56 protein-coding genes, 1 pseudogene and 1 riboswitch (1 of these 58 running past the window's edge) are annotated in these 57,671 nt (G+C 42.2%); of the genes and pseudogenes, 16 read left to right on the top strand and 41 right to left on the bottom strand.

All coding sequences use genetic code 11. The features are described 5' to 3' along the window. Positions 1–274 precede the first annotated feature (274 nt). Entirely contained in the window at positions 275–490 is a 216-nt protein-coding gene (locus tag ERX29_RS07835; protein ID WP_133444159.1) for a hypothetical protein, read from the top strand. A gap of 36 nt (positions 491–526) precedes the next feature. Here ERX29_RS07835 and ERX29_RS07840 read toward each other — a convergent pair whose 3' ends face one another. Further along, positions 527–1,135 carry a lysophospholipid acyltransferase family protein gene (locus ERX29_RS07840; protein WP_133444160.1) on the bottom strand — a complete coding sequence of 203 codons (609 nt, stop codon included), beginning with the start codon at positions 1,133–1,135 and terminating at the stop codon, positions 527–529. A gap of 163 nt (positions 1,136–1,298) precedes the next feature. Here ERX29_RS07840 and ERX29_RS07845 point away from each other — a divergent pair, with 163 nt between their 5' ends. After that, positions 1,299–2,510, top strand: coding sequence for a S1C family serine protease (locus ERX29_RS07845; protein ID WP_133444161.1), 1,212 nt, complete (start codon positions 1,299–1,301; stop codon positions 2,508–2,510). 42 nt (positions 2,511–2,552) lie between these two features. On the opposite strand, the gene ERX29_RS07850 is transcribed toward ERX29_RS07845, so the two are convergent. From ERX29_RS07850 to tyrS, 3 genes are all read right to left on the bottom strand, one after another. Then, positions 2,553–3,422, bottom strand: coding sequence for a TPM domain-containing protein (locus ERX29_RS07850; RefSeq protein ID WP_133444162.1), 870 nt, complete (start codon positions 3,420–3,422; stop codon positions 2,553–2,555). Continuing rightward, positions 3,422–4,018: a LemA family protein gene (locus ERX29_RS07855; RefSeq protein ID WP_133444163.1), complete on the bottom strand. Its 597-nt coding sequence runs from the start codon at positions 4,016–4,018 to the stop codon at positions 3,422–3,424. Before ERX29_RS07855 ends, ERX29_RS07850 begins: the two co-directional genes overlap by 1 nt. A gap of 78 nt (positions 4,019–4,096) precedes the next feature. Beyond that, positions 4,097–5,353: a tyrosine--tRNA ligase gene (tyrS, locus tag ERX29_RS07860; protein WP_133444164.1), complete on the bottom strand. Its 1,257-nt coding sequence runs from the start codon at positions 5,351–5,353 to the stop codon at positions 4,097–4,099. Positions 5,354–5,686: 333 nt separating this feature from the next. Here tyrS and ERX29_RS07865 point away from each other — a divergent pair, with 333 nt between their 5' ends. Beyond that, positions 5,687–8,107, top strand: a complete 2,421-nt coding sequence (locus ERX29_RS07865; RefSeq protein ID WP_133444165.1) for a transglycosylase domain-containing protein — start codon at positions 5,687–5,689, stop codon at positions 8,105–8,107. Between the two features lie 45 nt (positions 8,108–8,152). Here the strand turns inward: ERX29_RS07865 and ERX29_RS07870 are convergent, their stop codons facing one another. Continuing rightward, positions 8,153–9,820, bottom strand: coding sequence for a formate--tetrahydrofolate ligase (locus ERX29_RS07870; protein WP_133444166.1), 1,668 nt, complete (start codon positions 9,818–9,820; stop codon positions 8,153–8,155). Between the two features lie 111 nt (positions 9,821–9,931). Next, on the bottom strand, positions 9,932–11,644 hold the full coding sequence (gene acsA, locus ERX29_RS07875; RefSeq protein WP_133444167.1) for an acetate--CoA ligase: 1,713 nt from the start codon (positions 11,642–11,644) through the stop codon (positions 9,932–9,934). A gap of 100 nt (positions 11,645–11,744) precedes the next feature. Here acsA and ERX29_RS07880 point away from each other — a divergent pair, with 100 nt between their 5' ends. The 3 genes from ERX29_RS07880 to ERX29_RS07890 are packed head-to-tail and all read left to right on the top strand — an operon-like array spanning position 11,745 to position 14,166. Beyond that, positions 11,745–12,377 (top strand): GNAT family N-acetyltransferase, encoded by a 633-nt coding sequence (locus ERX29_RS07880; protein ID WP_133444168.1) that lies wholly within the window; start codon positions 11,745–11,747, stop codon positions 12,375–12,377. Positions 12,378–12,388: 11 nt separating this feature from the next. Then, positions 12,389–13,030 (top strand): CBS and ACT domain-containing protein, encoded by a 642-nt coding sequence (locus tag ERX29_RS07885; protein WP_133444169.1) that lies wholly within the window; start codon positions 12,389–12,391, stop codon positions 13,028–13,030. After that, complete coding sequence (locus tag ERX29_RS07890; RefSeq protein WP_133444170.1) at positions 13,027–14,166, top strand: acetoin utilization protein AcuC; 1,140 nt, start codon at positions 13,027–13,029, stop codon at positions 14,164–14,166. Before ERX29_RS07885 ends, ERX29_RS07890 begins: the two co-directional genes overlap by 4 nt. A gap of 85 nt (positions 14,167–14,251) precedes the next feature. On the opposite strand, the gene ccpA is transcribed toward ERX29_RS07890, so the two are convergent. The 13 genes and pseudogenes from ccpA to ERX29_RS07955 all read right to left on the bottom strand — a co-directional run bounded on the left by ccpA (position 14,252) and on the right by ERX29_RS07955 (position 27,370). Further along, complete coding sequence (ccpA, locus tag ERX29_RS07895; RefSeq protein WP_133444171.1) at positions 14,252–15,241, bottom strand: catabolite control protein A; 990 nt, start codon at positions 15,239–15,241, stop codon at positions 14,252–14,254. 66 nt (positions 15,242–15,307) lie between these two features. Beyond that, positions 15,308–16,381: a bifunctional 3-deoxy-7-phosphoheptulonate synthase/chorismate mutase gene (locus ERX29_RS07900; RefSeq protein WP_133444172.1), complete on the bottom strand. Its 1,074-nt coding sequence runs from the start codon at positions 16,379–16,381 to the stop codon at positions 15,308–15,310. Positions 16,382–16,487: 106 nt separating this feature from the next. Next, entirely contained in the window at positions 16,488–17,396 is a 909-nt protein-coding gene (locus ERX29_RS07905; protein ID WP_133444173.1) for a hypothetical protein, read from the bottom strand. Positions 17,397–17,484: 88 nt separating this feature from the next. Further along, the gene (locus tag ERX29_RS07910; RefSeq protein ID WP_133444174.1) at positions 17,485–18,039 is read right to left on the bottom strand and encodes a DUF948 domain-containing protein; all 555 of its coding nucleotides are present in this window, start codon (positions 18,037–18,039) and stop codon (positions 17,485–17,487) included. Between the two features lie 78 nt (positions 18,040–18,117). Beyond that, positions 18,118–19,416 carry a UDP-N-acetylmuramate--L-alanine ligase gene (murC, locus tag ERX29_RS07915; protein WP_133444175.1) on the bottom strand — a complete coding sequence of 433 codons (1,299 nt, stop codon included), beginning with the start codon at positions 19,414–19,416 and terminating at the stop codon, positions 18,118–18,120. A gap of 11 nt (positions 19,417–19,427) precedes the next feature. Next, a pseudogene (locus ERX29_RS11155) lies at positions 19,428–20,897 on the bottom strand (DNA translocase FtsK); the annotation flags it as partial. 1,248 nt (positions 20,898–22,145) lie between these two features. Then, positions 22,146–22,742 carry a YtpR family tRNA-binding protein gene (ytpR, locus tag ERX29_RS07925; RefSeq protein ID WP_133444177.1) on the bottom strand — a complete coding sequence of 199 codons (597 nt, stop codon included), beginning with the start codon at positions 22,740–22,742 and terminating at the stop codon, positions 22,146–22,148. Position 22,743: 1 nt separating this feature from the next. Next, positions 22,744–23,604, bottom strand: a complete 861-nt coding sequence (locus ERX29_RS07930; RefSeq protein WP_133444178.1) for a DUF1444 family protein — start codon at positions 23,602–23,604, stop codon at positions 22,744–22,746. An 80-nt stretch (positions 23,605–23,684) separates the two neighbouring features. Continuing rightward, positions 23,685–23,993, bottom strand: coding sequence for a thioredoxin family protein (locus tag ERX29_RS07935; protein ID WP_133444179.1), 309 nt, complete (start codon positions 23,991–23,993; stop codon positions 23,685–23,687). After that, on the bottom strand, positions 23,990–24,994 hold the full coding sequence (locus ERX29_RS07940) for a PTS sugar transporter subunit IIC (RefSeq protein WP_133444180.1): 1,005 nt from the start codon (positions 24,992–24,994) through the stop codon (positions 23,990–23,992). Before ERX29_RS07940 ends, ERX29_RS07935 begins: the two co-directional genes overlap by 4 nt. A gap of 165 nt (positions 24,995–25,159) precedes the next feature. Further along, on the bottom strand, positions 25,160–25,891 hold the full coding sequence (locus ERX29_RS07945) for an amino acid ABC transporter ATP-binding protein (RefSeq protein ID WP_133444181.1): 732 nt from the start codon (positions 25,889–25,891) through the stop codon (positions 25,160–25,162). After that, positions 25,888–26,607 carry an amino acid ABC transporter permease gene (locus ERX29_RS07950; RefSeq protein ID WP_133444182.1) on the bottom strand — a complete coding sequence of 240 codons (720 nt, stop codon included), beginning with the start codon at positions 26,605–26,607 and terminating at the stop codon, positions 25,888–25,890. The genes ERX29_RS07945 and ERX29_RS07950 overlap by 4 nt, the downstream gene beginning before the upstream one ends. After that, a complete protein-coding gene (locus ERX29_RS07955) occupies positions 26,591–27,370 on the bottom strand; it encodes an amino acid ABC transporter substrate-binding protein (protein ID WP_133444183.1) in 780 nt (259 codons plus the stop codon). The genes ERX29_RS07950 and ERX29_RS07955 overlap by 17 nt, the downstream gene beginning before the upstream one ends. A 153-nt stretch (positions 27,371–27,523) precedes the next feature. Here ERX29_RS07955 and ERX29_RS07960 point away from each other — a divergent pair, with 153 nt between their 5' ends. Further along, the gene (locus tag ERX29_RS07960; RefSeq protein WP_133444184.1) at positions 27,524–27,835 is read left to right on the top strand and encodes a PepSY domain-containing protein; all 312 of its coding nucleotides are present in this window, start codon (positions 27,524–27,526) and stop codon (positions 27,833–27,835) included. 91 nt (positions 27,836–27,926) lie between these two features. On the opposite strand, the gene ERX29_RS07965 is transcribed toward ERX29_RS07960, so the two are convergent. The 10 genes from ERX29_RS07965 to ERX29_RS08005 form a co-directional block, all read right to left on the bottom strand. Further along, a complete protein-coding gene (locus tag ERX29_RS07965; RefSeq protein ID WP_133444185.1) occupies positions 27,927–29,135 on the bottom strand; it encodes a MalY/PatB family protein in 1,209 nt (402 codons plus the stop codon). Then, complete coding sequence (locus ERX29_RS07970) at positions 29,128–29,958, bottom strand: MBL fold metallo-hydrolase (protein ID WP_424960632.1); 831 nt, start codon at positions 29,956–29,958, stop codon at positions 29,128–29,130. The genes ERX29_RS07965 and ERX29_RS07970 overlap by 8 nt, the downstream gene beginning before the upstream one ends. A gap of 96 nt (positions 29,959–30,054) precedes the next feature. Continuing rightward, entirely contained in the window at positions 30,055–30,690 is a 636-nt protein-coding gene (gene trmB, locus ERX29_RS07975) for a tRNA (guanosine(46)-N7)-methyltransferase TrmB (RefSeq protein ID WP_133444186.1), read from the bottom strand. Between the two features lie 12 nt (positions 30,691–30,702). Then, positions 30,703–31,494, bottom strand: coding sequence for a phosphotransferase family protein (locus tag ERX29_RS07980; protein ID WP_133444187.1), 792 nt, complete (start codon positions 31,492–31,494; stop codon positions 30,703–30,705). 187 nt (positions 31,495–31,681) lie between these two features. Then, positions 31,682–32,518 carry a D-amino-acid transaminase gene (gene dat, locus ERX29_RS07985; RefSeq protein ID WP_133444188.1) on the bottom strand — a complete coding sequence of 279 codons (837 nt, stop codon included), beginning with the start codon at positions 32,516–32,518 and terminating at the stop codon, positions 31,682–31,684. A gap of 2 nt (positions 32,519–32,520) precedes the next feature. Further along, a complete protein-coding gene (pepV, locus tag ERX29_RS07990) occupies positions 32,521–33,933 on the bottom strand; it encodes a dipeptidase PepV (RefSeq protein ID WP_133444189.1) in 1,413 nt (470 codons plus the stop codon). A gap of 101 nt (positions 33,934–34,034) precedes the next feature. Further along, on the bottom strand, positions 34,035–34,361 hold the full coding sequence (locus ERX29_RS07995) for a hypothetical protein (protein ID WP_133444190.1): 327 nt from the start codon (positions 34,359–34,361) through the stop codon (positions 34,035–34,037). A 2-nt stretch (positions 34,362–34,363) separates the two neighbouring features. After that, positions 34,364–34,516: a hypothetical protein gene (locus tag ERX29_RS11000; RefSeq protein WP_165981115.1), complete on the bottom strand. Its 153-nt coding sequence runs from the start codon at positions 34,514–34,516 to the stop codon at positions 34,364–34,366. Between the two features lie 67 nt (positions 34,517–34,583). Next, a complete protein-coding gene (locus ERX29_RS08000; protein WP_207999181.1) occupies positions 34,584–35,297 on the bottom strand; it encodes a pseudouridine synthase in 714 nt (237 codons plus the stop codon). Beyond that, on the bottom strand, positions 35,294–36,928 hold the full coding sequence (locus ERX29_RS08005; RefSeq protein ID WP_133444192.1) for a putative polysaccharide biosynthesis protein: 1,635 nt from the start codon (positions 36,926–36,928) through the stop codon (positions 35,294–35,296). The genes ERX29_RS08000 and ERX29_RS08005 overlap by 4 nt, the downstream gene beginning before the upstream one ends. 102 nt (positions 36,929–37,030) lie before the next feature. On the opposite strand from ERX29_RS08005, the gene ERX29_RS08010 reads away from it, so the two are divergent. After that, positions 37,031–38,293 (top strand): BaiN/RdsA family NAD(P)/FAD-dependent oxidoreductase, encoded by a 1,263-nt coding sequence (locus tag ERX29_RS08010; RefSeq protein WP_133444193.1) that lies wholly within the window; start codon positions 37,031–37,033, stop codon positions 38,291–38,293. Between the two features lie 37 nt (positions 38,294–38,330). Here ERX29_RS08010 and ERX29_RS08015 read toward each other — a convergent pair whose 3' ends face one another. Together ERX29_RS08015 and leuS are read right to left on the bottom strand one after the other, a co-directional pair. Next, positions 38,331–38,621, bottom strand: a complete 291-nt coding sequence (locus tag ERX29_RS08015; RefSeq protein WP_133444194.1) for a rhodanese-like domain-containing protein — start codon at positions 38,619–38,621, stop codon at positions 38,331–38,333. A gap of 8 nt (positions 38,622–38,629) precedes the next feature. Next, a complete protein-coding gene (leuS, locus tag ERX29_RS08020) occupies positions 38,630–41,044 on the bottom strand; it encodes a leucine--tRNA ligase (protein ID WP_133444195.1) in 2,415 nt (804 codons plus the stop codon). Between the two features lie 299 nt (positions 41,045–41,343). On the opposite strand from leuS, the gene ERX29_RS08025 reads away from it, so the two are divergent. Then, entirely contained in the window at positions 41,344–42,246 is a 903-nt protein-coding gene (locus ERX29_RS08025; RefSeq protein WP_133444196.1) for a nuclease-related domain-containing protein, read from the top strand. Between the two features lie 134 nt (positions 42,247–42,380). Here the strand turns inward: ERX29_RS08025 and ERX29_RS08030 are convergent, their stop codons facing one another. After that, positions 42,381–43,547, bottom strand: a complete 1,167-nt coding sequence (locus tag ERX29_RS08030; protein WP_133444197.1) for an MDR family MFS transporter — start codon at positions 43,545–43,547, stop codon at positions 42,381–42,383. A gap of 93 nt (positions 43,548–43,640) precedes the next feature. Between ERX29_RS08030 and mnmL the strand changes: the two genes are divergently transcribed. Together mnmL and mnmM are read left to right on the top strand one after the other, a co-directional pair. Further along, entirely contained in the window at positions 43,641–44,591 is a 951-nt protein-coding gene (mnmL, locus tag ERX29_RS08035) for a tRNA modification radical SAM protein MnmL/YtqA (RefSeq protein ID WP_133444198.1), read from the top strand. Next, complete coding sequence (mnmM, locus tag ERX29_RS08040; RefSeq protein WP_133444199.1) at positions 44,581–45,132, top strand: tRNA 5-(aminomethyl)-2-thiouridylate-methyltransferase MnmM; 552 nt, start codon at positions 44,581–44,583, stop codon at positions 45,130–45,132. Before mnmL ends, mnmM begins: the two co-directional genes overlap by 11 nt. 19 nt (positions 45,133–45,151) lie before the next feature. Here the strand turns inward: mnmM and ERX29_RS08045 are convergent, their stop codons facing one another. Beyond that, a complete protein-coding gene (locus ERX29_RS08045) occupies positions 45,152–45,556 on the bottom strand; it encodes a transcriptional regulator, SarA/Rot family (RefSeq protein WP_133444200.1) in 405 nt (134 codons plus the stop codon). Between the two features lie 42 nt (positions 45,557–45,598). Beyond that, a complete protein-coding gene (locus ERX29_RS08050) occupies positions 45,599–46,405 on the bottom strand; it encodes an alpha/beta fold hydrolase (protein ID WP_133444201.1) in 807 nt (268 codons plus the stop codon). Positions 46,406–46,466: 61 nt separating this feature from the next. Between ERX29_RS08050 and ERX29_RS08055 the strand changes: the two genes are divergently transcribed. After that, on the top strand, positions 46,467–46,982 hold the full coding sequence (locus ERX29_RS08055; protein ID WP_133444202.1) for a gamma carbonic anhydrase: 516 nt from the start codon (positions 46,467–46,469) through the stop codon (positions 46,980–46,982). A 14-nt stretch (positions 46,983–46,996) separates the two neighbouring features. On the opposite strand, the gene ERX29_RS08060 is transcribed toward ERX29_RS08055, so the two are convergent. From ERX29_RS08060 to thiT, 4 genes are all read right to left on the bottom strand, one after another. After that, positions 46,997–47,332: a hypothetical protein gene (locus ERX29_RS08060; protein WP_133444203.1), complete on the bottom strand. Its 336-nt coding sequence runs from the start codon at positions 47,330–47,332 to the stop codon at positions 46,997–46,999. A gap of 105 nt (positions 47,333–47,437) precedes the next feature. Continuing rightward, entirely contained in the window at positions 47,438–48,178 is a 741-nt protein-coding gene (pnuC, locus tag ERX29_RS08065) for a nicotinamide riboside transporter PnuC (protein ID WP_133444204.1), read from the bottom strand. Further along, complete coding sequence (locus tag ERX29_RS08070) at positions 48,178–49,260, bottom strand: AAA family ATPase (RefSeq protein ID WP_133444205.1); 1,083 nt, start codon at positions 49,258–49,260, stop codon at positions 48,178–48,180. Before ERX29_RS08070 ends, pnuC begins: the two co-directional genes overlap by 1 nt. A 271-nt stretch (positions 49,261–49,531) precedes the next feature. Next, positions 49,532–50,074, bottom strand: a complete 543-nt coding sequence (gene thiT / locus ERX29_RS08075; RefSeq protein ID WP_133444206.1) for an energy-coupled thiamine transporter ThiT — start codon at positions 50,072–50,074, stop codon at positions 49,532–49,534. A 22-nt stretch (positions 50,075–50,096) separates the two neighbouring features. Continuing rightward, a riboswitch (TPP riboswitch) is annotated at positions 50,097–50,194 on the bottom strand. 163 nt (positions 50,195–50,357) lie between these two features. On the opposite strand from thiT, the gene ERX29_RS08080 reads away from it, so the two are divergent. Further along, complete coding sequence (locus tag ERX29_RS08080) at positions 50,358–51,350, top strand: proline dehydrogenase family protein (RefSeq protein WP_133444207.1); 993 nt, start codon at positions 50,358–50,360, stop codon at positions 51,348–51,350. A 48-nt stretch (positions 51,351–51,398) separates the two neighbouring features. On the opposite strand, the gene hutI is transcribed toward ERX29_RS08080, so the two are convergent. Both hutI and hutU read right to left on the bottom strand, forming a co-directional pair. Beyond that, on the bottom strand, positions 51,399–52,652 hold the full coding sequence (gene hutI / locus ERX29_RS08085; RefSeq protein WP_133444208.1) for an imidazolonepropionase: 1,254 nt from the start codon (positions 52,650–52,652) through the stop codon (positions 51,399–51,401). Continuing rightward, positions 52,645–54,312 (bottom strand): urocanate hydratase, encoded by a 1,668-nt coding sequence (gene hutU, locus ERX29_RS08090; RefSeq protein ID WP_133444209.1) that lies wholly within the window; start codon positions 54,310–54,312, stop codon positions 52,645–52,647. The genes hutI and hutU overlap by 8 nt, the downstream gene beginning before the upstream one ends. A gap of 117 nt (positions 54,313–54,429) precedes the next feature. Here hutU and ERX29_RS08095 point away from each other — a divergent pair, with 117 nt between their 5' ends. Beyond that, a complete protein-coding gene (locus ERX29_RS08095; protein ID WP_133444210.1) occupies positions 54,430–55,302 on the top strand; it encodes a LysR family transcriptional regulator in 873 nt (290 codons plus the stop codon). Here ERX29_RS08095 and hutG read toward each other — a convergent pair. Then, on the bottom strand, positions 55,284–56,210 hold the full coding sequence (hutG, locus tag ERX29_RS08100) for a formimidoylglutamase (protein ID WP_133444211.1): 927 nt from the start codon (positions 56,208–56,210) through the stop codon (positions 55,284–55,286). The two genes, ERX29_RS08095 and hutG, sit on opposite strands and share 19 nt — an antisense overlap. Positions 56,211–56,323: 113 nt before the next feature. On the opposite strand from hutG, the gene ERX29_RS08105 reads away from it, so the two are divergent. Next, positions 56,324–57,448: a betaine/proline/choline family ABC transporter ATP-binding protein gene (locus ERX29_RS08105; protein WP_133444212.1), complete on the top strand. Its 1,125-nt coding sequence runs from the start codon at positions 56,324–56,326 to the stop codon at positions 57,446–57,448. A gap of 1 nt (position 57,449) precedes the next feature. Continuing rightward, positions 57,450–57,671: the 5' end (the start) of an ABC transporter permease gene (locus ERX29_RS08110; RefSeq protein ID WP_133444213.1), read on the top strand. 423 nt of this gene lie beyond the right edge of the window; the window shows 222 of its 645 coding nt (coding positions 1–222); it begins with the start codon at positions 57,450–57,452; its stop codon lies off the right edge, out of view.

The following is a 57,671-nucleotide window of genomic DNA, read 5'->3' on the forward strand; positions in this document are numbered from 1 at the left end:
CCTTTGTATTGGATTTGGATGTGTATTACTACCTCCAACCATTATAAAGGACTTTTTTTGTACAGAAAATAAATTTTTAGAATATTCCATTTAAAACCGTAGGTTGAAATATTTTTATGCAACACTAGTGATTCAGAATATTTAATATATACGTTTCACTTTCTAGCACAGTTAAATTATTTTTTAATTTTGTCGTGCTCTATGTTTATATCTTTTAAAAAAGGCTATTAGTATAAAAATGATACTAAAAACTAAATATAAAGGAGTGGGCATGATGCCAACAATTTTATTAAAAGCATCTCATCCAACTTCATATGTAAACGACACAAAATTTCAATTGATAGACGAAAAAGAGAAGTATATTTGTTTAAATTCATATAGAGACCAATCTAAAGCGGTCGCTAAGAAGACTAACAAATCACATGTCATTAAGCTAGAATTCATTTATCCGGATGAGTATACTGAGACTATCGTTATGAAAGCAGATTAAAAAAGCATCGGAATTTTCCGATGCTTTTTCCATTGATTAATTTTTTTGTTCCAGGTCGTCACTTAACCGTTTCATTCTAGTTTCCAGTTCTGCAGTAATCTTATCAATTGCTTCACTTTTCTTGTGATCTGCGAGAAAAACTTCAGGGATAATCGGCTCACCGAATTTGATATAAGTTTTAGCCCCCGGTTTAAACAGTGCTTTAAACGTAGATACGCCTTTATAACTTGCAGGGATAATGGGAGCTTTTGCAAGAACAGCAATAGTCGCTGCTCCCCGTTTCACTGGAGCACCTGCCTGTCTTGAACCAGCCGGAAACATGCCGATTGTTTTTCCTTGATTCAATAATTTGACAGGGATTTTTAATGTCGATGGACCAGGATTTTCACGATTGACTGGAAAGGCATTCGTATTCGTGAAGAACCATTTCAGTAATTTATTTTTAAATAATTCCTGCTTCGCCATATAATTGATTTCATTCGGATAAACAGCAACTGCCAGTATAACAATTTCAACCATACTGTTGTGAGTACACGTTACAACGTAGCGCGAATCAGCAGGTAGATATTTTTTATCGATTACTTTAACTTTCCTCAGTAATACTTTCAACACAAAATATAATATGGACGCTATCGGCTTATACATTGAGACACCCCTATTTCAACAATCTTTTATTACGTTTATATTTTAACATAGCGTCAATAAAGATAAGAGATAATTTTATTTGATTTTCATTATATTTTCATAATCAAATGTTAAAAATAGTTATCAGCAATTTAAAGAAGAAACGTTAAATGGAGGTAAAGATATGACTATTAATGAAGAACAAGAACATATACAGAAAGCCTTGCACCCGACACCATCCGCTCCCGTGAAAAGAAAAAGTGTGTTCCCCTACGCTCTGCTTGGTGGTGTTCTCGGCTCAGTGCTAACTGTCGGAGCCATGCAATTACCACTGTTAGATCAACATAACGACAATGCAGGTACCGTCACGACAGTAAACGATAGTAAAGACAGTTATAATGTGTCGAAAACTTCTAATCAGAAGAATCTTGCAGATATGATCGATCAAATTTCTCCAGCTATTGTTGGTGTTATCAATATGCAGAAAGCTGACAGCAGCAATCCTTTTGCACCCGCTCAAAGTAAGGAACAGGAAACAGGGACAGGCTCTGGTGTCATCTATCAGGCAGATAACAATGCTTCTTATATCGTAACGAACAATCACGTTGTAGAAGGTGCAACAAACATTAAAGTTCAGCTCTCAACCGGAAAACAATACGATGCAGAACTGATAGGTACAGATGCACTGACAGATATCGCCGTATTGAAAGTAAATAATCAGCTGAATATTAAACCTGTGACTTTCGGTGATTCATCAGGCATCAGAACCGGTGATACTGTATATGCTATCGGTAATCCACTTGGCCTTGACTTTGCTAACAGCGTGACAGAAGGGATTGTCAGCGCTAAAGAACGGACAATGGATGTTTCAACGTCAGCTGGAACTTCTTCTGTTAAAGCGATTCAGACAGATGCGGCCATCAATCCGGGTAATTCAGGCGGTGCTTTATTAAATGCCGGAGGACAATTGATTGGTATCAATTCAATGAAAATTTCTTCAACAGAAGTAGAAGGTATCGGTTTCGCTATCCCATCGAATGACGTTAAGACGATTATTGAACAGATCGTCAAAAACGGTAAAGTCATTAGACCATATATGGGCCTTGCGTTAACAAGCGCTGATTCTATACCGACACAATATTTAAATGAACTCGGAATCGATTCAAATAAAGGCGTCATTGTTGCTCAGACAGACGATTATGCAGGAAAAGTGTTTGATGAAGGTGACTTAATTACTGAAGTAGATGGAGAAAAAGTTGCTTCAGACAGTGAGCTTAAATCTTATATTTATCAGAACAAAAAAGCAGGTGACACTGTTAAATTTACGATTATAAGAGACGGCAGCACAAAAGAAGTAGAACTCACACTGCGCAGTACAAAAGATCAAACTAACTAAAGACCAGCAAAAAGAGCAGATGCATTTGCATCTGCTCTCTTTTTAGAAGCCTCGTCCAGCACCGCCGCCGCCGAAACCGCCGCCGCCAAATCCACCACCGAAGCCGCCGCCATCTCCGAATCCTCCTGAAGAGAATCCGCCGGATGAAAATCCGCCGCCTGTCGGGAAGAAGATGACTGGTCCTAAACCGCCTCTTCTACGACCACGTGGACCGCCACCGCCGCCTCCTCTAAAGAAGATAGAGAAGATGAGATACAGGAAGAACAGTGTAATCAATATTTGGAAGACACTGAAAGAACCCCCTGTCGACTGTGGCTGCATCGGTTCATCACGTGTGAATTTACTGCCATCATAACCATAAGAGTCAGCAATTTCCTGCCAAACTGCTTTGTAGAGCTTAGTCATTGCCTGACCATACAGCTGCTTTGATTCAGCACTCTGGCCTTTAGGATCTGCTGCAACTGCCTGACGTAAATCGGGCATGGCATACTGGTCAATCAGCGCACCGACTTTAGCATCGTTCAGTACGCCTTCAAGTCCGTAACCGACCTGCACTTCTACACCTCGGTTTCTAAATTCATTACCATTATCCAGGTTCAGCAGAATGACAATTCCATTATCCTTATCTTTCTGACCGACACCATATTCACGACCCGCACGAAGTGCATAATCGCCGCGGTTCTCCTGACCTATTGAAGGCATAGTCATCAATAGGATTTCTGCAGTCGTACCTTGCTCCAGCCGTTCACCCAGCTCATTGATCTCTGACACTTGAGTGCCGGACAATAATGATGCGTTGTCCTGTGTGTATACAGGTTTTTTAAGCTTAGGTAGAGGTTCAGCTGCATTCGCCCCGTTCAGCGGTAACAAAGCACTGACTAAAATCGCGAAGATTAACGCGATTTTATTCATTAATTATTGTCCTTTTTATCTGAGTTGAAATCAACATTCGGTGCATTTTGTGCAGCACTATCTGCTTTAAAGTAATCTTTCTCATCAAATCCTGTGATACCAGCGATGATGCTGCCAGGAAAACGTTTGACGACTTTATTATAGTCAGTCACGACATCATTATAGTCACGACGCGCTACAGCGATACGGTTCTCTGTACCAGCAAGTTCATCGCGCAGTCCAGTGAACTGTGTATCTGCTTTCAGTTCAGGATATGCTTCACTGATAGCAATCAAACGGCCTAACGCTGAAGTCATCTCTGCATTGGCTTGAGATTTCTCTTCGATTGATCCGTTCTGAGTTGCTCCTGCTAATTTAGAACGTGCATCCGCTACAGATTTAAAGACATCTTCTTCATGTTTTGCGTAGCCTTTCACTGTTTCTACCAAGTTAGGAATTAAGTCAAGACGTCTCTGTAAGTTCGTATCGATATTAGCCTCAGCTTTTTCGACATCCTGCTCAAGATCAACCAGTCTGTTATATGGACCGATCATCATACTTCCCAGTAATAATAAGACACCTACAATTGCAATAATAGGTATTAAAAGTTTTCTCATGTAGTTTGCTCCTTTATTATTTAATAGTCTACCTTATACACACTACCCAAAAAAGATTGGTTTTAACCAATCTTGACGTTAATTATAAGTGACCATGAAATACTTTTTCTTGCCGCGTCTGACTATAGTGAAGGCGTTATCAATTTTATCTTTAACGCCCACTTCGTAATTGACATCTGTCTGCTTGTCACCATTGATTGAAATCGCACCATTTGTAATATCCTCACGGGCCTGACGTTTACTCGGAGAAATGCCTGCTTCTACAAGCAAGTCGACCAAATTCGTCGCATCTTTGACAGTAGACTGCGGTACATCTTTGAATCCTTCACGAATCTCTGCTGCAGACAGCGATGTCAAATCACCTTTGAACAATGCATCAGTAATACGGATGGCATCGTTCAAAGCCGCTTCATCGTGAACAAGTGTCGTCACTTCTTCTGCAAGCTTTTTCTGAGCGAGACGAAGATGGGGTTCTTCGTTGACCGATTTTTCAAGGATATTAATTTCATCATGTGATAGGAAAGTGAAGTATTTCAAGTATTTGATGACGTCTGCATCCGGTGTGTTGATCCAGAACTGGTAGAATTCATAAGGAGAGGTCTTTGTACTATCAAGCCAGACAGACCCACTTTCAGATTTACCGAACTTCTTGCCATCTGACTTTGTGACAAGTGGAATCGTCATGCCATAAGCTTCTACTTCACCGTACATCCGGCGCATCAGTTCGATTCCAGATGTGATATTCCCCCACTGGTCAGAACCACCGATCTGCAGTTTGACGTTGTGCTTCTGATTCAAATGTCCGAAGTCGATGGCCTGAAGAATGGTATAGGTGAATTCAGTGAATGATATTCCGCCTTCAAGTCGTGACTGTATACTGTCTTTAGCAAGCATGTAATTGACACCGACGTGTTTACCATAATCGCGAAGAAATGTCAGCAGATCAATTTGTCCGAGCCAGTCTTTATTGTTAACACGCAGCGCTCCGTTGTCACCAGTAAAATCAAACAGCTGTTCCATCTGTTTGTTAATACCGTCAACGTTTTTCTGAACCATTTCCGGTGTCTGCAGCACACGTTCATCTGTACGACCAGATGGATCACCGATCATTCCAGTTCCACCGCCGATCAGTACGACCGGACGATGTCCATGCTGCTGAAATCTTTTTAACGTCAGAAATGGCAGCAAATGTCCAATATGAAGACTGTCAGCCGTCGGATCTGCACCACAGTATAGACTTACTGACTCTTTGTTCAGTAATGCTTCTATTTCTTCCGGATGTGTCTCCTGATAAATCAGGCCTCTCCACCGTAAATCTTCTAATAATGCATTCATGTATTGTCCTCCTCAATGTGATTACTTAATGAAAATAAAAAAGCACCGATACGTCGAAACGTAAGGGTGCTTGAATGCACGGTACCACCATACTTATGATTGCTCATCACTTGTCCGATGAAACGGTCATCGTCCGTCAGACTGTTCTGTAAGGTGTATTCATAAATGTTATTTCATCAGTTTCCAGCACCACTGACTCTCTTTAGAAATTCATCATTTATTACTTGTCCTTTAGTCTGAACACTATATAATTATGTTATTAGTTTAATGTTTCACTTCAACTACGTCAAGTGTCTTGATATGATATACTTTAAATAATGTGGGAGGCTGTAAATGGCAAATTATAAGCAAATTTCTTCTCGGGCGAAGAATACATACACTAGTAGTAAAACAAGGTTGAAATCCATTGATTGGACGCCTTATGTCATCTTTCATACGATTTACCATACAGCAGCAAATGTCTTTTTCTTCTTTATTATACTGACGATTCTGCTGATTTCGCTGCTATCGGGCTTTGGGGCCGGTTATTTTGCTGCACTGGTCAAAGATCAGCCAGTACAAAGTGACGCCGCGCTGAAGAAATCTTTGAATCAGATGACAGAAAGTACAACTGTCTACTTTGGCACAGGTCAGTCACTAGGCAGCTTAAATGCAGATACACAGAGACAGGTTGTGGATTACAAGAATATCAATCCTCATATCGTTGATGCACTGGTAGCAACAGAAGATGAATACTTCTATGAACATAACGGTATTGTACCTAAAGCCTTCATTAGAGCATCAGCACAGGAAATTCTAGGTGCTAGTTCTACTTCCGGCGGCAGTACACTGACTCAGCAGCTGATAAAAAATCAGCTGTTATCCAATGAAACGTCATTTGAACGTAAAGCGAAGGAAATGCTGTTGTCATTCCGTGTTGAAAAGTCACTGACTAAAAATGAAATTATGTCTGCATATTTGAACGTCGTCAGTTTCGGGCGTAATACAAATGGTCAGAATGTGGCAGGTATTGAAGCAGCAGCACGCGGTGTTTTCGGAAAACACGCGAAAGACCTAAATATTGCACAAAGTGCATTTCTTGCTGGACTCCCTCAAAATCCTTACACTTATACACCATTTATGACTAATGGCAGTTTAAAGAGCGACGAAGAACTGAGCTATGGATTCAATCGACAGCAGTACGTACTGACAAGAATGCTCCAGGAAAAGAAAATCACTCAGAAAGAATATGATCAGGCTAAAAGGTTTAATTTGAAAAAATCATTCGAGGAACGTGTCGCAACACCAGCAGATAAATATCCATTCCTGATTGAAGAGGTAGAACGTCGTGCGATTGATATCATGAAGTACATTCTCGCTGAACAGGACGGAATCTCCAAACAGGAAATCAATGAAACACCTGTGTTGAACGATAAATATAGCCAAAAAGCAGACCGTGCTCTAAGAAACGAAGGTTATTCAATCGATACGACCGTCAACAAGAAAATCTTTGATGTGATGGATGAAATTAAAAGTAATCCAAATTATTATTCATATGATAGACAAGTACAATTGAATGGTAAGATGAAGACACTTCAGCACGAGGTCGGAGTAATGCTGAAAGAAAACAAGACCGGTAAAATATTAGCATTTGTCGGTGGTCGCAACCATGATAAATCACAGAATAATCATGCCACACAGACAAAACGCTCTCCCGGTTCTACGATGAAACCGCTGCTGACATATGCGCCAGCAGTTGAATATGGTGTTATCACGCCTGAAACAGTGCTGTTTGATAAAAAGTTTGATATTAACGGTTATTCACCGGAAAACTATGCGCGGAAAGAATATAATCAAGTGACAGCAAGAATTGCTCTTGAGAACTCATTCAACTTAAGTACGCTCCGACTCTATTCAGGAATACAGGACAGACAACCGTGGAATTTCCTTGAAAAGATGCATATGAACATTCCATATACAGAAAAGTCGAACTTATCATTGCCGCTTGGTGCGACAGATATCACACTTGAAGATGATGTCGATGGCTTTTCAACGTTTGCTAATAAAGGGAACTATCAGGAAAGCTATCTTATCGAAACGATCCGTTCCAGAGACGGTAAAGTCATCTATCAGCATAAAGCAAGACCAGAACGTGTTTTCAGTAATGCGACGGCATATATTATGACAGATATGCTAAAAGGCGTCCTGGATACGGGAAGTGCTTATCAGTTAAAAGGGGCATTTCAGTATAACCAGCAGTGGGCAGGAAAAACTGGAACAGCTCAGGATGCAACCGACAGCTTATTCGTTGGCTTTAACCCTGTTGTGACAATGGGTATATGGATGGGCTATGATAAGCCGACAACCTTTGATGAAGAAAATCATTACCAGCTGACTTTATGGCGTGACATCGTCAATGCAGCAACAGCGGTAGATCAGAAACAGATGGGTGTCGATAAGCAGTTCGAACAGCCTGCTTCAGTAATAACAGAAGAAATCTGTCAGTTCACAAACAGCAGAAAAGGAACTTGTGAACCTGGAGAACCGGTCAAAGCAAGTCTTGTCTCTAATCAAACCGATGTATCACAGAAAACATTGAAATCGCAATCAGTGCTGGACCGCCTAGGTATCAGACTGGATGGTAAAACAGGAGATAAGGTTTCAGTGAAACGGCCAGTGGCTGACTCTTTCCCTGAATTATCCGGAGTCAATACATCTGGTGCGAAAGACAATAAAAAAGAGACACCGGCAACAATAACGAATGCCAATCAATAAAAGAGGAAATCCTGTATAGGATTTCCTCTTTTATTTCGGACTTTTCTAGAACAACCCGACTGCATTTCCATTGGCATCGATATCCATGTTGAGCGCAGCTGGTTGTTTCGGCAGGCCAGGCATAGTCATAATATCACCAGTCAGCGCGACAATGAATCCTGCTCCTGTTTTAGGAATCAGCTCCCGGATAGTGATCTCAAAACCTGTAGGACGTCCAATTTTTTTAGGATCATCTGTAAATGAGTACTGAGTTTTCGCCATGCAGACAGGATAATTGTCCCAGCCGTTATCTTTAATAGTATTCAGCTGTTTTTTTGCACTGTCAGAAAAGACGACATTATCTCCGCCGTAGATTTTCTGAACGATTGTCCGGATTTTTTCTTCTACTGGCAGCTCCAGTTCATACAGTGGTTTGAAGTTCTGTTTCTCGGCCAACACTTCTTTCACTAGTCTCGCCAGTTCAACACCTCCGGCACCACCTTTTTTCCATACTTCCGTCAATGCCATTTTGATGTTACGGTCAGCACACCAGTTTCTGACAAAATCAACTTCTGCTTCTGTATCAGTTACAAAGGCATTGAGTGCGACTACCGGTTCCACTCCGAACTGTCTCAAATTCTCAAGATGTTTCTCTAAATTGACGATGCCTGCTTTTACGCCATCAACATTCTCTGCTTTCAACTGATCTTTCGCTACACCGCCGTGCATCTTCATTGCACGGATGGTTGCTACGACTACAATGGCAGCAGGTTCAAGCCCTGCACGTCCCGCTTTAATATCCATGAATTTCTCCGCACCGAGATCAGATCCGAAGCCGCTTTCTGTAACTACGATGTCTGCAAGACGACGTGCCGTATTCGTTGCAATGATGGAATTACAGCCGTGTGCAATATTGGCAAATGGTCCGCCGTGGATTAATGCCGGTGTTCCTTCAATCGTCTGTACGAGGTTCGGTTTAATCGCATCTTTTAAAATGAGTGCAAGTGCGCCTTCTACCCCTAAGTCCTTGACCGTGACCGGTGATTTATCATACGTATAGCCAATGGTAATCTTCGCGATATTCTCTTTTAAGTCATGAATATCACGGGATAAACAGAACACTGCCATAATTTCACTCGCAACTGTTATGTCAAAGCCATCTTCACGCGGCACACCTTTGAACGGTCCGCCGAGTCCGACAATCACTTCGCGCAGTGTGCGGTCATTCATATCCATCACTCGTTTCCATGTAATACGGCGGGGGTCTATATTCAATGGATTACCGTGATAAATATGATTATCGATGAATGCGGCTAGAGCATTGTTTGCTGTCGTGATGGCATGCAGGTCGCCATTGAAATGAAGATTGATTTCCTCCATCGGCAGCACTTGAGCATAACCCCCACCTGTTGCACCTCCTTTCATGCCGAACACAGGACCAAGAGAAGGTTCCCGCAGTGCCACCATCACTTGATCACCGAGCTGTCTGAAAGCATCGCTCAGGCCGACAGTCACTGTTGATTTTCCTTCTCCTGCGGGCGTCGGACTCATCGCAGTCACTAATACGACTTTACCTGAAGGCTTCGCATTAATTTTTGCTGTATCAATTTTTGCTTTATAGAAACCATAAGGTTCAACCGCTCCAAAAGGAATTCCTGCTTCTTCTGCAATAGAGCTAATCGGTCGGATTCTGGAACGCTTCGCAATTTCTAAATCTGATAAATATTCAGTCATCACCATTCTCCTTTTCTGAATCATTGTTGTATTTATTCATGTACTTTCAGACAAACTGAGACACCTTGGCACTGCCAAGGTGTCATACCTTTACAAGTAGTACTTATTTGATTAGTCTTCCATCGAGCTTAAGTCACCTGTCGGTAAGTCAAGTTCCCATGCTTTCAGTACACGTCTCATAATCTTACCTGAACGCGTCTTCGGCAGCTTATCTTTGAATTCAATTTCTCTCGGTGCGGCATGTGCTGCAAGACCATTTTTGACAAAGACTCGAATTTCCTCTTTCAGTTCATCGGTCGGTTCATATCCTTCGCGGAGCGCAATAAATGCTTTGATAATCTCTCCGCGTATAGGATCAGGTTTACCGATGACCCCTGCTTCAGCAACTGCCGGATGTTCAACGAGTTTCGATTCCACTTCGAAAGGACCGACACGTTCGCCGGCAGTCATAATGACGTCATCTACACGGCCCTGGAACCAGAAGTATCCGTCCTCGTCCATATAGGCTGAATCTCCTGAAATATACCAGCCGCCTGGCAGGAAATATGATTCATATTTCGGATGGTTGTTCCAAATATCTCTCATCATGGATGGCCAGCCTTCTTTAAGTGCGAGGTTACCCATACGGTTCGGAGGCAGTTCATTTCCTTCGTTATCTACGATGGCAGCCACAACACCTGGAAGTGGCTTACCCATAGAACCTGATTTAATCATCATACTTGGATAGTTGACAATCATATGAGCTCCTGTTTCAGTCATCCACCAAGTATCATGAATTCTCTTGCCGAATACTTTATAGCCCCATTTGATGACTTCAGGGTTCAACGGCTCACCGACTGACAATACATGTCTTAAACTTGAAAGATTATAGTTCTTGATCAATTCGTCGCCTGCTCCCATGAGCATTCTGAATGCAGTCGGAGCTGAATACCATACTGTCACTTTGAATTCTTCGATGGTACTGTACCAGCCTTCAGGTGAGAATCTTCCTCCTGCAATCACATTGGTCGCACCGTTCAGCCACGGAGCGAATACACCGTAGCTCGTACCTGTCACCCATCCAGGGTCAGCAGTACACCAGTAAATATCATCTTCTTTTAAATCGAGGACGTAGTGTCCGGAAATATAGTGCTGAACCATTGCATATTGAACATGCAGCACGCCTTTTGGCTGTCCGGTTGAGCCGGACGTATAGTGCAGAATTAAGCCGTCTTCTTTATCGAGCCACTCTATATCGAACTCATCAGACGCACCTTCAAATGCTTTGTTGAAATCAATATGATTTTCAGCGACATGATCATCAACGATAACGATATGCTTTAAATTCGGCAGTTCGTCAACTGGAATACGTCCGACCAGACTGTTTGTTGTGACGATGATCGACGCCTCACTGTTTTCAAGTCTGTCTTTTACTGCTTTCTCCATAAATGCTTCAAATAACGGCCCGACAATGGCACCGATCTTTAATGCACCGAGCAGCACAAAATATAATTCAGGGGAACGCGGCATAAAAATAAACAGTCTGTCACCTTTAGCAACATTTGTCGTCTGTTTTAGTACATTCGCAGCTTTGTTCGACTTCTTCATCATCTCTTCAAATGTATACGACTCATTTCTGCTGGCATCCTTATAATAAAGAGCGACTTTATCGCCTCTTCCATTTTCAACGTGGCGGTCGATACATTCGTACGCCATATTCACTTGACCCGTGTCGTGCCAGGAGAATGCCTGCTCCACTTCTTTCCAGTCAAAGTTACTGTAGCGTTCATCATAATTCTGTAAATTGTATTCTCCTGGTTCTACTTCATATATCTCTGTCTTCATCATGACATCCCCTTTTGTATACGTTTTCAATGCTACAATGTTATTATATAATAAATCAAATGAATTTTTCAAAAAAATTAGAATTTTCAAGGAGACAGGCATGGAACATACTAAAACATATTACCGGCATGACCATCATAAAGATGATAGATATATTATCGTCGAAGGTCCAGTTTCTAGTGATACGCTGAGTCAATATACGTTCGATGATGGTCTTGTCGCATTCAGAAGACCACCCGAACAGTTTGAAGCCGTCAAGGAAATTGCCGACCTGCCTGAAGGACGCATCATCATCTGCCGGGATGGAGACAACATTATCGGTTATACAACTTACTTATATCCTGATCCGATGGAACGCTGGAGTGAAGGTAATCTCCCCTTTCTGCTTGAACTTGGTGCAATCGAAGTATCACTTAACTATCGCAGTCTTGGTCTCGGCAAGGAAATGCTGAAGCTATCCATGCGGGATGACCAGGTTGAAGATTACATCATCATCACGACAGAATATTATTGGCACTGGGATTTGAAAAATACAAAGCTGAATGTTTTTGATTACAAGAAAATCATGCAGAAGATGATGGCAGCCGGTGGTCTGGAAGTGTTTGCAACCAATGATCCTGAAATCACCAGTCATCCTGCCAACTGTCTAATGGCACGTATTGGCAGCAGAATTACAAACGAGCAAATCGACCAGTTTGATAAGATCAGATTTACGAACCGATTCTTTATGTAGGAGGAACAGCGATGTTAGTTGAACGAATTATGACCAGCCCATGCCTTACGATCAATGATCACCATACTATTGAGCAGGCGCTTGAACTTATGGCGCAAAAAGACATACGGCATCTGCCAGTTGTCGATGAAACGATGAAAGTTCTCGGAATTGTGACAGACCGTGATATTAACTTAGCACTTCCTTCCATACTGGGAGAAGAAGACTCAGCAGCACATCTCGCTATGCCCGTCACCCGGATTATGCATAAAGATGTCGTCACTTGTCATCCACTTGATTTCGTCGAGGATATCGCAGTCGATTTCTATGAACTGAAAATAGGCAGTATTCCTGTCGTACAGAACAATAAATGTATCGGTATTGTTACACAGAAAGATATGTTGAATACGTTTCTCGAACTGACTGGTGTGACTGCACCAGGCTCAGCGATAGAAGTAGCAGTTCCTGATCAGCCAGGTATCATGCATGAAGTAACAAAAGTATTCAATGTTAATAAAGTCAGCATTGAAAGCATCCTTGTCTACCGGGACCGGACCAACCCAGGCTATAAGCTTGTACTCATCCGTATGCAGTCTATGAATCCGACAAAAATCATAGCTGACTTGAACGACACGGGGTTCAGAGTAAGAACACCGCAGAACAGCGGCCTATGAGTAAATATGTCTACTCTAAGGAATTGCTGAACTATAGATTTTCTGATAGTCATCCATTCAACCAGATGCGGCTCGTGCTGACAACTGAACTGCTGCAGTCGCTCGGTGTTCTGGATGACAAAGATATGGTCCCGGCAAGAAAAGCAACAGATGATGAATTAACACTGGTTCATACAAAAGATTATGTGGAAGCAGTGAAACAGGCTGGACTCGGCACACTCAGCCAGGCAAAGTGCGACAGCTATGGTCTTAATACAAATGACACACCGAACTTCGAAGCGATGCATGACAGCAGTGTGTGGCTTGTCGGAGCCACTTTAACTGCCTGTGATATCGTGATGACCGGTCAGGATCAGACAGCATGTAATTTAGGTGGCGGCCTGCATCACGGCTTTAAAGGACGTGCTTCAGGATTCTGCATTTATAACGACAGCGCAGTTGCTATAGAATATATGAAGCAGAAGTACGGTGCACGAGTGCTTTATATCGATACAGATGCTCATCACGGAGACGGTGTCCAGTGGTCATTCTATAATGATAATCAGACGTTCACCTACTCAATTCATGAAACAGGCAGATATTTATTTCCGGGGACGGGCGGAATCAATGAAAAAGGTGAAGGGGAAGGTTATTTATATAGTATGAATCTGCCGATAGATGCTTATACGGAAGATGATTCGTTTTTACAGTGTTTCAAGGAAAGCGTGGAAGTCGCATGCCGCTTCTTTAAACCGGATGTCATCATCAGTCAAAACGGCGCAGATGCCCACTATTTAGATCCATTGACGCATCTTCACTGTACCCACCGAATATTTGAGGAAATCCCAAGAATCGTGAAGCGGCTGGCCGACACTTACTGTCGCGGCAGATGGATCGCAGTCGGCGGCGGAGGCTATAATATCTTTCAAGTAGCACCCCTTGCCTGGAGTCAGGTCTGGCTTGCCATGAAAGATATTCCTGCTCCGGAAGGAAATCTCCCTTCAGACTGGCTGAAGAAGTGGCAGGAGAAATCGAAAATGACACTGCCGGAGACTTGGCATGCCGATGAAGCAGATTATCAGATTATCCCACGTCGTGCTGAAATTACGGAGAAAAATGCTAGAATGGTTGAACGGATCATTCAGCATTACGAATGATGACTATTAAAGTGTTAACAGCTCAAAAAAAGAATCCAGAACAGATTTAATCATGTTCTGGATTTTTCTTATTGTCACTGCTTTATTATTTCGTTGTGCCTCGATAGTCAATATGATACGGAAGAATGACCTGGTTATCGTCAATTTCTTCGTCATTCATGAATTTCGTCAGCAATCTCATCCCGACCGCTCCAATATCATATAGCGGCTGCATGACACTTGATAATTTAGGACGGACCATCTGGACAAGTCTTGTATTATTGAAACTTACAATCTGTAAGTCCTCCGGTATAGATAGACCGGAATCCTGTGCCGCATGAACAAGACCAATAGCCTGCTCATCACTAATACAGAGAATCACTTCCGGTTTCAACGCCTTCAACTGTTCAAATGCTTTTGCTCCGTCAAGATACTGTTCGTTACCAATATATACGGCTTGATCATCAATATCAATGTCATTTGCTGTCAGCACTTCTTTCATCCCAGCCATTACTTCATGACGTGCTTTCTCTGAATAACCACCACCGACAAATGCAAACTGTCGTGCTCCATCTTTGACCAGTTTTTCCGTAACTTCACGACTTGCTGCACGGTAGTCAATATTGACTGCCGGCAGCGAACTATCATTATCTTCTGTTCCAGATACGACAACTGGTACTGATGATGTTTTTATTAATCCCGCTGTTTCATTGGATAAAGTTCCTCCAAGAAAAATGATGCCATCAACCTGCTTGCTCAGCAGATTATTAAAAATCTCACGTTCTTTCTGCGGATCATTGTCTGAATTGGAAATAATCGTCTGATACTTGTACATTGTTGCAACGTCTTCCAGCCCACGTGCCAGCTCAGAATAGTAAATGTTCGAAATATCAGGAATAATAACACCGACTGTTGTCGTTTTTTTGCTGGCAAGTCCTCTTGCTACAGCATTCGGACGGTAATTTAACCGTTCGATCACTTCATTGACACGGTCACGCGTCGCTGGTTTCACATTAGGATTCCCATTGACCACGCGTGAAACTGTTGCCATTGAAACCTTTGCTTCTCTTGCAACATCATATATAGTGACTGTCATAGCTTCCTCCTGTAATCGTTTTCTCTACTATTCTAACACGTTTTCATTTGGTTTTCATAATGTTTTTCACCGATAAAGTTTTCTTGCCTGCTCAATTTCCTTGTAGAACAGATCGAATTCATTCAGATCCATCTGCTGACCAGCATCGCTGAGTGCGACAGAAGGATCCGGATGTACTTCAGCCATCACCCCATCTGCTCCTACAGCAAGAGCTGCTTTCGCCACTGGGAGCATAATGTCTTTTCTGCCAGTAGAATGAGTGACATCAACAAGAACAGGTAGATGTGTGCCCTGTTTTAATATTGGCACTGCAGAAATATCAAGTGTGTTTCTAGTCGCTTTTTCGTAAGTTCGGATGCCTCGCTCACAAATAATAATATTGCTGTTACCACTCGCATGAATATATTCAGCGGCATAAATCAGTTCCTCGATCGTTGCTGAAAGACCACGTTTTAACAACACCGGTTTATTCGAACGACCCGCTTCTTTTAGTAGTTCGAAGTTATGCATATTGCGTGCACCAATCTGATAAATATCTATATATGGATCAGCCATTTCAAAGTGATGAGGGTCAACTACTTCTGATATGACTGCTAAATCGTATTTTTTATTGATTTCTTTAAGAATTTTTAGTCCTTCTACTCCAAGTCCCTGGAAGTCATATGGAGATGTACGCGGTTTGAATGCACCGCCTCTAATAAATTTCTGTCCTTTTTCGACTAGATTCTCTGCAACTTGTTCAACTTGTTCATATGATTCAACTGAACATGGACCGAAAACGAATATTTTTTCATCACCGCCAATTACTCCTCCATTGGCTGTTGTAACAATAGTATCATCAGATTTCAGTTTTCTAGATACGTAGAGATGTTTCTCATTTTCAGATTTTTGCAGCTCGGTCGAAGCTTTAAAAATCTCTTTGAACAATTGCTTGATTACATTATCATCATAGGGACCTTTATTTAAATCCTGGAGCTTATTGATCATTTCTTTTTCGCGCATTGGATCATAAATCATTGTGCCGGCTTTACGTTTTTCCAGACCAATCTGTTTAGCAATTTCTCCTCGCTCAGATAATAAGTCTAATATAGCAATATTGATTTCTTCGATGCGTTCTCTTAACTGGTTCAATTCAGACATATGATACACCTCATGACTTCAAATTATTCTATCCCATAAAAAAAAGTAGGGCAAGAATTCACCCTACTATAATATCACAAGCCTAAATAACTTTTAAAATAAACGCTTATTTTTTGTTATTGTTTTTGTTATTTGTGTTACCAGATTTATAATCAGTTTTGTTAGTATCTACTTTAGTATTTGGATTCACTTTAGTAGAATTATTATTCGTAGAAGCAGTGTTTTTACTTGTGTTTAAATCTTTATCAACAATTGCCACTGGTTCTTTTAAAGAATCATCATTTACTTCGTCTTTAATCGCACGACGTTGTGCTGCTAAAGCATCTGTGTCAGTTTCTACTTTAGTAGTAACATGACCTGTTGACTCATTATAGCCTGTTGTTTTTTTATCTTCTTTTTTGTCCTGAGCTTTATCTTTAGCGTCTTCTTTAACATCTTGAGCTTTATCTTTTACTTCTGCTACTTTATCAGCAGCTTTTTCTTTGATTTCGCCTGCTTTTTCTTTTAACTGATCAACTGCTGATGGTTTATTGTCCTCTTTATATTGATTGCCTTTTAAATAAGAACCTTTAAACTCATCTTTATCGTAGTCTTTTTTCTTGTCCTTTTTAGGTGCAAATAATAGACCAAGTAATGTACCTAAAGATACACCTGCAGTGAAACCTAATGCAAAGTCACGTGTAGAATAGTTAGTATCTTTTACTTCATATTCTTTTAATGTGTTTGCACTTAAAGATCTGTTATAAGTGTTATTGTTGTTTGGATAAGCATTAACATCTTTTTCATGAGTATTTACTTTGTCGTAAGAATTAAAGTTATTATCTTTGTTAAAATTATTATCTTTGTTGAAGTTGTTGTCTTTATCAAATGTTGTCGTTTTTGTATCAACGTCTAAAGTGTTATTAGTGTGTGTTTTGTCAAAAGTATTAACATTTTTAGCTGTGTCGAACTTGCTATCTTTGTTGTCTTTACCAAAATTACCGTTTGTTAAGTCTTTATTGTTTGTGTTTGTCATTATAATGACCTCCTAATTAAAATTGGGAATATACTTAACTTGTTATAGTTAGTATATTCCCACTTATTTGAACTTTAAACGTATAATATTATTTTAAATCAGAATTATTATCTAATCCGGCTTTAATTTTAACCATATCTACGTCGCCGCCATTAGTTGTATCTTCATTATAAACAGTACGTGTTGTTTCTTTATAGACCGGCTGGTTAGCGAAATTTACTGAGTTACGACGCTGTTTACGCATTTCCCATTTATCCACTACTTCCATTAATACATTTGACCATTTAACCACTTGAGCGATATTCTCATGATTATTGGCAATGTTATGAGTCACAGAATTAGTGACACGATCTACTGAACTATTCAGATTCTGTACAGAACCACCAATACCTTTTACTGCATCTACTACAGTATTCAGACGAGCTGATTTATCCTGTACATCCTCAGCAAGTCGATTGGTCTTATGTAATAAATCTGTAGATTCACGAGTGATCCCTTGAATCTGTCCTTCAACGCCGTCTAATGTTTTAGCGACATGATCAAGATTCTTCTTGACTGATAATAATACTACTACGATACCGATACATAGAACTAAGAATGCCAGTGCCGCGATGATACCGGCGATTGGAAGTATCCATTCCATATAAAACCCCTCCTATTTAAACTGTCTGTTTTTACTACCTCATTTTACCCTGCTATTACAGTTTAAAACATATTTGAACTATTGCAATAGATTTTCATAGGCTTTCTGAATTTTCTGGATGTCCCCTGCTCCCATGAAGATAATCACATCATTTTTGTAGCTGTTTAGCACTGCAACACTATCTTCATCAATGCGCTCCGATTCAGGTATCAGTACTGCAAGGTCATTGATTGTCAAATTACCTGATGTTTCCCGTGCTGAGCCGAAGATCTCACAGAGAAAGACTTTATCAGCTGCTTTCAGACTGTCAGCAAAGTCCTGAAGAAACGTTTCTGTACGTGAGAACGTATGAGGCTGGAATACTGCAACGATTTTTTTGCCCGGATACTTCTTGCTGGCTGATTCGATTGTTGCGCTGATTTCTCTTGGGTGATGTGCGTAATCATCGATAAGAATCTGATTGTCTTTCTTCTTCTCAGTAAAGCGACGCTTCACCCCGCCAAATGTTTCAAGCGCTTCTTTAATGTTTTGGGTATCAAGCTGCTCAAGATAACAAACAGTAATAACTGCAAGGGCATTTAATACTTGGTGGTCTCCGAACATCGGTGTCTTAAAGCTGCCATATAACTGGTTGTCGATTATTACATCAAATGTCGTTCCGGTATCTGTAGATACGATATTTTCTGCTCTGACATGGTTGTTTTCTCCAATACCATAGTAATAAATAGGAATATTTACTTCAAGATCCTTTAAATGTTCGTCATCGCCACATGCGATGATTCCTTTTTTAACTTTACGGCTCATCTCCTGAAAGGCATTGAACACATCACTCATACTCGCAAAATAGTCGGGATGGTCAAAATCAATATTAGTGATGATAGCGTAGTCTGGTGAATAGCTCAGGAAATGTCTGCGATACTCACATGCTTCAAAAGCGAAGTACTCACTGTCAGGCAGTCCCATTCCTGTTCCATCTCCTATTAAGTAAGACGTCTTCTTATCACCGTTCATGACATGTGATAATAGTCCGGTTGTGGATGTCTTACCATGAGAACCCGTTACTGCAATAGAAGTGTATTCATTCATGAACGTTCCTAAAAAGTCATGATAGCGGAAAAAATCTAAATCCAGTTCTTTTGCTCTGACAATCTCAGGATGGTCGTCACCGAAAGCATTACCGGCGATAATCGTCATTCCTTGATGAACATTCTGTTCATTAAATGGCAGGATTTTAATTCCTTTATCGCGCAGCGCAATCTCCGTGAAGAACTCCTTCTCGATATCAGACCCTTGTACATCATGTCCCATATCGAACAGAATGTGTGCGAGCGCACTCATGCCGGCTCCTTTAATACCTACAAAATGATATAACGTCATTGTCTACACTCCTATTGTTGTTTTTCTGTCATTAACACTGTTCTCGGTTTAGAGCCGTTTGCCCCGCTGATATAGCCGGCATCTTCCAGACTGTCGACAATACGTGCGGCTCTGTTATAGCCGATCTGGAATCTACGCTGCAGCTGAGACGTTGAAATCTGTCCCTCTTCCTGCATATAATCAATCACTTCATCAAACAAATCGTCCTGAGGCAGTTCGTTCATCTTCGTTAGAAGCTCTTCCTGCTGAAAGACATAGTTTGGCTCACCTTGATCTTTTATATATGCGACGACTTCGTCTATTTCTTCATCGGATACATAGCAGCCCTGGATACGGATTGGTCTGTTCATTCCATTGCCCTGATACAGCATATCACCATTGCCGAGCAGTTTCTCGGCACCGCCATTATCCATTACAGTGCGTGAGTCGACAGCTGAAGACACCATAAAGGCGATTCGTGTCGGAACATTGGCTTTGATCAGACCTGTAATAACATTGACGGAAGGACGCTGCGTCGCAAGTATCATATGAATACCTGCCGCACGCGCTTTCTGGGCAATACGTGCAATAGAATGTTCTACTTCCTGTGGCGCCATCATCATTAAGTCAGCCAGCTCATCAATAATGATAACAATTTTAGGTAGTCGTTTGTCATATGGTGACTTCTGGTTATAGGCAGTAATATTTCTGACATGAACACCGGCAAACGTCTTGTACCGTCGTTCCATCTCTTCGACTACCCACTTCAGACTTTCTGTAGCTGCTTTGACATCTGTAATCACTGGTGCCAAAAGATGAGGCAGGTCATTGTATGGTGCAAGTTCCACCATTTTAGGATCGATCAGCAGCAGTTTCAGTTCACTCGGATTGTTACGATATAACAGCGACAGTAGAATCGCATTGATGCTGACTGACTTCCCTGATCCCGTTGCTCCGGCAATCAAAGCATGCGGCATTTTTGCGATATCCATCAGCATCGGCTCGTTGTTGATTTTCACACCAAGCGCGACCATCAACTTGGATTCAGCAAACTTGAACCGCTTAGAAAAGATGACTTCACTTAAGTTGACTTTACGCGTCTCGATATTCGGCACTTCTACACCGACTCTCGATGTACCAGGAATAGGTGCTTCAATACGAATGTCTTTTGCTGCAAGCGCCATCTTGATATCATCCTGCAGATTGGTGATACGACTAACTTTAACACCTTTTTCAACTGAAAGCTCATATCTTGTGACAGAAGGACCAACCACAACCGTCTCAACTTTCGCCGGCACATTGAAGTGATAGAAAGCTTCGTCCAGCTGCGCGCGCTGTTCTTCTACCCATTCATGTGACTCGCTGCTTTGTTCCGGCTGTGCAAGAAGACTCACTGGTGGCAGTAAATAGTTTGGGCCTTTACGCTTTTTGTCCTTACTTGGGGCAACTGCGTCTTTTACTTTCTGAGTGACGGTCTTCGTTTGTTCGGACTCGACTTTATCCGGCGTCACAAAGCCTATCGCTTTTTCAAGGAGTGATGGTTCCGCTGACAAGTCATTGTCCGGCGTCACTTTATCGATGATTTTGCCAATGATAGAAGGTGGTTCTTCAACAGTATTTTTATCCATCAGTCTTTTTTTGTCAGACGGTGTCATAACAACATTGAATGGTGTCGTCTTGCTCACTGTTGGTCGAAGTGTCGGTTCAAGAGAAGGAATTGGTTCTTCAACAACTTCAGACACCGCTTCTTCAATAACATCATCTAGTTTAGGGACTGCCATGTTTTCCTGCAGCATCTGCTCAATCGACTGTTCTTCCTGAGGAATAGTCTGTTCAGTGGATTCGATGATTTCCTCATTCTCGATGATTTCTTCTACATCGATAAAGTCTACATGGTCCGTATCGTCTGGTGTCGGCTCGTCAATAATAATGGAACGTTCTTCATGCAGTTGTGGTAGTTCAACGTCAACTGTTTCCAGCTCTGCTTTCACTTCATGCTCAGGCTGAAGTGAAAGCTGTTCGACTTCCGGTGCTGATGAGTAGATGATTTCCGGCTGTTCAGCATTTTCCGGTTCTATTGCAGACTTATTCTCGGCTTCGTCCTGAATTTTGAGCTGTCGCCTTTTTTCTTCGAAAGCCTTTTTAGCTTGGGCTTTCTTCTCACGTTCTCGTCTGATTTCTGCCACGATCTGCGAAGCATAGACATTTTCTACGTTCACCATATTATCCTGCTTACGATGAGTGGGTGTTTCAGGTTTTATGCTCTCAGGTTTTTTTCCAGTTAGCGGCGTAATGACTACTTTGCTGTCACTCGCCTTTAAGTTTCTGCGTGAGCCGTAGATTGCAGAAGGTACTTCACTCGCTGTAAACTTGGGTTTATGGACATCTGATTGTTTAGCAGGCGGTGTATAGGACGGGTTATAACGGTCAGTCACTGCCTGCGTTCTTTGCATCGTTACTTCCGCGTCAGCTCGTCTTGATTGTCGTTCTCGTCTGTTGTTGAAATAGTCATCGTTGACAAAATCGCTATGTCTTGGCTGTATATCAACCGAATTTTCTATTGGCGCCTGCTCTTTTTTCATATCTACATCGATAGGAAATCTGAATTTCCCTCTCGGTCTTCTGTATATCTCATCATGATTGTCTTCTTCAAGTTTTATACTCTCACTATGACGCTGTTCTTCTGAAGGCTGAGGGTCAGTGGGTTGCTCTCCAAATATTTTGTCAAACCAGCTCATATGCTCACACCTTTAACCTTGTTTGAAAAAGTCAGTACCAGGTACTGCTTCTGCGTCCAGCACTAAAATACCTTTTTTCTCTTCTGAGTCTGTGAGACCAAGTTCACGCTCTGAACAGATCATTCCGCTTGATGCGACACCGCGAAGTTCAGCATCTTTAATGTGCATACCGCCCGGCATGACAGCTCCCACTTTAGCGACGACGACATTTTGTCCTGCTGCTATATTTTTAGCGCCGCAGACAATCTGCAGAATCTCTTGTCCGACATTCACCTGACAGATATTTAGTTTATCAGCATCAGGATGCTTTTCCATACTGTCGACATGACCCACAACAAATTTAGGAGACAAATCTACTGACAGCGGTTCAATTCCTTTAGTCTTCAGCACATCATTGATAGTTTCCATCGTTGCTTCATCCAGTTCAACAAGACCGCTGCTATTAAGTTTCAGCTCATCATTGACGTTAAAAACATTGTAGCCGACAATATTTCCGTCCTTTTTAATTGTTACGACATCGCCATTTTTTTCGTATTCAAATGGTTCTTCCACTGATTCGATGGTGATCAGTAATACGTCATCTATTTTTTCATTGTAAAAGATATTCATGTCATTTCTCCTTGTTATCGTTTTCAAATTTTTTTCGGTTTTCTTCCAGGCGGGCAATCGCTTCCTGATTGCGTTTCATATTGTTTTTTCCGAGAATGAACACAGGAGTCAGCAATCCGTCTGCATATTGAAATGACAGTGAAGTGATTGGCACGAGACCATTGCTGAAAAACTGCATCATCATCTGAGCCATGACATCATAGCCGGTTTCATTTTCGATATCGGCGATAATCAATACATCTGCATGAGGCGTTGCGACAAGCAGCTCACCTTTTTTCTCACGGTCAAACTGCTGCAGCAATGCTTCGTTCAATATTCTGGAGGCGTCGTAGCCATCATTTGAATTGAAGAAGTAAAAGGTATTCCCAGCAACGCGGTCTTCCTTGAACTGTGCAGGCAGCTTCTTCATATTGAACAGCGCCTGCTCTTTCATATGGTCTTCTGTAATGATCATCTCACTCAGTACTTGCTCATCGATCAGACGGTAGGTTGAACCTAAGTCAAGAGCATAGTATATGTTAGTCTCTGCAGTATGCTCTGTAATGACAAAAGGCACTCCTTCTGCTTCTTTCGGAAAGCTCGTCGACCTGATAACCGGCATAATTTTCATGTCTGTTATCATTTTATCTGTTTCATCTGCCATCGCATTAATTGTTTCATTGATATAGTAGAGAACTTCATCGATAATTTTTCGTTCCTGCTGCTTATATTTAGCAACTAATGGAGCAAGCTTGATCGTCAGTCCTTTATGATTATCGTGTCGTTCGACTCGTAATGTCTCTTCCTTACGGTCAAAACTCCATGTCATGAGCTCAGAATTAAGCTCTGAGGTAATGGCGTCCCTTATTTCAAACACATTCATCAATAACACTCCTCAATTCTTGTATTATTTATTGTACAATAAAACCACGATGAGTGATAGTATCCCATCGTGGTCAGCTGCTACAATGAATCGATGAATTGATTGACTTCTTCTTTAGTCTTTTTGTCTCTTGAGACAAATCGGCCGGTCTCTTTTCCTTCATTGAAGGCGATAAAACTCGGAATCCCCATGACATCATATTGGACGGCAAGGTCCATAAATTCATCTCGGTCAACAGAAACAAACTGATAATCAGGATGTGCTGCTTCTATTTCAGGAAGTGCCGGGGCAATAAAGTGACAGTCAGGACACCATCCCGCTGTATACATTACAATCGAAGGTTCTTTAATCAGTTCTTGAAAATCCTGTTCGTTATTTAATTTAATCATATGCTCTCTCCTGTCATAATTTGCTGGTCTCCCGGCTTGATAATCCGGGCATTTTTCATCATTCTGTAAACAAAGTAACTGATGAGTCCAGGCAGCAGAAAATGAAATAACCCGATCTGCAGCCATGTAGTAATAGAAGACCCCATCGTCTTAATCGTCATAATCTGGCCGACAAATCCACTCGTACCCATTCCTGCCCCTGCAGCTGCATTTTTCATCGGCCAGAACATCGTCATGAGCGGTGCTGTAATAATGCTTGCGATAGCAGGAGGGACAAGGATGAACGGATTTCTCATGTAGTTTGGAATCTGAATCTTACTTGTCCCGATGCCATGAGCAATCACTCCCTGTATACCATTATCCCCGTAACTTGTCACTGCGAAACCAATCATATGACAGCAGCAGCCAATTGTAGCAGCGGCGGCGGCAGTTCCTTCAATATTCAACATCAAGGCCAGGGCAGCGCTTGAAATCGGACTCGACAGCGTGAGACCGAACACAAGCGCAACAAGTATTCCCATAAGAAACGGCTGCTGCGTTGTTGAAAATGTGATAAATTCGCCGATACTTGCCATTAATGTGGCAATGAACGGCCCGATTAACTTAGCAATCAGACCACCTATCAACAGTGTCAATAGCGGTGTCAATAAAATATCGACTTTAGTTCTGCCGCTGTACAGACGACCAAGCTCAGTTGTTACAAGAGCGACAACATACGTGCCGGCAGCGCCCCCGAGTTCATACCCGTACATACCTGTCACAGCGCTCGAGAAAATAACAAGCGGCTTCGCTCCGAGTCCGTAAGCGACACTGACCCCTACAGCAGCGCCAGTATACTGTTTTGCGAGCTTCCCGATTTCCAGCAGCAGACTCGTATCAAAAAATGGTTTTAATTCAGTTCCGGCAGTTTCAATAATAAGACCGATAATCAGAGAACTGAATAGACCTAGTGCTAAAAAGCTCATACCATCAATAAACCAACGCTTTAAATAAGCTTTCATCCCCTTCACCTCATCATCAGTATAGCGGAAAAAATTAAGAGAAACATTAACAATTTACAATTTTAAATTTTTGATTGCTATCTGAATGATGTAGAGAAAATATAATTTCACGCATTTAAGAGAGATTAAATGCGTGACAACAAAAAACCAGGCATCAGCCTGGCCTTATTTCTGTTCGATAATATTTAAGAATCGTTTCAAAGCATCACTTTTCGGATGGTTGAAGATCTCATCAGGTGTACCGATTTCTTCAATACGACCTTCATGAATAAATGCGATTTTACTTGCGACGTTTTTTGCAAAATTCATCTCATGCGTGACAATCACCATTGTCATCCCTTCACGTGCGAGGTCTTTCATAACGTCAAGTACATCCATGACGAGTTCTGGATCAAGTGCTGACGTCGGTTCGTCAAACAGCATGACTTTCGGGTTCATCGCAAGTGCCCGTGCAATACCAACACGTTGCTGCATCCCGCCGGATAGTCCCGCGGGATACTGATTACCAACTTGCTCAAGACCTACTTTACGCAATAAGTCGAGACCGATTTTCTCAGCTTCTGCCTTAGACATTTTCTTGACTGTGACCAGTCCTTCAATGACATTTTCAAGTGCCGTCATATGCGGGAACAGCTGATAGTTTTGGAATACCATACCTGACTTCTGACGTACTGCAATCTGACTCCGTCGATTATTATTGGAATAACTAACTCCGTCTACAATGACCTGACCGGACGTCGGCAGCTCCAGTGCATTGATCATCCGCAGCAGCGTCGTTTTACCAGACCCACTACGTCCAATCAATACAACTACTTCTCCGTTTTCAACTGACAGATCCACACCTTTTATTACTTCTTTATCGCCAAAGCTCTTATAGATATTAATAAGCTCAATCATATCGTATACTTCCTTTCAAGACGCCGCTCATACATTCCTTGAAGCACCGAGATAATGAAACAGACGACCCAGTACATGGCAGCGACGAGTAAGTAAATAGACAGAAACTCATAAGAGGTTGCAGCGACTTCCTGTGCTTTACGGAACATCTCTGCCACAAGAATAAATCCTAAAAGCGATGTATCTTTGATTAAGCTTAAAAAAGTGTTCCCTAGAGACGGAACCGAGACTCGTATCGCCTGTGGCAAGATAATTCTGCGCATTGTCATCCACTCACTCATTCCGATAGAGTAAGCTGCTTCGCGCTGCCCTTTTGGAATAGATAAAATACCTCCGCGAATGATTTCAGAAGCATAGGCACCGACATTCAGGCTTAAACCGATAACAGCCGCAACTGCAGACCCAAGTGTCAACTGCTGATCAGGATCACCGGTAATTAATCGTCCGATTTCAGGAATCCCATAAAAAATGATAAACAGCTGAACAATCATCGGCGTTCCTCGAATAATTGAAACATAGAAACGCGCGATAGTCTGTAAAAAAACATTGTTAGATACACGCATTAAAGCAGTTGCCAGAGCAATGATCAATCCTAAAATAAATGTCACTATTGTAATCGGTATTGAAAATTTAACTAGACCTTCCAGCATCGGCAAAAATGCCTGCTGAGCAGCATTTAAAGCATGCTGCTGTTCTTCATTAAGGTTTTGAAACATCGTCACCAAACCATTTCTTACTGATCTTAGACAGCTCGCCGTTATCTTTCAACGTTTTCAATGCTTTGTTGATGTCATCGATAACAGACTGATCAGTTTTCTTAGTAAATACAAACGCTGACTCACTTTTCTCTGCATCGCCTTCAATGACTTTCACGTCAGCTGATTTCTTCTGTTTCAAGTAATCCAGTACTGATAATTTTTCATTAAATGTACCTTCCACTCGGTTGGATAATACAAGTTCCATCGACTGATTGAAGCCTTCCACTTGAGTGATCTCAGCACCATGGTCTTTTGCAATTTTACCGTAGTTAGATGTTAACGTCTGTGCGAGTTTCTTTCCTTTAACGTCGTCGAATGATTTAATGTCGTCATTTCCTTTACGTGTCACTAGGACAGCACTTGTATAAGTGTAAGGTTCTGAAAATTTGTATTTTGCTTTACGTTCATCGTTAATACCAACCTGGTTCGCAACAGTCGTAAAACGTCCGGAGTTCAGTCCTGAAAACATTGAATCCCACTGTGTTTCTACAAATTTAACTTTATAACCCGCTTCTTTAGCGACTGCTTCTGCTACTTCTACATCATAACCTGTCAATTTGTCCTGCTTGTCATGATAGCTGAATGGTGCGTATGTCCCTTCAGTCCCGATAGTTAATACTTTCTCTTTCTTTGCTGAATCTTTCTTTGAATTATCATTGTTCTGCCCGCATGCTGCCAAAACAAAAATCATTGCTGCCAATATCCATAAAAACTTTTTCATCTTTATACCACTCCTATTCTTATCGTTCCACTCGGAATAATATTAATTGTATCTGAAACCATCGTTTAGTCAACTAAAAGATTTTAGACATAGTCAAAACTTGAATTTTTTCTGTAATCTAAGATAATGAATATAAGGAAAAGGAGGTTTCCCATGAATAAAAAATGGTGGATTGGTTCCTCAATCGTCGTTGCTGCTTTAGTCGCCGGTTATCTGTTCAGCAGAAGATACAGACTGATGAATCCTGAACTGCTTCTTGAAGATATGAAAAAGAAATTCAATGGCGTTGAATCATCTTTCATTGTCTATACCCCGGAACGCTACAAAAAATTCGGTGTTGAGACACAAGTTTATCGCGGCGGCGTTACAACTAACTTTGATAATTATAAGGAAGAGTTTGAATTTATTGTCGATGCTTATACCGGACAGTTGATTGACTGTGTTGAAATGACTCATGAAAATTAGTAACCAGGCAGAGTGATCTGCCTGGTTTTTACTTGAGGAATATATTTTGTGTTAAATGCCTGAATGATCATTTTCACGCATTAAGAAGAATCTATTTACTCGAAACTTTTTTTGCTTCGACTGAGAGTGAATCAAACGCCTGCTTCATTCTGCTCAGCCCTTCTTTTAAGCGTTCACGGTCGCAAGCTAGGTTCAGTCTGAAGTGAGTACTTTCACCGATTTCATAAGTACTGCCGATACCGACAGCAATCTTCCCTATATGCTGAAGTGCCTGCTGGACGGTCTGTTCGTCGTGTCCGCTCTTACTGAAATCAATCCACATCAAAAACGTTGCATCAGGGATTCGCACGTCCAGTGCATCACTTAACTCGTCATCAACAAATTGTTTAACCATCTGCATATTTTCTTCAATATACTGATTCACTTCATCGACCCAGTCGGCGCATTCCATATAGGCTGCCTGTACAGCGCAGTTGATCAATGGATTTGTACTGCCTAGTCCGTAGACTGATATGAGCTTGCGATTCAGATCGAGTGTCAAGTACCGATGTTTTGTGATATAGAAACTATGCGGCAGTCCTGAAATATTGAAAGTTTTACCGAGACATGTAACGACGATAATTGGGCTGTCCGGTTTCATCCAGTTAACCAGTGTCTGATGCCCATCTGGATGTCGGACAAAATCCATATGTATTTCATCTGCAATAATAAATACATCATGTGCAGCACAGATTTCCACGACGGTGTCGAGCTCTTCTTTAGTGAACACTTTACCTGTCGGATTGTGCGGATTGCACAATAAAAAAATTTTGTTCTCCGGCTTTTTACATAACGATTCAAAGTACTCCATATCCATGGTATAGTTCAACCCATTATCAATCAATGGTGCTTCTATAATTGTTCTTTTATTTCCTTCAATCAGATTGATGAAATTATTGTAGCTTGGTGTATTGATGATAATCCCGTCACCAGAGTGAGTCAATGTTCTGATGACCTCTGTAATTGTGAACAGAACGGTCGGTGCATAGTGCACGTCACTGTTCATCACCTTTGCATTGAAACGTGTCTGATACCAATGCTTAACAGCATCATAGAAATGATCTGTATTCCACTTCGAATAACCGATTACTGGATGGTCGAGCCGCTTTTTCATAGCTTCAATAATAGGCTGCGGCGTCTTGAAATCCATATCTGCAATCCAGAAAGGCAGCAGGTCATCATGATCATAAATCAGATCCATTGCATCGTATTTAATGCAGTCTGTTCCTGCTCTATCTATCTGCTCATCAAAATTATACACTGACGACCGGCTCCCTTCTCATTTCCTCGATGATTTCTCCCCCATCGAATTTCACCGCAAAGTGACGAACATCGTGATAGAAGATATACCAGGCATCTTGATAGCATTCAAACAGCTCTTCTTTCTGAAAAATTGAATCCATTGGATAATCATCATAAGCAGTCACCCATAATGGATTGCGGTGTGCAGTAGTCGGCAGCAGGTCAGCCATGTGAACAGCGCGTTCACCACCATCTTTAATTTCTATCACACTGTGCCCTTCGCTATGACCGCCTGTATGGATCATTGTGATGCCAGGACAGATTTCAATTTCGTCTGTAAATGGTTCCACCATTTCTTCTATACCTTCGTAGTTCATTTTCCAGTAGGTTGCTTTGCTGCGGATATTAGGATTTCTCATTTCGTCCCATTCTGACTGCGATGTAATGATTTTTGCATTCTTAAATACTGGTTCGCCTGTACTTGACGTCAGCCCAAGTGCATGGTCAAAGTGCATATGACTCATCATAATAACATTGATATCATCTGTCGATAGATTCAGTCGGCTAAGTTCATCAGCTATATTACTTTCAAAGTTGACACCGTAGTTTCTTTTCCGTTTGTCATCAAGTTTCCCGTTACCTACCCCGCTGTCAATCAGCATGTTGCCATATTCCGACTGTATTAGGATCGGGTATGTCACAAGCGGCACCTGATTATTATCATTATGAGGGTACTTCTTCTGCCAGAGCGGTTTTGGTACAACACCGAATGTCGCACCGCCGTCCATCTGTGTGATACCGCCATTTAACGGTGTCAATTTAAACTTGCCTATATTAAGCATACAAATTCCCCCATTCCCTTTTATTCTACATGAAAATTCTGAATTGTTAAAACACAAAAAATCCTGGAAATTATCCAGGATTTTCTTGTGTTGATATTATTTAAACGTTGCTTCCAGCCGGTTAATACGGAATCCTCTGTTAGAGAATTTCTCTTCATATTCCGTCTTGATATTATCCTCTGGTTCATTAGTATGTAAATCCAGGTTGATATTCTTCAGTTTCATGCCGAACTGACTCATGCTTTCAAGCGAGAATTCAAATAAATGCTGATTATCAGTCTTAAAATGAATTTCTCCGTCTTCTGCCAGTACCTGTTTGTACAGCTTTAGAAAATTCTCATGTGTCAGGCGGCGTTTTGCGTGTCTTGTCTTCGGCCATGGGTCTGAGAAGTTCAAGTAGATGCGGCTGACTTCACCATCCTGGAAGTATTCAGGCAGTTTTTCTGCATCCAGTGTCAACAGCCTTAAATTCTCTATGTTCTGTTCAACCGCTTTTTCAACTATTCGGATCATGACATTTTTATCACGTTCAATACCGATATAGTTAATATGAGGATTGTGTTTTGCCATCTCTGTAATAAATCGTCCCATGCCACTTCCGACTTCGATATGAATGGGCTGGTTGTTGCCAAACCAGTCAGTGATCTGCTGCTTTCTTTCATCACCGATACTGACAATCGCATCATGATCAAGCAAATATTCTTCTGCCCATGGTTTATTGCGCATTCTCATTAATTGTTCTCCTTATATAAAACGATTCATCATCAGCACGTCATTTAAAAAATAAAGCCATTCGTTCATGTCCTGATAACGATTTTTCTCTTCATACCACTCCACCATCGCAATAGCCTGGATAATGGTATACCATTTCATACGTTTCCTTAAATCAAGTGTATCTTGTATTCCGTATTTACTTAACCATACAGACCACTCGGCGGGTTCAATATATGTATATAGAATCATTCCGATATCAATCGCAGGATCTGCAATCATCGCACCTTCCCAGTCAACCAGGAACAGTTCATCCTGTTCTGACAGCAGCCAGTTGTTGTGATTGACGTCACCGTGACAGACAGTATAGAACGCTGAATTCATATTCGGCATATGTTCTTCCAGATATAGCAGTGACTTTCTGACTACATGGTGGGACAGAACGTTCCTCGATAATGAGGAGTTGATTTTTTTCAGCAGCATCGCTGGATACATCGGTTCCATCTCAAGCCTTTTTAACATATTGAGCAGCGGCGTCGATTTATGGATTTTTCTTAACATCAGTGCCACACGATTGGATTTCATTTCATCATGCATTAATGACCTGCCGTTTTTCCAGTGCTGTGCTGTTACTACCTCACCTGTCTCAATTCGTTTTGTCCAAACAAGTTTCGGTACAATGCCTTCAGCTGAAAGCGCCGCAAGAAAGGGACTGGAATTTCGTTTCAGGAATAGTTTTCTGCCATCCTGTTCAGCCATATATGCTTCGCCTGAAGCACCACCTGCCGAATCCAGTGTCCATCCTAATTGATAGAAATGTTCCAACGTGTTCACCTCCATTTTCGAAAAAAGAAAAGGCTCGAGATATAATCAAGAGCCTTATCTATACTACACGTCGAGTAGTGACTTGTTTAAATTTTAAACCCTTCTACTTTGGAATTCAAGCGGAAAAGTTACTCAAAATCTATTGACATTTTGCGAAGTGCCTTGCAGCAACGTTCCAGCGGAGAAATTATTTTATCATCTTTATTTTCGTTTCAAACGCCTGCTGTAACTTTTTAACTATAGGTCCTGGTTCGCCGATCACTTGATCATCGATCTGATTGACAGGTGTGATTTCAAGTGTTGTGCTGGAGATGAACACTTCATCAGATGTAAGAAGATCATCATGGCCGAATGTTTCTTCATGAAACGGGATTGCAAGTTCCTGTGAACATTCTTTGATCACTCGTCTTGTAATACCATTTAAAATTAAATTGTCAGCCGGATGAGTATAAATGGCACCGTCTTTAACTCTATAGACATTGCTTGATGCTCCTTCGGTGACTACGCCATCTCTAATCTGTATCGCTTCAACTGCTCCAGCCTGAACTGCCTTCTCCTTGTTCAGCACATTAGCCAGCAGGTTAAGACTCTTAATATCACAGCGCAGCCAGCGAATATCTTCAGTTGATATCGTCTTTACACCGTTCTGCATTCCTTTGAGTGGCCGCTCAGCTGTATAAGTGTACATCAAAGTGACAGGTTCTGTTGCAGGTACCGGAAATGCATGATTACGTGCTGCAACACCGCGTGTCAACTGAATATAGATATTACCGTTAACAAGGTCATTCCTATCAACCAGCTGTTCGCAAATTTGAATGTAATCATCTACTGACTTCGGTGCAGACATCTTAATTTCACCGGCACTACGCACTAATCTTTCAAAGTGCTCGCGAGCAGTAAACAATCTACCTTCGTATACTCTGACTACTTCGTAAACGCCGTCACCAAACTGATAGCCCCGGTCATTGTAGTCAAGCGATACAGCATCGTCATGAAATTCACCGTTGTAGTATATAACTCCCATCTTTAATCCTCCACACAAACAGCGTGAATGGCTTCCAGATAAATAGCGGTTGCATCAAATAACTGCTTCTTCGTCATATATTCATTTTTCTGGTGCATCAAGTCGACTGAGTCTTTGAACATGGCACCGAAAGCGACGCCTTTTTCCAGGTTACGAGCGTAAGTTCCCCCACCGATTGTATAAGGCTCAGTCATATCACCTGTCTGATTGCGGTAAGCGGTCAGCAGCTTACCAATGAATGGGTCATTTTTATCCACATAGTGCGGTTCCTGGTGCGTATTCACAACAATGTCAAATCCCTGTTCTTTAATTTGATCAGTAAAACCCGCAATTTCTGTCGTGAAGTCAAACCCAGTTGGATAGCGCAGGTTGACACCGTAATGTCCGCCGTCTATATCCGTATAACTGATTACGCCGATATTCGTCGTCAGTCTACCCATCTCAGCGTCTTCAAACGCCATATTCATCTTCTCACCGAAATGAGATTCGAATAAATAGCGGTCGCCGAGTGCAACAAAAGCCTTTGCTTTTTCGTCCAGTGACAATGTATTCAGGAAGTTCACTAAAAACATACCTGCATTGACACCGATAGATGGATCCATGCCGTGGACTGATTTTCCTTCAATCTGAAGGAGCAGACTGCCACTGACGACAGTTGCTTTGCCGGTCAGCTGATGATCATGCAAATAATTATCAAAAGACTGCAGCACGAAATCCATTTTTTCTCTGACAGCAAGTTTCGCCTCAGCAAAGTCCGGCACCATATTATAGCGCTCACCGGCATTCAGTGCTTTCAGTTCAACTTCTGGTGCTGTAACATCCTCTTTAGAACTGTTCTGAATAATATCGAATGTTGTAAGACCTTTTTCTCCGTGAATCAGTGGGAAATCTGCATCTGGTGCGATACCTAGGTTCGGCATCTCTTCGGTCTGGAAGTAACGGTCAGTACACATCCAGCCTGATTCCTCATCAGTTCCAACAATCAAGTGAATTCTTTGCTTGAAATCAACATTCATATCTTCCAGAATTTTTACTGCATAGTAAGCAGCGATAGTCGGCCCTTTATCGTCAAGTGTTCCACGAGCAATAATCTTATCTTCTGTTTCGACGGGATTAAATGGATCAGTATCCCACCCACTGCCCGGTGGTACCACATCCACGTGGCATAGAATTCCAAACAATTCACTGCCTTTGCCCATCTCAATGCGACCGGCGATATGATCGACATCTACATGTTTAAAGCCATCACGTTCCGCGAGTTTGTACATGTATTCCAGTGCTTCTCTTGGACCCGGCCCGACAGGTGTTTCTTTAGACATCAAACTATCGTCTCTGACACTGTTGATCGCCAGTAATCCTTTTAAATCTTCTACCATTGCCTGTTCATATTCTGCAACTTGTTCTCTCCAATTCATATAAATCCCCCTATCGTCAATACTATTATCTTACATGAAAAATCGGTGTTTTAAAATGAAATAAACAAAAAAAGCTGTCTATAGTAGACAGCTCGAAATCATTACTTTAAAAGATCGCGATCAGTGACGGTATGAATATTATTAACTCCACCGCCGCCTTCATCATCAAAAGTAGCTACTTGCTCATGAGTATCTCGTTGAGTTTTAGGAAAACGTTCATTGTTAATGCTATTGTCGCTTTTTACTGTGTCAGCTACTGTTTTCTTCACTTTTTCAGCTAAAGTTGGTTTAACACCCGGTGAATCAATATTTGATTTCTGGACTTTATTCAGTACACGGTCAAGATTTTCTTTCTTGGAGAAGTAGGCTGCCGCTGCAGTACCTCCAATAACTAATGCTGCTCTTAATAATCCTGCTTGTTTCGCCATAGTTAAATTCCTTTCTTATTTGAAGAAGTTGAATTTTTAGCTTTGTCGACTTTGTTCATTACACGGTCTAAATTCTCTTTCTTAGAGAAATACGCCGCTGCTGCAGTGCCTCCGATAACTAATGCTGCTCTTAATAATCCTGCTTGTTTTGCCATAGTTAAAACACCTCTTTTGTATGATTTGTATTTAAAGTATACCCGGCGTTTTAAGTATTAAACCATATTATTTAGTTTTAACAAGATTGATATCCAAATTATTTAGTTTTTTATACTGACCTGGAAGAAGCGTTGCATCAAGTGTCAGTTCTCCCATTTTAATACGTTTTAAATAAGTGACTTTCATATCGACCGCTTCAAACATCCGCTTGACTTGATGAAACTTGCCTTCCTGTATCGTCACTTCTATCTCACTGTTAGTATCGGCAGACAGCACCTTTAATACAGCAGGCATCGTTTGATAACCATCGTCCAGCGTCAGGCCAGATGCAAACTGTGTAATGGTCTGAGCTGTCACAAAACCAGCAATCCGAGCGAAGTATGTCTTATCGACATGTTTTTTCGGACTGAGCACATCATGACTGAACTGACCGTCATTTGTTAAGATCAGCAGTCCTTCTGTATCTTTATCCAGCCGGCCGACCGGATGCAGTGCATAGTGCTGATAGTCAGGTATGAGATCGATGACAGTCTTGTGGATCTTATCTTCAGTCGCACTGATAACACCTGCGGGTTTGTTCATCATCAAGTAGACAAGTGGTTCATAATGAACAATTTCGCCGTCAATAGCGATGAGGTCATCGTCTGGACTGATTTTAATATCCGACTTCCTTACTGTTTCATTGTTTACAGTGACCCGCCCTTTTCTGATCAGATGTTTGACTTCCGACCGTGTTCCATTGCCGGTATCTGCCAAAAATTTGTCCAGTCTCATGCTCATCTTACTTTCCTAGCAAGTTTTGCTACACGTCCGCCAAGATATTTTTCTGCGAGGCCAGTTCTCAGTGAAATATACCCATAGAACAAACCACCGACTGCTGCACAGATGATCAGAATAATCAGTGCATCCCATTTATCTCTGACGCTCAAGAATTGTATCAGACCAAGATAGACTATTTCTACAATTAATACCATCAATAAGCTGTAAAGAAGAATCTGCGAAATTTCCGTAACCGTTGAGCGGAATTTGAAATACGCATATTTTTTAATCACGAGTAGATTACAGATAATTGCAACAGTCAGTGCAATCGCCGTGCCAATGACTGCGCCAACCGTCCCAAACATAACGATAAGCGGCAAGTTAATGACTGCTTTAATCACTAATGACAGAATGACTATCCAGACCGTCATCGCCTGCTTGTCAATTCCTTGCAGCATGGCGGAAGTAACGGACAACAGAGCGATTAATATTCCGACGGGTGCATAGTAATATAGAATATGATTGGCCATCGAATCGAAACTATAGAATGAAGTATAAAGTGGTGCAGCAAGTACCATGATTCCGAGCGATGCAGGAACCGTCAAAAACATCAGCAGCCCGATTGACGTTCTGATCTGATGATGCATTGCTCTTATTTGTCCAGATGCATGGGCCTTCGTAATAGCAGGAACGAGACTGATCGCAAAACCTGACGCAAGCGACGTCGGAATCATGACGAGTTTATTCGTTGTTAAGTTCAGCATCGTCAAAAGCGAATCGTGCATCTCTACTGGGACTCCAGCCATATCAAGCCCTCTATTATGAGTGAACTGATCAATGATTAAATATATCGGGAAGCAGAGACTGACGATGACAAACGGAATACTGTATAGCAGAATTTCCTTATACATTTCCCGGTAGCCGACTTCGGTTTCTGTGTGATCCTGTTCGATCATCTGATCGATATGAGGTTTTCGTTTCCGCCAGTAATACCATAAAGTCAGCAGTGCAAATACAGCACCAATCGCAGCGGCAAATGTCGCCACTTCATTGGCAAGCAGAATATTGCCGCCCATATACCTCATGACGAGAAACGCACCGCCAAGAAGGAAGATAATGCGGGCAATCTGCTCAATGACTGTAGAGACAGCAGTTGGTCCCATGGAATCATAGCCCTGGAAAATCCCTCTGAATGTTGCAAGAAACGGGATAAAGATCACGGCGAAGGATATGACACGAATGATTTCAGTGATGTCCTTAACACTCCAGGCATCTGTTCCTGGAAGCGGATTATGCTTGGCAAGTGTTGCTTCAGCAATCATCGGCGCCAGTAAATACAGAATAATAAAGCCAAGTATCCCGGTCAGTGACATGACGACAAGACTTGACTTATAGAGCTTCTGACTGACTTTATAAGCACCTATCGCATTGTACTTAGAGACATATTTTGCAACGGCAAGCGGTACTCCAGCCCCGGCAATGACAAGCATGACAGTATACGGATTATAGGCATAGTTATAAGGTGCGAGATTTCTTTCTCCACCGATAATCGCATAGAATGGAATGACATAGAGTATTCCGAGAACCTTTGTAATAAATATGCTGGCTGTTAAAATAAATGTACTTCTCACCAGCGAACTGCTTTGTGACATATTTTCATCCCTAACTCTCTAGATTTAAACTAAAGATATCTTATCATCTTTAATTGCGATACACTACTTTTATATGAAAAACACGACAAAAAGGAGACTCATATGTATCAGACAATCGTTATCGGCGGCGGGCCGAGCGGACTGATGGCAGCTATCAGCGCAAGCATGTCAGGCGACCGCGTGCTATTGATTGACAAAAAGAATCAGCTCGGACGGAAGCTGCAAATATCAGGCGGTGGACGCTGCAATGTGACCAATCGTCTGCCGTACGAAGAAATTATTAAACACATTCCGGGTAACGGTCGCTTTTTATACAGCGCATTCAGTACATTCGACAATGAAAGCATCATCGCATACTTTGAATCACGCGGCGTCAAGCTGAAAGAAGAAGATCACGGTCGCATGTTCCCTGTGTCAAATAATGCTAAAGATGTTGTCAGCACGCTCCTTAATCATCTGCAGGAAAATCATGTGGATATCAGAACAGATGTCAAAGTAGAATCATTGCTGTTATCTGACGGCAGAATTATCGGCGTGACAACAGACAGCGAAGATATTCCTGCAGCTCAGATTATTATCGCTACAGGTGGGAAAAGCGTTCCGCAGACGGGTTCAACAGGAGACGGCTATGTCTTTGCTGCGCAGGCAGGTCATACCATCACCGAACTGTTTCCAACGGAAGTACCCATCACTTCACGGGAATCATACATCAAATCTAAAGTGCTGCAAGGATTGAGTCTACAGAACGTTGGATTAAGCGTGTTGAAGAAAAATGGCAGACCCGCTATCACTCATCAGATGGATATGCTGTTTACGCACTTCGGTATTTCAGGTCCGGCTGCACTTCGCTGTTCGCAGTTCGTTTACAAAGAACAGCAGCGACAGAAAAAGCAGGACATCATCATGTCAATCGACAGTTTTCCTGAACAATCGCCAAGTGAATTAACTCAGCGGGTCACTCAGTTATTGAACGAGGCACCTGACAAGACGCTTAAAAACAGTCTTAAAGGCTTAGTGCAGGAACGTTGGCTGCTCTTTTTGCTCGAGCAGGCTGATATAACTGCTGACCAGACGGCACATCACGTAAAGAAAGAGCAGCTCAGTCAGTTTATTCAGCTTCTGAAGAACTTTACATTGACAGTGAACGGCACATTATCAATTGATAAAGCATTCGTTACCGGAGGCGGTGTGTCGGTCAAAGAAATTGTTCCGTCAACGATGCAGTCCAAGCTTCATGACAACCTCTATTTCTGCGGGGAAGTGCTGGATATCCATGGTTATACAGGCGGCTACAATATTACGAGTGCGCTTGTCACCGGTTATGTAGCAGGTTACAACTGCAGAACACAGTTAACGTCTCATTAAAAAAGCGATCGGCTCTTGTGAGCTGATCGCTTTTTAGCTATCTTTCTATTGCTGCCATCCCGCCTAAGACATTATAAGCATTGAAGTCATGTTCTCTTAAGTATTCTGTGACTTTCTCGCTTCTGACGCCATGTGCACACAAAATATAATATGGCTCATTCACTTTCAACGTATGCATGTTATCAGGAATATCATTCATCGGAATATGAATCGCCGCATCCAGCATTCCCACCTGAACTTCAAACTCTTCACGAATATCTATGATGTTTGGATTCTCACCTTGTTCCAGCTTACTCAGCAGTTCTCCAGCTGTTATTTCGTAATCCATATATCCTCCTAGTTCGCAACAATATTAACTAATTTATTTGGTACTGCAATGACTTTACGTACTGTTTGACCTTCAATCGCTGTTTTGATCTCCGGAACGTCTAGCGCCAGTGCTTCCATCGCTTCTTTGTCCGTATCCTTAGCAATCATTGTCTTCAGTTTCAGCTTACCGTTCACTTGAATGACAATTTCAACTTCATCATCTATAAGTTTACTCTCATCATATGATGGCCATTCAGCATAAGTGATCGTTTCTGTATGTCCGAGTTTTTGCCATAGTTCCTCTCCGATATGCGGTGCAATCGGTGCAAGCATCTTCACAAATCCTTCAACATACCCTTTGTTGATGGTGTCCTGTTTGTAACACTCATTAATGAACACCATCAGCTGAGAAACGGCAGTATTGAAGCCTAGAGTCTCGTAATCTTCTGTCACTTTTTTTACAGTCTGATGGTAGACTTTATCAAGCGCAGGGGTGGCATCTTCCGTTACTTTTGCGCTGACTGTCCCCTGCTCAGTAATCAGCAGACGATAAATACGATCCAGGAAGCGACGTGCGCCGTCCACCCCCGTTGTACTCCAGGCGATAGATGCCTCAAGTGGCCCCATGAACATTTCATAAAGTCTCAAAGTGTCTGCCCCATGAGAGTTCACAATTTCATCAGGATTAACGACATTGCCTTTCGATTTACTCATTTTCTCATTGCCTTCACCGAGAATCATGCCCTGGTTGACAAGCTTCTGGAACGGCTCTTTCGTGGACACGACACCGATGTCATAGAGCACTTTATGCCAGAACCGTGCGTACAAGAGATGCAGCACTGCATGTTCTGCTCCCCCGATATAGAGATCAACCGGCAGCCATTCTTCAAGTTTCTTCGGATCAGCTAACGCCTCATCGTTATGCGGATCGATGTAGCGAATATAATACCAGCAGCTGCCTGCCCATTGCGGCATCGTATTTGTTTCACGGCGTCCTTTCATTCCAGTCACAGGATCCGTCACATTGATAAAATCTTCAATGACAGCGAGTGGTGATTCTCCCGTACCAGACGGCTTGATTTTATCCGTCTTCGGCAGCATGAGCGGCAGTTCTTCTTCCGGAACAGTCGTCATCGTACCATCTTCCCATGTAATGACAGGAATCGGCTCACCCCAGTAACGCTGACGTGAGAACAACCAGTCGCGCAGCTTGTAGCTGACTTTCTTACTACCGATATTTTTCGCTTCAAGCATTTCAATCGCACGAGTAATCGCATCTTCTTTGTTCAGACCATCAAGCTCACCTGAATTGATATGCGGACCGTCACCAATGTATGGCTCACTTGTCACGTCGCCGCCTTCAACCACCGGGATAATTTCAAGGTCAAACTGCTGTGCGAATTCAAAGTCGCGTTCATCATGTGCAGGAACTGCCATGATGGCACCTGTACCGTATGACGCCAGGACATAGTCAGCAATCCAGATCGGCATCTGCTTGTCAGTGAATGGATTGACTGTATATGCTCCTGTAAAGACGCCTGTTTTTTCTTTGGCAAGATCAGTACGTTCAAGATCAGATTTTCGGGCAGCCTGCTCTTGATATGCTTTGACAGCATCACGCTGTTCTGCTGTTGTAATTGAATCAATCAATTCGTGTTCTGGAGACAGTACAGCATAGGTCGCACCGAATATTGTATCTGGACGAGTCGTGAACACATCAAATGACTGGTCTGTTCCTTCAATTGTAAAGGTTGCTTCAGCCCCTTCTGAACGGCCGATCCAATTGCGCTGCATATCTTTAAGTGATTCCGGCCAGTCAAGATCATCAAGATCTTCTAGCAGGCGGTCAGCGTATTCAGTAATTTTAAGTACCCATTGACGCATCGGTTTACGGACGACTGGATGACCACCACGTTCTGAGAGTCCGTCAATCACTTCTTCATTGGAAAGAACTGTTCCAAGTGCAGGACACCAGTTAACTGGAATTTCATCGACATAAGCAAGCCCTTTGTTATACAGCTGAATAAAAATCCACTGCGTCCATTTATAGTAACCGGGATCTGTTGTATTCACTTCACGATCCCAGTCGTAGCTGAAGCCCAGCTCCTGAATCTGTCGCTTGAATGTCTGAATATTCATATATGTAAATTCAGCAGGGTCATTTCCCGTATCAATTGCATATTGCTCAGCCGGAAGTCCGAACGCATCCCAGCCCATCGGATGCAGAACGTTGTAACCCTGCATACGCTTAAAGCGTGAGACGATATCAGTTGCTGTATACCCTTCCGGATGACCGACGTGAAGACCGGCACCAGACGGATACGGGAACATATCGAGTGCGTAAAATTTCTTCTTCTGTGAATTTTCTTCTATTTTAAAAGTGTTGTTGTCAGCCCAGTACTGCTGCCATTTTTTTTCGATGTCGTTATGGTTAAAGTTCATGTGATTTCCTCCTTGAAATAAATAAAGACAGTCATCCCTGTAAGAGGGACGACTGTCATATAGACAACCGCGGTACCACCCGCAATTCACTGTTAAGTGCAGCTCATCGTGATTCTATTGTATATACTCCGGCAAGTTCGCTGTCATCATTATCAGTTTGCACCGCCACTGACTCTCTTTAAAATGATTTCCAGTTACTACTCCAGTTACTCTCTACTATAAAATGTTTAAATCAATTGTGCAAGAAGTTTTTTTTGGTTAAATTATTTATCAATTATGATAGAAAGTGGAGGTGACTTGTGGAAATTGTAAAGAGACGTGGTCAGGAGAGATGGCAGCACCAATTGATGCGCACTGCTTTAAATGAAACTGAACGACTTGATGTACAAAAACAGCAGCAAGGATTAAATGGTGAGAAGTTATTTGAAGAGCTTGTCATGCGTTATGTCGACCATGGCAGTGCATATTTTGATTTAAGATTGACTGTATTTGATAAAGAATTTCAGATTGACTGTTTAATTGTAATGCAGGACGATATTTATATCTTCGAAGTGAAATGGTCAAACTATGATATTGTCGTGAAAGACGGACGTTATTATTTCTCCGATACCATGAACGAGATTACCAGTTATTCACTGCAGAAAGACCGTACTCCTAAACTGATCAATGAATTTTTAAAGAAGCATCAACTGAATTATACATGGCATTACTATCATGTCTTCATCAACCCGGAACAGCAGGTTTACGGTGTCCAACAAGTAGACCACTGTTTTCATTATTACACCGCCATTTCCTTGCTGCGTCAGACTTCAGCGGTTCCGTGTTTTTATCCTCATGATCATCTTCACGATATACTTATAAAAGAACACATTGTTAAATCCCGTCACGAGAAAGATTATTCAATAGAGTTTAAAGATTGCGGAAAAGGCGTCCTTTGCGAGTGCGGCACCAGGTTTCTGGAAAAGTGCAGTAATCGTCTTTACACGTGTCACTGCGGGAAGCACTATAGTGCAGATAAGTACTTGAAACTTGCGGCTGCCGAACTTGAACTCTTATTTCCGGATCAACCATTAAATGTGAGACATATGATGATCTGGACAGAAAACTCTGTCAGCAGAAAGACCGTGAGCCGATTTCTGTCAAAAAGCTATCAGAAAATAGGTCAGAAAAAAGGAACTCATTATAAAAAATTGATGCAGTAAATGTTATGAGACTTTCACCGATGAAATTTTAAGTGAAAGTCTCATATTATTGTTTTATGGGACTTTCAGTCGCAAATCCTCTCGTGAAAGTCCCATAACCTAAAAGAATCCTCCGCATCGGAAGGATTCCAGTATTAATCTTCAACTAATCGACGGTCGTAGATTTTCAAGAAGAAAAAGCTTACAACCAGTAAAACGATCATAGCATAGAACATGATCTGCATATTATATAGATCAACGATAACCCCGCCGAAAAGAGGTCCAATAGCGCGACCGAGCGTCGCCGTGGAGTTAACGATTCCCTGGTAGACACCGAGCCTGCCTTCTGGTGCCAGCTGATTAGCGATTGTCGGCACAGCCGGCCAGACAAACATTTCTCCGATTGTTAGAATAACCATCCCGATGATGAACATCGTGAATGTTTCAGCAAAACTCGTTAAAATGTAAGACACGATAAATATTGCCAGACCTACAGCTATCTGCTGTTTGATTTTTCCTGCCATACGATTAATCACTGGATTAATCAGCGGCTGACCGATAATAATCAACATCCCGTTCAGTGCCCAGAGAAAACTATACTGCTTCAAGCTGATACCGATGTCCTGAGTATAACTTGAGATTGTTGTCTGCCACTGTACGTAACCGATCCAGCATAAACAGTACATGACGCAGATTAAAAGCAATGCGTTAAATTTCGTCTTATCCTTGACTTCACCGACATTCTTCAGCTGATTACCACCAGTCGCACCGCCGTGCACTCCTCTATATCCCAATGCTGCGATAAAGAAAAAGATGACATATAATATTAAATTGGCGACGAAAATATATTCAAACTTCAAATCTGCGACAAATCCACCGGCGGCTGCACCGATGGCCACACCAATATTCTGCGCGAGATAAATCGCATTGAATGTTTTGCGTCCACCTTCAGGCCATGCAGCTCCAGCCATTGCATAGATCGATGGAAAAATCATGCCAGACCCAAATCCGAGCACAATCAACCAGACAGCGTACCAGGGCCAGCCGTGCAGAAAAGTCATGCCGATCAAGCTGAGCAGAGCAATGACTATGCCGGTTAAAGTGGATAAATAACCGCCGATCTTATCGAATAATGATCCACCGATTAAATTACCGGCGACCGATGCCCCGGAGTTCAGCATAAGAACAAACCCCGCTGTACTTAAACTTCTTCCGAGTTCATCATGTATGTATATTGTATTAAGCGGCCAGATGAAACTTGCTCCAGTGACATTGACCGCCATCCCTATAATTAACAACCAGATTATACGCGGCATAAACACGGCTCCTTATGATTTCCTTATTATAGACTATCTTTTTTTTCACCGCAGTACAACGTTTTATGTTAAAATCCTACAATAAGAAAGGTGAGAGATATGGAACATTTTAAATATGCACTCGATAATAAACGTTATCATACATGGAATTACCATCTTCGTCAGAAATTCGGTCAGAAGATTTTCAAAGTCGCCCTTGAAGGTGGTTTTGACTGTCCGAACCGTGACGGCACAGTAGCACACGGCGGCTGTACATTCTGTTCAGTCGCAGGCTCAGGAGACTTCGCCGGTGACCGAGTTGATCCGATTCCCGTTCAGTTTGAAAAAATCAAGAACCGCACACACGAAAAATGGAAGGACGGCAAGTATATTGCCTACTTCCAAGCCTATACAAACACGCATGCCCCGCTTCACGTCCTGAAAGAAAAATATGAGGCAGCACTCGCGCAGGAAGGGGTCGTCGGTCTGTCCATCGCAACACGTCCTGACTGTCTGCCGGACGATATCGTTGAGTACTTAGCTGAACTGAACGAGCGCACATATCTTTGGGTGGAACTTGGACTGCAGACTGTTCATCAGCAGACGTCCGACTTGATCAACCGTGCACACGATATGCAGTGTTATTATGAAGGGGTCGCAAAACTACGCAAACACAACATAAATATCTGCTCTCATATCATTAATGGACTACCAGGCGAAGATTATAATATGATGATGGAAACAGCGCATGCCGTTTCTGACATGGACGTTCAAGGCATTAAGATTCATCTGTTGCACTTACTTAAAGGCACTCCAATGGTCAAACAGTACGAAAAAGGTAAGCTTGAATTTATGACTAAAGACGATTATGTCTCACTTGTCGCTGACCAGCTCGAAATCCTGCCGCCCGAGATGATCATCCACCGTATTACAGGAGACGGACCGATTGAACTGATGATTGGTCCGATGTGGAGCGTCAATAAATGGGAAGTACTGAACGCTATCGACAAAGAGCTTATTGACCGCGACAGCTGGCAAGGAAAAAAACAGGAAGTCATCCATGAAGCTTAAAGGAATCCTGCCTTTTTCAAAATTTTTAATTGACCAATTTGTATCGAGAGCAGACATCGTCGTTGATGCCACATGTGGTAACGGCAATGATACACTTTATCTAGCTGAGCGCGTACCAAATGGACATGTCTTTGCCTTTGACATTCAGGAAACTGCAATCAGTAATGCAAAGCATAAAACATCTGCTCATCAAAATATTACATTCATCCTTGACGGACATCAGAACGTCGACCAGTATTTACCGGACAGTGAAATCAGCTGTGCGATTTTTAATCTCGGTTATCTGCCTAAAGGTGATAAATCTATTGTCACTTTACCTGACACAACGATTACAGCTATCCAGAAATTATTCGCATGTTTAAAGGTGGGCGGTATTATCATTTTAGTCATTTATCCTGGCCATGCTGAAGGTCAGATTGAAAAAGAGGCAGTGCTTGAATTCTTGAAGTCTTATAATCAGGATACTGCACACATATTAAAATATGAATTCATCAATCAACGCAATAATCCACCGTTTGTTTGTGCCATAGAAAAAAGGTAAGCCCTCAGGCTTACCTTTTTTAATCGCAAATAGACATGACTGCTTCAAAATGTTTACGCAAGTTATCCCTATTTTCCTTTATAGCTTTACAAGCTACTTTAACAATTTTATCCTTATCAGCTGCTTTTTCTTCATTGTAATGAATAATCACTGTCCGCTCATCGTCGGACGGTCTCTCTTTACTGATCCAGCCTTTACTTACGAGGTTGTTAAAGAAGCGAGTTCGCTTATAAGGTTTGATGTCTATAAATTTGTCTAAATCTTTCATAGCCATTGGACCATTGTCCCATAAGGCAACCATCACAAGGTATTCATTTTTAGACAAACCAAATTCATCGGCAATCTTTATGAACACATCATCAATTTCCTGCTGCAGTTCATTAAGTATAACCATGTCTTTGACTTCATTGACGTCGCGAGACATAAAATCCCCACCTCTGTAAGTTTATAGAAATGTTATACCCAACTATTCTGAAATTAATCCTATATAGTACATTCTATTATTCATAAAAGATTCTATATAGCGTAATATGTTTTCTTTTTCAGGTTCCTGGTGCAGTTCATGATACAGACCTTTCCAGCATTTCACATACATTTCATCAGTCTGGAATTCCTTCTTAAATAATTGTGTCTGTTCTATGTCGGCGAGATGATCCTGTCCAGCGTACATGAGCAGCAGTGGGATATTATGGATTGAGTTAATATTTTCCATTGTTTCTTTCATCGTTTCCATAATAGAACGGTACCAGTTAAAACTTACTTTACTGATCATCAATGAGTCAGATGCTGCATCTTTAATAGCTTCTTCAGAGCGGGTCAGTTGATTCATATCAATATTCATGTCAAACTTCGCATCTTTAGACGTACCACCGAAGCTGGATGCGAAAATATTTTTACGAGTCGACAAAGTATTTTGGAATCCAAAGAGTGGTGACAATAGAATCAGTCCTTCAAGGTTCAGTGAAACACGTTCCAGCAGATTGACAGCAATCAGACCTCCAAGGCCGACTCCGATAACAAATACCGGCAGGCGATATTCTTCTGCGACTTCAATCCATTCAAGCACTGTCTCCCGGTAGACACTAAACGATTCAATATGACCTTTGTTGACACGAGACGTCTGACCTTGTCCAGGCAAGTCCCCCATGACGACATGATAGCCGTTTCTTCTCAGCTGTGTAATCAGCCAGGCATAACGCCCATGATGTTCCAGCATATTATGAATGATGACAACGACACCTTTAGCCGTTTTTTCTGTTTCCCACTTCCACATAAGCTCTGCTCCTTTAACCAATACATGATATGATTAAGTATAACAAAAAAGGAGGCAGAAGATGGAACTCAATTACAACGGACACGCACCGACTGTTGCACCGACTGCATTTATTGCACCGACATCTGTCATCACAGGAGATGTGACAATAGGCGACCAGTCATCAATCTGGTACGGGACAGTAATCCGCGGCGACGTCAGTCCAGTCATCATCGGCAAAGACAGCAATGTACAGGACTTATGCTGTCTTCATCAATCGCCGGATAAACCGCTGATCATTGAAGACAGGGTGACAATCGGTCATCGCGTCACGCTGCATTCATGTATCATTAGAGAAAATGCACTTGTCGGTATGGACTCGACGATACTTGATGGTGCTGAAATCGGTGAATATGCCTTTATCGGTGCTGGATCACTCGTTCCTCCCGGCAAAAAAATTCCGCCGCGGACACTGGCTTTCGGCCGGCCGGCAAAAGTCGTCCGGGAATTAAATGACCATGATTACAGCGAGCTTGAACGTATATACCGCTCGTACGTGGATAAAGGGCAGCTTTATAAAAAAACACATGAACAATAAAAAAATGGTATCGCTTAAGCGATACCAAATTTTTTGTGCATAAAAGCAGTGCTGGTGATGATAAAACTTAGCACAAATTCATAGAACATGGAGAAGAAGTTCGAGAAGAAGAAAGCGACGTTCTGGCTGAGAATCGTACCGATTCCCTGACCGCCGAACAGAAAGTTCACATCAATCGCATTATCGATGATATTAAGCAGAATAATGACAATAGCCATCGTCCATGCTCTTTTAGTGATCATAGCGACAATGACAGCAATAATTGTAATAAGAATCGGTTCAAAAACAAACAATTGCAGGAACGGATCCAGTTCATGACCGAATATATAATATGCCATATCTTTAAACATATACAGGACACCTCTTAATTAATCAATATATAGATATTTTAACACCTTAACATCCAAACATTTATTAAGATTAGTTAAAGAATCATGCCTGTCATTTACAAAAAATTAATATTTACTATCCGGTTGAACTTGCTGCAGCTTCTTCCAATAGTAATAACCATAGACGCTATTGATGAGAAAGGCTATCCACATTGCGACCATAGAGATGCCCGCAGCGTCTATCTCATTATTAATAAACATCAGTCGTGACCATAAGAAGATAGAGACGATGTTGATAACAATCCAGAATAACCATTGCTCTTTAAATCGTAATGTCATCAAAGTTTGTCCCACCAGGCTCAGTCCGACAGCTAAAGCATCGACAAAGGGTTGTTTCGCGGAAGTAAAGTTATCGAGGTAGAATCCTACACCAACATAGACGATGACAGTAGCGAGTATTGTCCATACCCAGTTCATCATATTGAGTCCTCGTGAATCGACTTCCTGAACTGCCGGATCGTCTGTAATATGATCTGTATGCATGTTCTTAATCCAAGCATACAGACCGATAAACTGAAAGACACCGAAAACAACTTGCAGTCCGACTTCACCGAACAACTGATTATGATAACTGATATATCCATATGATACCGCTTGTATCAAGCCGTATAAAAATGTACTGAGCCGCCCTTTTGCTGACATAATGACACAGACAACACCAGAGATACCAGCAATGATGTTAATCACATCTGCTTGTCCATCAGTTACCCAGAAGTATAAAAATATAGCAATCTGAGCGACTAAAATTGCAGCAAACAACACCTTTTCATACGTTGTGAATCCTTTAAAGTCTTTAATTAGAAACATCAGTTATCTTTCCCCTCTGCAAGTAATTCATCAATCAATCGGTGAGCTTCCTCGTATTTCTTTTGAAAGCTTTCTCCTTGAAGGACGACTGTTCGCTCCATTAGTCCTTTTTGCTCCAGTTCATCGAGAAACATCTGATGCATTTTATTACGTGACTCTACGTCTGCCTGCGACATATCCCGGAATCCGTCATCAACGTATGTCGTTGTCGGAGGAAGCAGTAGAATCAGTGCCCATGTCTGCTGGGAAATATAGAAATCGAAGACCGGCGCAATTTTTGCATAGTCTTCTTCAGACAGATAGATTTTCGAGTATAGCTTTGTCGTCATGACATCTGTATCTGCGAAGAACACTTTTCTCGTACCAGGTGAATGGATGTGCTCACGGTTGACTTCGTACTGTCCGATACCGATTGCCTGAAGGTCTTTTATATCTAACTCATCATCTTTAACTTGGCGCTCTGTCTGATATTCTCGGGAATACTCCAGAGAATATGAGGTGGAGTAACGCCGTGCAAGGTCGCGTGTCAACGTTGTTTTGCCAGTGCTTGCTGTTCCAATGATCAGTATGTTCTGAACGAAGTAACGACGGAACGGACGCGTGACGTAATCCCAGTTAAAAATCGGATTTTCGCGGATGGACGTGCCGCTGATTCCCGTGATTCTACGGTCAACGCGTGTAATCAGCACATCCCGTTCTGGCCATGCAGCATTAAAATATGTCTGCAGCGGTTCGATATATTCTTCTTCCCCGACATAAAATGTCACGGTTGTAAATTCTGCAGCTGAAGTTTCTATATGGGACTGAAGCAGTTCAAGCCATGGCTGCCATCCTGCCGGATACTTCGGAATATTCGTTTCATCCAGCTTAGCTACTGTGACATTGTCATCGTCACGAAGCAGTTCCCGCATGGACTTCGTACGGTTGACAAGACTCATCCCTGCTTTATCACCGCGGTCCCCTTCGTAGCCTGAAACTACGACCAGCGCTCTCAAGTTTTCTCTTTTCGCTCTAACTATTTGTTCAAAATGTCCAACATGACAAGGTGCAAATGTTCCAAAATAGATGCCTAAGTCTCTCATATTAATTCTCCCTAATCGTTTTTATTATTATACATGATTGAACACAACTCTATAGCCTAAAATTGAATATCTAATTTACAAACTCTTAAACCTATCTTCATATTTATCAGTTAAACTGTGAATGAAGCGAAGCCGAGGAGGAAATTATGCGCCTGATCAAGAAAATAATCTTAGTTCTGAGTCTGTTAACCGCCCTGCCTCACTTTATTACTTTCAGCTCCCAGCCAATCAACAATGAAATCATCGCATTAAAAAGTGCCCAGTCCGAAGATTAGGCACTTTTTTTCGTATAGAATAATTGTTTTGCCGCTGTATAAAGAAGAGTGATGATCAGTAAACAGATGATCATATTCGGTAACATTGTACCCCCATTGACAATCAATGAATATAACCATGCCGGCTGTCCTTTCGGTGCGTAGCTCCCAAAGAAAATGATACCGGATATAAAGTGCCAGAAATAGCGTGCAATGATAGCAAGTGCACTGAACAACAGGATAAATGGCAGCTTTTGATGGCGGCTAATTCCGGCAATACCGAGCATCATGAAAGCAAGCGGATAGTCAATTAAGAACTGTGCAGGATGGACAATAGACGACGCATCGCCAAGAATCAGCTGCAGCAGCGCCCATACAAGACCTGCGATCACTCCTGGGAACAAGCCTCTTCGAACAGCAAGAATCAGTATCGGCACCATAGAAAAACTGAAACTATAAGGCCCAGCCTTAAAACCTGAATCGATTAAATCAATCGCCATGCTTAAAGCAACCATAACGGCAATCTCCATCATAACGGTCAAACGTGTTCTCTGTTTCATAAATAAACCTCCATATTTACTTATGAACCAATAACCATATTCCTTCGCGAGCATTATCTCACAGGTTCAAGGGTTGTGAATTCACTCTCAGCACATTTTCAGGCACCCCTTATGGTTCATAGCACTATCAATTTTACATGAGTGAATATTATTTTCAATACCTCCTTTTGTCTTCAGTCAAAAGGTGTAAAATATTCTTCTTAAAACTGTCAAGAAAACGCTTAACTTTTGGAATATTTGTAGTACTATAATTTATATGGAAGATATTAAGGAGGCTTTACCGATGGGTTTGACAAGAGATTTTTTTATTAAGCTGAGTGAGAACCAGACTTTAAATTCAGCAGCTAAGCGTTATGGTCTGGCACTTGGTGCAAACAAAGTAGTAGCTGGTGTTGATATTCCTTCAACCATTAAAGCAATTCGTGTTCTTAACGATAAAGGAATTACAGCTACAGTTGATAATCTAGGGGAATTCGTCTTCTCCAAAGAAGAAGCAACAAAAGCAAAAGACGAAATCATCGCAATGATTGAAGCAATTAATGAATCCGGTGTGAAAGCTCATATGTCTGTCAAGCTGACTCAGATCGGTCTCGATGTCGATGAATCATTCTGTTATGATAATATCCATGAAATCGTGGAGAAAGCACAGCAATGCGGCAATATGCATATCAATCTGGATACAGAAGATTATAAGCACACAATCCAGACATTTGAAATTCTTGACCGCTTAAAAGGCGAGTATAAAAATGTCGGTACAGTGATTCAGGCTTATTTATATCGTGCCACTGAAGACATCGATAAATATCAGGACGTCCGTCTTCGTTTAGTAAAAGGAGCGTATAAAGAACCTGCTGAAATTGCCTACCAGACAAAAGAAGATATTGATGAAAACTATATCAAACTTATCGAACAACGACTATTGAATGCAAAAGCATTCACGTCCATTGCAACCCACGATCACAATATCATCAATCATGTGAAGCAATTCATCGAGCAGCATCATCTGGATAAAAATCAAATGGAATTCCAGATGTTATATGGCTTCCGTACAGAACTGCAGCAGCAGATTGCAAACGAAGGCTATCATTTCTGTGTCTATGTACCGTTCGGTCAGGACTGGTACGGATATTTCATGCGTCGTTTAGCAGAGCGACCGCAGAACTTACAGTTAGTGACAAAATCTATCTTCACACCTGCAGTCAATCAAAAGATTGCAGTAGGTGCAGGCATTGCAGCAGTAATTGGTTTAGCTGCTGCCGCTCGCAAAAATCGTTAAACAAAAAAGGCAGCCGAGGCTGCCTTTTTTGGGTTTATGGCTCAATTTTCAATCAATTTGGTCCACAAAAGATAAACTTAGATCATGATCCACAATCACTTTGCCATCTTTAATCACTTTCTCTGCATGATTCACGCCGTAATGATACGGGATGTACTGATAGTTCGGTGCATGCCAGATGACGATGTTCGCTTTATCGCCTGCATTGATGGTACCGGCATCAAGATCGATCGCTTTTGCAGCATTGACAGTGACGGCGTTCCAGATCTCATTCGGCGACAACTTCAGTTTGAGTGCTGCAATAGCCATGACCATCTGCAGATTGTTCGTTACACAGCTGCCAGGATTGAAGTCTGTTGCGATCGCCACCGCTCCGTTATTGTCTATCATGCCGCGCGCATCGGCATACTTATCTTTATTCAAATAGAACGTAGTTCCTGGAAGCAGAACAGCGACTGTATCACTGTCATGCAGCTGACGTTTTCCTTCTTCGCTCGCTGCGACTAAGTGATCTGCTGAAATGGCATTCTGCTCAATGGCAAGCTCGAGTCCACCAAGCGGATCGATTTCGTCAGCATGTATTTTCACGCGCAGTCCAAGTGCATTGGCCGCTTCCATATAACGACGGGACTCTTCTATCGTGAAGACGCCTGTTTCACAGAACACATCTGCAAAGTCAGCGTAGTCTTTTACCTCCGGCAGAAAATCAATCATTTCCTGCATGAAGGACTCGCCTGATGCTGCTTCTTTCGGTACAGCATGAGGCCCAAGGAATGTATGTTTCATGTCCAGCTGGTATTTATCTGCAAGCTGGCGCGACACGCGCAGCTGCTTCAGCTCTGTTTCTTTATCTAGACCGTAACCACTCTTGCTTTCTACACCGAGCACGCCGTGATGAATCATCGTCAGCAAGTTGTATTCTGCTTTCTTGAACAGTTCTTCCTCCGTTGCCTCGCGTGTTGCCTTGACGGTGGAGAGAATGCCCCCACCCTGCTTCAGGATATCAAGATATGAGACACCTTGACGTTTTAATGCCATCTCCTGCTCGCGTGACCCACCATGTACAAGGTGCGTATGTGCGTCAATCAATGCCGGTGAGACAACTTTCCCTGTTGCATCAATTGTCTCTTCTGCATCGTATTCTTCTGTGTAAGGACCTGAGTAGACAATTTTGCCGTCTTTGACAACGACTGTCCCGTTTTCAACGATGTTCAGTTCGTCTAACTCTTTACCTTTAAGTGGTCGGTCTGTACTTTTTGGCAAAATCAATTCTTTAATATTTTGAATAAGCAGATCATTCATTAGTATCACCTTTTCCTGTGATCATCGGAATATGGATGCCTCGCTCTTTCGCGACATCTACAGCAATATCATAACCCGCATCGGCGTGACGGACAACACCCATACCAGGGTCAGTCGTCAGAACGCGTTCAAGTCTGCGCTCAGCGCGCTCTGAACCGTCAGCGACAACAACCATCCCTGCATGCAATGAATATCCCATACCGACGCCGCCACCGTGGTGGAACGAAATCCATGAGCCACCAGCTGCTGTATTAACTAAAGCATTTAAGACTGCCCAGTCACCGACCGCGTCACTGCCGTCTTTCATAGATTCTGTTTCGCGGTTCGGACTCGCAACAGAGCCAGAGTCCAGATGATCTCGTCCGATGACAATCGGTGCTGAGATTTCTCCGTCATGTACAAGGCGGTTCAAGGCAAGACCCATCTTCACACGTTCGCCGTAACCAAGCCATGCGATACGTGCAGGCAGCCCTTGATAAGCAATTTTCTCTTGGGCAAGATCTAACCAACGCAGTAACTTTTCATTATCCGGGAACAGTTTTCTCATCTCTTCGTCAGCGCGTTCGATGTCTTTCGGATCACCACTTAAAGCGACGAAACGGAACGGCCCTTTGCCTTCGCAGAATAACGGACGGATGTATGCAGGAACGAATCCAGGAAAATCAAAGGCATTTTCGACACCATTATTAAATGCAACTTGACGGATGTTGTTACCATAGTCAAATGCGACTGCGCCGTTCTGCTGGAACTCGAGCATGTATTCTACGTGTTTCGCCATCGATGCTTCAGATAGCTCCACATATTTCTTTGGATCTTCCTCACGTAACTTCGCTGCTTCGTCCAGTGAATAACCTTGCGGCACGTATCCGTTCAGTGGATCATGTGCACTCGTCTGGTCTGTGATGACGTCAATCTTAAAGCCCTTATCCAGAATCGCCCGGTGTGTATCAACCGCATTGCCGACCAGCCCGATAGATAATGCTTCGCCTTTGTTACGCGCTTCTTCTGCCAGGCGTAATGCCTCATCCAGGTCATGAGTCTTCACATCTGTATAACGCGTTTCGATTCGCTTATCGATACGGCTCTCGTCAACGTCGACACCAATGACGACACCGCTGTTCATTGTTACTGCTAGCGGCTGTGCGCCACCCATACCGCCGAGACCTGCTGTCAGTGTCACTGTACCTTTCAGGCTGCCGCCGAAATGCTGGTTCGCAAGTTCAGCGAATGTCTCGTAAGTCCCTTGAACAATCCCTTGAGAACCGATATAGATCCAGCTGCCCGCCGTCATCTGACCGTACATCATCAGACCTTTCTTATCGAGCTCGTGGAAATGCTCCCAGTTCGCCCACTTCGGTACTAAAACAGAGTTTGATAATAGTACACGCGGTGCTTCGTCATGTGTCTTAAAAACTGCGACCGGTTTACCTGACTGAATGAGGAGTGTCTCATCTGCTTCCAGGTTTCTTAACGTCTCGACAATCGCATCAAAGCTTTCCCAGTTACGCGCCGCCTTACCGATACCACCGTAGACAACCAAACTTTCAGGATGCTCTGCCACTTCAGGATCCAGGTTATTGTAGAGCATACGAAGCACTGCTTCCTGCTCCCATCCTTTACATTCAATCTCAAGACCTTTTTTCGCACGTATATTTCTCATTGATATTCACTCCTTTTATATGTCTTATCATTATCATTATATTATGCTAATCTATAGATAACTAATATTAATAAACTATTTATTAATAAATAAAAACTATAATAGAGGTTGAGTGAAGTGAAAATTCTACAGCTGGAATATTTTATCATGGTCGTTCAACAGAATAATTTCACTAAGGCTGCGGATCTACTGCATATCAGCCAGCCGTCATTGACTGCCGCGATCAAAAAGCTGGAAGGTGAACTCGGTTATCAGCTGCTTACCCGTACGACGAAAGATGTTAAAATCACAGAAAAAGGGACATTCTTCTATCAGTATGCCATTGAACTCGTCCAGCAGTATCATCAGACCGTAGAGAAGATGTATGATCTGAACATAAGTGATTCGCCGAAAATCAAAATATCACTGCTGGAATCAACAAGTCAGTGGATGTCGGCAGTGATACACCAGCACCGTCTGCAGTATGATGAACAGCACTATCAGGTGAATGAGGTGCTCGGGCTTCAGGATGCACAGTCACAGCTGCTGAGCTACGATGTGCATATCGCTATTACGAATGATGAGATCAAGCACGCAGATATTACTTCTCTGCCACTTTACGAAGAAGAATATTTCCTCCTTACCCCTATGGGAGAATTCAATAATGCCAAATCTCTGTCCATCAGAAATCTGCCGCTCATATTACCGAATAAACAATATCAAGTAAGAAAACATCTCGATGATTATTTCACCCGCCTGAATGTCAGACCGAACATCGTCATGGAGATCGACCGCTTTGAAGCCGCGACGAACTTCGTCCATCGCGGCATGGGCTATGCTGTCATTCCGAGGTTCTACTATCAGTCATTCAACACCGCCCATCTCGATGCGGTCAGAATCCGGCCGAAGATCAGCCGGACTATCCATCTCAACTATTTAAAAAAGAGAAAACACTCAGATAGAGTGCTTTCTCTTATAGGGTTGTGCCAGAATCACTGGAACTTTGATTGAATCATGTGATTCATTAAATAGGCTATAAGCTTCGCTGTTCTGTTGTCGATGTCATAAGTCGGATTCATTTCTGCAATGCTGACCGAGCTGACTTTGTCAGACGCTGCAATCTTGCCAGCTAGTTTTGCTACAACATGCGATGACAATCCGAGTACTGCCGGCGCACTTACGCCTGGTGCGAAGGCGCTGTCGATGACGTCCATACAGAGAGTGAACAAGATGACGTCATAGTGCTCGATAAATTGCTGAATCTTAGCTGATACTTCATCAGAAATCCCGTCATCAAATGCTTCCGCCAGCACATAGCTCACGTCATGCGTCTCAGCATAATCAAATAATGCCCGCGTATTACCGCTCGGTTGTATGCCGAGCACAAGGTAGCCTGCTTGGTCATCATCGTCAATGATCTGACTGAAACTAGTACCGGATGTCGACTCGCCAACATGCCGGGTATCAAAGTGAGCATCAATATTGATGACACCGATAGATTGGTGGGGAAAGACTTGTTTCATCGCCAAATACTGTGCATAAGCAATATCATGACCACCACCGAGTAAAAAGGTCATTGGATGTTGTGTCATCAGTTCTGCTGCACGCTCGGCATATTCCTGCTGCGTTGATATTAATTGACCGCTGTCATGCTGAATATTCCCGGCATCCTTCACATTGATATGATTGACAACCGGCAGTCCTGCAAATGCTTGTCGGATGGCATCCGGTCCCGCCGCAGCTCCTGTTCTCCCTTTATTCAGTCTGACCCCTTCGTCTACAGCATAACCGAGCAGTGCCACTTTTGCCTCACTTTGTTCACCAGTTAAATCCACCGTCTGAAAATATCTGTAGTGACTGGACTCATGCTCACTGTCCAGTCTTCCTGACCATAATGATTGATCCGGTAATAAATACATTAAACTCATCCCCTTATTTAAGTCATAACCTCGATTAGTGATTACCCTATAAATATGATAAAATAAATAGCTATACGTCATCAATTTAAATTTGACACAACATGGAGGATTTTATGTTAGAAATTAAAAATGTATCAAAAATATACCGCGGAGGTAAAAAAGCAGTCGCTAATCTTGACTTGACCATTCAAAAAGGTGAGTTCATCGCTTTTATCGGTACAAGTGGTTCAGGTAAAACGACAGCGATGAGAATGATTAACCGGATGATTGACCCGACAAGCGGTGAAATTCTCTTGAACGGCAATAATATTCAGCAGATGAACCCGGTCACATTACGTCGAAATATCGGTTACGTGATTCAACAGATTGGATTACTTCCTCATATGACCATCCGAGACAACATTACACTTGTCCCAAAACTACTGAAATGGTCAGAAGAAGATAAGAACAAGAAAGCTGAGGAATTAATCCAATTAGTTGACCTGCCGCTATCCTATCTAGATATGTATCCGTCTCAATTGTCCGGTGGGCAGCAGCAACGAATCGGTGTCATACGCGCGCTGGCAGCAGATCAGGATATTATACTGATGGACGAGCCTTTCGGTGCATTGGATCCCATTACACGTGATACTCTGCAGGATTTAGTGAAAGAGCTTCAGGTCAAGTTCAACAAAACCTTTATTATGGTTACACATGATATGGATGAAGCAATTAAACTCGCTGACAGAATCGTCATCATGAGTCACGGTGAAGTCATTCAGCTTGATACACCTGATAATATTTTAAGCCATCCTGCAAATGACTTTGTCCGTGATTTTATCGGTGAAAATCGCTTAATTCAAGCACGACCAAATGTCCGTTCTGTAGACGAAGCCATGATTAAACCAATCACAATCACCGCTGAAAAATCAATCAACGAAGCGATTGAGCTGATGCGTGACCGACGTGTCGATACATTGTTCATCGTTGACAACCAGAATGTCATGCTCGGCCACGTCGATATTGAAGACTTACTTGTGTCACATAAAAAGTTCCAGAGTTTATCTCAGATCATGCGTACAAATACTTATGCAGTTCAAAGCGGTGTCATGCTGCAAGATACTGTCAGAACGATATTAAAGCGAAACATCCGCATTATACCAGTCGTTGACCATAAAAGACGAATCGTCGGCGTCGTAACACGTGCCCATTTAGTCGATATCGTCTATGACACGATTTGGGGTACTGAGGAGGATTAAGATGTTTGATTTTATTAAAGAAAACCAGTCTGAGCTATTGACGAAGACGATAGAACATCTATCAATCTCCCTGCTATCACTACTCGCTGCAGTACTCATTGCAGTACCACTAGGTATTATGCTGACACGCTCCAAAAAAGCCGCAAAAATCGTGCTGACTCTCACCAGTGTGCTTCAGACGGTTCCATCTCTTGCGATTTTAGCGATCATGATTCCGATATTT

The sequence above is a fragment of the Macrococcus lamae genome, from assembly GCF_004359545.1.
GTDB classification, from domain to species: Bacteria; Bacillota; Bacilli; order Staphylococcales; family Staphylococcaceae; genus Macrococcus; species Macrococcus lamae.

What these genes read in the sequence shown, in the direction of transcription:
- ERX29_RS08045 (WP_133444200.1), bottom strand. Translation starts at nt 45,556, where the DNA reads ATGTCTCGCGACGTCAATGAAGTCAAAGACATGGTTATACTTAATGAA.
- ERX29_RS07945 (WP_133444181.1), bottom strand. Translation starts at nt 25,891, where the DNA reads ATGATTGAGCTTATTAATATCTATAAGAGCTTTGGCGATAAAGAAGTA.
- leuS (WP_133444195.1), bottom strand. Translation starts at nt 41,044, where the DNA reads ATGAACTTTAACCATAACGACATCGAAAAAAAATGGCAGCAGTACTGG.
- ERX29_RS07845 (WP_133444161.1), top strand. Translation starts at nt 1,299, where the DNA reads ATGACTATTAATGAAGAACAAGAACATATACAGAAAGCCTTGCACCCG.
- ERX29_RS08105 (WP_133444212.1), top strand. Translation starts at nt 56,324, where the DNA reads ATGTTAGAAATTAAAAATGTATCAAAAATATACCGCGGAGGTAAAAAA.
- trmB (WP_133444186.1), bottom strand. Translation starts at nt 30,690, where the DNA reads ATGAGAATGCGCAATAAACCATGGGCAGAAGAATATTTGCTTGATCAT.
- ERX29_RS07950 (WP_133444182.1), bottom strand. Translation starts at nt 26,607, where the DNA reads ATGTTTCAAAACCTTAATGAAGAACAGCAGCATGCTTTAAATGCTGCT.
- ERX29_RS07935 (WP_133444179.1), bottom strand. Translation starts at nt 23,993, where the DNA reads ATGATTAAATTAAATAACGAACAGGATTTTCAAGAACTGATTAAAGAA.
- ERX29_RS07835 (WP_133444159.1), top strand. Translation starts at nt 275, where the DNA reads ATGCCAACAATTTTATTAAAAGCATCTCATCCAACTTCATATGTAAAC.
- ERX29_RS08005 (WP_133444192.1), bottom strand. Translation starts at nt 36,928, where the DNA reads ATGTCACAAAGCAGTTCGCTGGTGAGAAGTACATTTATTTTAACAGCC.
- murC (WP_133444175.1), bottom strand. Translation starts at nt 19,416, where the DNA reads ATGACGTTATATCATTTTGTAGGTATTAAAGGAGCCGGCATGAGTGCG.
- ERX29_RS08060 (WP_133444203.1), bottom strand. Translation starts at nt 47,332, where the DNA reads ATGTTTAAAGATATGGCATATTATATATTCGGTCATGAACTGGATCCG.
- tyrS (WP_133444164.1), bottom strand. Translation starts at nt 5,353, where the DNA reads ATGAATGCATTATTAGAAGATTTACGGTGGAGAGGCCTGATTTATCAG.
- ERX29_RS07905 (WP_133444173.1), bottom strand. Translation starts at nt 17,396, where the DNA reads ATGACAAACACAAACAATAAAGACTTAACAAACGGTAATTTTGGTAAA.
- dat (WP_133444188.1), bottom strand. Translation starts at nt 32,518, where the DNA reads ATGGGAGTTATATACTACAACGGTGAATTTCATGACGATGCTGTATCG.
- hutG (WP_133444211.1), bottom strand. Translation starts at nt 56,210, where the DNA reads ATGTATTTATTACCGGATCAATCATTATGGTCAGGAAGACTGGACAGT.
- ERX29_RS07900 (WP_133444172.1), bottom strand. Translation starts at nt 16,381, where the DNA reads ATGTCTGAATTGAACCAGTTAAGAGAACGCATCGAAGAAATCAATATT.
- ERX29_RS07930 (WP_133444178.1), bottom strand. Translation starts at nt 23,604, where the DNA reads ATGAATGTGTTTGAAATAAGGGACGCCATTACCTCAGAGCTTAATTCT.
- thiT (WP_133444206.1), bottom strand. Translation starts at nt 50,074, where the DNA reads ATGAAACAGAGAACACGTTTGACCGTTATGATGGAGATTGCCGTTATG.
- ERX29_RS07910 (WP_133444174.1), bottom strand. Translation starts at nt 18,039, where the DNA reads ATGGAATGGATACTTCCAATCGCCGGTATCATCGCGGCACTGGCATTC.
- ERX29_RS07885 (WP_133444169.1), top strand. Translation starts at nt 12,389, where the DNA reads ATGTTAGTTGAACGAATTATGACCAGCCCATGCCTTACGATCAATGAT.
- ERX29_RS08010 (WP_133444193.1), top strand. Translation starts at nt 37,031, where the DNA reads ATGTATCAGACAATCGTTATCGGCGGCGGGCCGAGCGGACTGATGGCA.
- mnmM (WP_133444199.1), top strand. Translation starts at nt 44,581, where the DNA reads ATGAAGCTTAAAGGAATCCTGCCTTTTTCAAAATTTTTAATTGACCAA.
- ERX29_RS11000 (WP_165981115.1), bottom strand. Translation starts at nt 34,516, where the DNA reads ATGGCAAAACAAGCAGGATTATTAAGAGCAGCATTAGTTATCGGAGGC.
- ERX29_RS07870 (WP_133444166.1), bottom strand. Translation starts at nt 9,820, where the DNA reads ATGACTGAATATTTATCAGATTTAGAAATTGCGAAGCGTTCCAGAATC.
- ERX29_RS07855 (WP_133444163.1), bottom strand. Translation starts at nt 4,018, where the DNA reads ATGAGAAAACTTTTAATACCTATTATTGCAATTGTAGGTGTCTTATTA.
- pnuC (WP_133444204.1), bottom strand. Translation starts at nt 48,178, where the DNA reads ATGTTTCTAATTAAAGACTTTAAAGGATTCACAACGTATGAAAAGGTG.
- hutU (WP_133444209.1), bottom strand. Translation starts at nt 54,312, where the DNA reads ATGAGAAATATACGTGCGAAAAAAGGTCTTGAGATTGAATGTAAAGGA.
- ERX29_RS07960 (WP_133444184.1), top strand. Translation starts at nt 27,524, where the DNA reads ATGAATAAAAAATGGTGGATTGGTTCCTCAATCGTCGTTGCTGCTTTA.
- ERX29_RS07970 (WP_424960632.1), bottom strand. Translation starts at nt 29,958, where the DNA reads ATGCTTAATATAGGCAAGTTTAAATTGACACCGTTAAATGGCGGTATC.
- ERX29_RS08070 (WP_133444205.1), bottom strand. Translation starts at nt 49,260, where the DNA reads ATGAGAGACTTAGGCATCTATTTTGGAACATTTGCACCTTGTCATGTT.
- ERX29_RS07940 (WP_133444180.1), bottom strand. Translation starts at nt 24,994, where the DNA reads ATGAAAGCTTATTTAAAGCGTTGGTTTATTGATGGTATGAGCTTTTTA.
- ERX29_RS08080 (WP_133444207.1), top strand. Translation starts at nt 50,358, where the DNA reads ATGGGTTTGACAAGAGATTTTTTTATTAAGCTGAGTGAGAACCAGACT.
- ERX29_RS08055 (WP_133444202.1), top strand. Translation starts at nt 46,467, where the DNA reads ATGGAACTCAATTACAACGGACACGCACCGACTGTTGCACCGACTGCA.
- ERX29_RS08015 (WP_133444194.1), bottom strand. Translation starts at nt 38,621, where the DNA reads ATGGATTACGAAATAACAGCTGGAGAACTGCTGAGTAAGCTGGAACAA.
- ERX29_RS08000 (WP_207999181.1), bottom strand. Translation starts at nt 35,297, where the DNA reads ATGAGCATGAGACTGGACAAATTTTTGGCAGATACCGGCAATGGAACA.
- ERX29_RS07955 (WP_133444183.1), bottom strand. Translation starts at nt 27,370, where the DNA reads ATGAAAAAGTTTTTATGGATATTGGCAGCAATGATTTTTGTTTTGGCA.
- ERX29_RS07850 (WP_133444162.1), bottom strand. Translation starts at nt 3,422, where the DNA reads ATGAATAAAATCGCGTTAATCTTCGCGATTTTAGTCAGTGCTTTGTTA.
- ccpA (WP_133444171.1), bottom strand. Translation starts at nt 15,241, where the DNA reads ATGACAGTCACTATATATGATGTTGCAAGAGAAGCAAAGGTTTCAATG.
- ERX29_RS07880 (WP_133444168.1), top strand. Translation starts at nt 11,745, where the DNA reads ATGGAACATACTAAAACATATTACCGGCATGACCATCATAAAGATGAT.
- pepV (WP_133444189.1), bottom strand. Translation starts at nt 33,933, where the DNA reads ATGAATTGGAGAGAACAAGTTGCAGAATATGAACAGGCAATGGTAGAA.
- ytpR (WP_133444177.1), bottom strand. Translation starts at nt 22,742, where the DNA reads ATGAATATCTTTTACAATGAAAAAATAGATGACGTATTACTGATCACC.
- hutI (WP_133444208.1), bottom strand. Translation starts at nt 52,652, where the DNA reads ATGAATGATCTGCTTATTCAAAATATTAAAGAATTGATTTTGCCAAAA.
- ERX29_RS07890 (WP_133444170.1), top strand. Translation starts at nt 13,027, where the DNA reads ATGAGTAAATATGTCTACTCTAAGGAATTGCTGAACTATAGATTTTCT.
- ERX29_RS07840 (WP_133444160.1), bottom strand. Translation starts at nt 1,135, where the DNA reads ATGTATAAGCCGATAGCGTCCATATTATATTTTGTGTTGAAAGTATTA.
- mnmL (WP_133444198.1), top strand. Translation starts at nt 43,641, where the DNA reads ATGGAACATTTTAAATATGCACTCGATAATAAACGTTATCATACATGG.
- ERX29_RS07865 (WP_133444165.1), top strand. Translation starts at nt 5,687, where the DNA reads ATGGCAAATTATAAGCAAATTTCTTCTCGGGCGAAGAATACATACACT.
- ERX29_RS08050 (WP_133444201.1), bottom strand. Translation starts at nt 46,405, where the DNA reads ATGTGGAAGTGGGAAACAGAAAAAACGGCTAAAGGTGTCGTTGTCATC.
- ERX29_RS07995 (WP_133444190.1), bottom strand. Translation starts at nt 34,361, where the DNA reads ATGGCGAAACAAGCAGGATTATTAAGAGCAGCATTAGTTATTGGAGGT.
- acsA (WP_133444167.1), bottom strand. Translation starts at nt 11,644, where the DNA reads ATGAAGACAGAGATATATGAAGTAGAACCAGGAGAATACAATTTACAG.